51 protein-coding genes and 6 tRNA genes (2 of these 57 running past the window's edge) are annotated in these 57,671 nt (G+C 41.1%); 23 read left to right on the top strand and 34 right to left on the bottom strand.

Features of this window, described 5'->3' with window-relative positions; all coding sequences use genetic code 11:
• The 4 genes from hemW to L0B70_RS07665 all read right to left on the bottom strand — a co-directional run.
• Positions 1–885: the 5' portion of a radical SAM family heme chaperone HemW gene (hemW, locus tag L0B70_RS07680; protein ID WP_235141237.1), read on the bottom strand. The gene continues 240 nt to the left of window position 1, outside the view; the window shows 885 of its 1,125 coding nt (coding positions 1–885); the start codon lies at positions 883–885; the stop codon falls past the left edge of the window.
• Between the two features lie 106 nt (positions 886–991).
• Complete coding sequence (locus L0B70_RS07675) at positions 992–1,942, bottom strand: PorP/SprF family type IX secretion system membrane protein (RefSeq protein WP_235141236.1); 951 nt, start codon at positions 1,940–1,942, stop codon at positions 992–994.
• A gap of 50 nt (positions 1,943–1,992) precedes the next feature.
• A complete protein-coding gene (locus L0B70_RS07670) occupies positions 1,993–3,051 on the bottom strand; it encodes an RluA family pseudouridine synthase (RefSeq protein ID WP_235141235.1) in 1,059 nt (352 codons plus the stop codon).
• Between the two features lie 67 nt (positions 3,052–3,118).
• Positions 3,119–4,198 carry a PASTA domain-containing protein gene (locus L0B70_RS07665; protein ID WP_235141234.1) on the bottom strand — a complete coding sequence of 360 codons (1,080 nt, stop codon included), beginning with the start codon at positions 4,196–4,198 and terminating at the stop codon, positions 3,119–3,121.
• Positions 4,199–4,328: 130 nt separating this feature from the next.
• Here L0B70_RS07665 and L0B70_RS07660 point away from each other — a divergent pair, with 130 nt between their 5' ends.
• The 7 genes from L0B70_RS07660 to lnt all read left to right on the top strand — a co-directional run bounded on the left by L0B70_RS07660 (position 4,329) and on the right by lnt (position 10,087).
• Complete coding sequence (locus L0B70_RS07660; protein ID WP_235141233.1) at positions 4,329–5,186, top strand: YicC/YloC family endoribonuclease; 858 nt, start codon at positions 4,329–4,331, stop codon at positions 5,184–5,186.
• Between the two features lie 89 nt (positions 5,187–5,275).
• Positions 5,276–5,839, top strand: a complete 564-nt coding sequence (gene gmk / locus L0B70_RS07655; protein WP_235141232.1) for a guanylate kinase — start codon at positions 5,276–5,278, stop codon at positions 5,837–5,839.
• Positions 5,836–6,567, top strand: coding sequence for a hypothetical protein (locus tag L0B70_RS07650; RefSeq protein ID WP_235141231.1), 732 nt, complete (start codon positions 5,836–5,838; stop codon positions 6,565–6,567). The genes gmk and L0B70_RS07650 overlap by 4 nt, the downstream gene beginning before the upstream one ends.
• A 1-nt stretch (position 6,568) precedes the next feature.
• A complete protein-coding gene (nadA, locus tag L0B70_RS07645) occupies positions 6,569–7,588 on the top strand; it encodes a quinolinate synthase NadA (RefSeq protein WP_235141230.1) in 1,020 nt (339 codons plus the stop codon).
• A gap of 11 nt (positions 7,589–7,599) precedes the next feature.
• Entirely contained in the window at positions 7,600–7,971 is a 372-nt protein-coding gene (locus tag L0B70_RS07640; protein WP_235141229.1) for a hypothetical protein, read from the top strand.
• Between the two features lie 8 nt (positions 7,972–7,979).
• Positions 7,980–8,348, top strand: a complete 369-nt coding sequence (folB, locus tag L0B70_RS07635; protein WP_235141228.1) for a dihydroneopterin aldolase — start codon at positions 7,980–7,982, stop codon at positions 8,346–8,348.
• Between the two features lie 104 nt (positions 8,349–8,452).
• Positions 8,453–10,087, top strand: coding sequence for an apolipoprotein N-acyltransferase (lnt, locus tag L0B70_RS07630; RefSeq protein WP_235141227.1), 1,635 nt, complete (start codon positions 8,453–8,455; stop codon positions 10,085–10,087).
• Positions 10,088–10,155: 68 nt separating this feature from the next.
• Here lnt and ribB read toward each other — a convergent pair whose 3' ends face one another.
• Positions 10,156–11,277: a 3,4-dihydroxy-2-butanone-4-phosphate synthase gene (gene ribB, locus L0B70_RS07625; RefSeq protein WP_235141226.1), complete on the bottom strand. Its 1,122-nt coding sequence runs from the start codon at positions 11,275–11,277 to the stop codon at positions 10,156–10,158.
• 190 nt (positions 11,278–11,467) lie between these two features.
• Positions 11,468–12,463 (bottom strand): LLM class flavin-dependent oxidoreductase, encoded by a 996-nt coding sequence (locus L0B70_RS07620; protein WP_235141225.1) that lies wholly within the window; start codon positions 12,461–12,463, stop codon positions 11,468–11,470.
• A 154-nt stretch (positions 12,464–12,617) separates the two neighbouring features.
• On the opposite strand from L0B70_RS07620, the gene L0B70_RS07615 reads away from it, so the two are divergent.
• The 10 genes from L0B70_RS07615 to L0B70_RS07570 all read left to right on the top strand — a co-directional run bounded on the left by L0B70_RS07615 (position 12,618) and on the right by L0B70_RS07570 (position 21,203).
• Complete coding sequence (locus L0B70_RS07615; RefSeq protein WP_235141224.1) at positions 12,618–13,994, top strand: DUF4403 family protein; 1,377 nt, start codon at positions 12,618–12,620, stop codon at positions 13,992–13,994.
• Positions 13,995–14,091: 97 nt separating this feature from the next.
• Positions 14,092–14,165: transfer RNA gene (locus tag L0B70_RS07610), tRNA-Cys, on the top strand.
• Positions 14,166–14,324: 159 nt separating this feature from the next.
• Positions 14,325–14,912 (top strand): YMGG-like glycine zipper-containing protein, encoded by a 588-nt coding sequence (locus L0B70_RS07605; RefSeq protein WP_235141223.1) that lies wholly within the window; start codon positions 14,325–14,327, stop codon positions 14,910–14,912.
• A 52-nt stretch (positions 14,913–14,964) separates the two neighbouring features.
• Complete coding sequence (locus L0B70_RS07600) at positions 14,965–16,587, top strand: LIC_10190 family membrane protein (RefSeq protein WP_235141222.1); 1,623 nt, start codon at positions 14,965–14,967, stop codon at positions 16,585–16,587.
• A gap of 63 nt (positions 16,588–16,650) precedes the next feature.
• The gene (gene aroC / locus L0B70_RS07595; protein ID WP_235141221.1) at positions 16,651–17,718 is read left to right on the top strand and encodes a chorismate synthase; all 1,068 of its coding nucleotides are present in this window, start codon (positions 16,651–16,653) and stop codon (positions 17,716–17,718) included.
• Between the two features lie 55 nt (positions 17,719–17,773).
• Entirely contained in the window at positions 17,774–18,337 is a 564-nt protein-coding gene (locus L0B70_RS07590) for a thioredoxin family protein (RefSeq protein WP_235141220.1), read from the top strand.
• 1 nt (position 18,338) lies between these two features.
• Positions 18,339–18,890: a TlpA disulfide reductase family protein gene (locus tag L0B70_RS07585; RefSeq protein WP_235141219.1), complete on the top strand. Its 552-nt coding sequence runs from the start codon at positions 18,339–18,341 to the stop codon at positions 18,888–18,890.
• Positions 18,891–18,961: 71 nt separating this feature from the next.
• Positions 18,962–19,300, top strand: coding sequence for a YkvA family protein (locus L0B70_RS07580; protein WP_235141218.1), 339 nt, complete (start codon positions 18,962–18,964; stop codon positions 19,298–19,300).
• A 432-nt stretch (positions 19,301–19,732) separates the two neighbouring features.
• Complete coding sequence (miaA, locus tag L0B70_RS07575; protein WP_235141217.1) at positions 19,733–20,632, top strand: tRNA (adenosine(37)-N6)-dimethylallyltransferase MiaA; 900 nt, start codon at positions 19,733–19,735, stop codon at positions 20,630–20,632.
• Positions 20,633–20,642: 10 nt separating this feature from the next.
• Positions 20,643–21,203 (top strand): thioredoxin family protein, encoded by a 561-nt coding sequence (locus L0B70_RS07570; protein WP_235141216.1) that lies wholly within the window; start codon positions 20,643–20,645, stop codon positions 21,201–21,203.
• An 81-nt stretch (positions 21,204–21,284) separates the two neighbouring features.
• On the opposite strand, the gene L0B70_RS07565 is transcribed toward L0B70_RS07570, so the two are convergent.
• Positions 21,285–21,920 carry an MBL fold metallo-hydrolase gene (locus L0B70_RS07565; protein WP_235141215.1) on the bottom strand — a complete coding sequence of 212 codons (636 nt, stop codon included), beginning with the start codon at positions 21,918–21,920 and terminating at the stop codon, positions 21,285–21,287.
• A 95-nt stretch (positions 21,921–22,015) separates the two neighbouring features.
• On the opposite strand from L0B70_RS07565, the gene L0B70_RS07560 reads away from it, so the two are divergent.
• Positions 22,016–23,227: a DUF5103 domain-containing protein gene (locus L0B70_RS07560; protein WP_235141214.1), complete on the top strand. Its 1,212-nt coding sequence runs from the start codon at positions 22,016–22,018 to the stop codon at positions 23,225–23,227.
• A 28-nt stretch (positions 23,228–23,255) separates the two neighbouring features.
• Here the strand turns inward: L0B70_RS07560 and hemH are convergent, their stop codons facing one another.
• Positions 23,256–24,284 (bottom strand): ferrochelatase, encoded by a 1,029-nt coding sequence (gene hemH, locus L0B70_RS07555; protein WP_235141213.1) that lies wholly within the window; start codon positions 24,282–24,284, stop codon positions 23,256–23,258.
• A gap of 150 nt (positions 24,285–24,434) precedes the next feature.
• Complete coding sequence (locus tag L0B70_RS07550; protein WP_235141212.1) at positions 24,435–25,313, bottom strand: NifU family protein; 879 nt, start codon at positions 25,311–25,313, stop codon at positions 24,435–24,437.
• Positions 25,314–25,497: 184 nt separating this feature from the next.
• On the opposite strand from L0B70_RS07550, the gene L0B70_RS07545 reads away from it, so the two are divergent.
• Genes L0B70_RS07545 through L0B70_RS07535 form a run of 3 tightly spaced genes read left to right on the top strand, consistent with a single transcriptional unit; the run spans position 25,498 to position 27,536 of the window.
• Complete coding sequence (locus L0B70_RS07545) at positions 25,498–26,046, top strand: gamma carbonic anhydrase family protein (RefSeq protein WP_235141211.1); 549 nt, start codon at positions 25,498–25,500, stop codon at positions 26,044–26,046.
• A 6-nt stretch (positions 26,047–26,052) separates the two neighbouring features.
• A complete protein-coding gene (locus L0B70_RS07540; RefSeq protein ID WP_235141210.1) occupies positions 26,053–26,601 on the top strand; it encodes a GNAT family N-acetyltransferase in 549 nt (182 codons plus the stop codon).
• 14 nt (positions 26,602–26,615) lie between these two features.
• The gene (locus L0B70_RS07535; RefSeq protein ID WP_235141209.1) at positions 26,616–27,536 is read left to right on the top strand and encodes a YihY/virulence factor BrkB family protein; all 921 of its coding nucleotides are present in this window, start codon (positions 26,616–26,618) and stop codon (positions 27,534–27,536) included.
• Between the two features lie 8 nt (positions 27,537–27,544).
• On the opposite strand, the gene L0B70_RS07530 is transcribed toward L0B70_RS07535, so the two are convergent.
• Positions 27,545–28,003 carry a hypothetical protein gene (locus L0B70_RS07530; RefSeq protein ID WP_235141208.1) on the bottom strand — a complete coding sequence of 153 codons (459 nt, stop codon included), beginning with the start codon at positions 28,001–28,003 and terminating at the stop codon, positions 27,545–27,547.
• Positions 28,004–28,123: 120 nt separating this feature from the next.
• On the opposite strand from L0B70_RS07530, the gene L0B70_RS07525 reads away from it, so the two are divergent.
• Positions 28,124–30,241, top strand: coding sequence for a helix-turn-helix domain-containing protein (locus L0B70_RS07525; protein ID WP_235141207.1), 2,118 nt, complete (start codon positions 28,124–28,126; stop codon positions 30,239–30,241).
• Positions 30,242–30,243: 2 nt separating this feature from the next.
• Here the strand turns inward: L0B70_RS07525 and L0B70_RS07520 are convergent, their stop codons facing one another.
• From L0B70_RS07520 to rpsU, 20 genes are all read right to left on the bottom strand, one after another.
• Complete coding sequence (locus tag L0B70_RS07520) at positions 30,244–31,455, bottom strand: hypothetical protein (protein ID WP_235141206.1); 1,212 nt, start codon at positions 31,453–31,455, stop codon at positions 30,244–30,246.
• 228 nt (positions 31,456–31,683) lie between these two features.
• A complete protein-coding gene (locus L0B70_RS07515) occupies positions 31,684–31,965 on the bottom strand; it encodes a DUF427 domain-containing protein (RefSeq protein ID WP_235141205.1) in 282 nt (93 codons plus the stop codon).
• Positions 31,966–32,306: 341 nt separating this feature from the next.
• On the bottom strand, positions 32,307–32,624 hold the full coding sequence (locus L0B70_RS07510; RefSeq protein ID WP_235141204.1) for a DUF3467 domain-containing protein: 318 nt from the start codon (positions 32,622–32,624) through the stop codon (positions 32,307–32,309).
• A 126-nt stretch (positions 32,625–32,750) separates the two neighbouring features.
• Complete coding sequence (rpoC, locus tag L0B70_RS07505; RefSeq protein WP_235141203.1) at positions 32,751–37,016, bottom strand: DNA-directed RNA polymerase subunit beta'; 4,266 nt, start codon at positions 37,014–37,016, stop codon at positions 32,751–32,753.
• Between the two features lie 81 nt (positions 37,017–37,097).
• Positions 37,098–40,925 (bottom strand): DNA-directed RNA polymerase subunit beta, encoded by a 3,828-nt coding sequence (gene rpoB / locus L0B70_RS07500; protein WP_235141202.1) that lies wholly within the window; start codon positions 40,923–40,925, stop codon positions 37,098–37,100.
• Positions 40,926–41,478: 553 nt separating this feature from the next.
• A complete protein-coding gene (gene rplL, locus L0B70_RS07495) occupies positions 41,479–41,847 on the bottom strand; it encodes a 50S ribosomal protein L7/L12 (RefSeq protein WP_235141201.1) in 369 nt (122 codons plus the stop codon).
• Positions 41,848–41,900: 53 nt separating this feature from the next.
• The gene (rplJ, locus tag L0B70_RS07490; RefSeq protein WP_235141200.1) at positions 41,901–42,479 is read right to left on the bottom strand and encodes a 50S ribosomal protein L10; all 579 of its coding nucleotides are present in this window, start codon (positions 42,477–42,479) and stop codon (positions 41,901–41,903) included.
• A gap of 13 nt (positions 42,480–42,492) precedes the next feature.
• On the bottom strand, positions 42,493–43,185 hold the full coding sequence (gene rplA, locus L0B70_RS07485; protein ID WP_235141199.1) for a 50S ribosomal protein L1: 693 nt from the start codon (positions 43,183–43,185) through the stop codon (positions 42,493–42,495).
• Positions 43,186–43,196: 11 nt separating this feature from the next.
• The gene (gene rplK, locus L0B70_RS07480; RefSeq protein ID WP_235141198.1) at positions 43,197–43,640 is read right to left on the bottom strand and encodes a 50S ribosomal protein L11; all 444 of its coding nucleotides are present in this window, start codon (positions 43,638–43,640) and stop codon (positions 43,197–43,199) included.
• Between the two features lie 304 nt (positions 43,641–43,944).
• On the bottom strand, positions 43,945–44,487 hold the full coding sequence (nusG, locus tag L0B70_RS07475; RefSeq protein WP_235141197.1) for a transcription termination/antitermination protein NusG: 543 nt from the start codon (positions 44,485–44,487) through the stop codon (positions 43,945–43,947).
• 13 nt (positions 44,488–44,500) lie between these two features.
• Complete coding sequence (secE, locus tag L0B70_RS07470) at positions 44,501–44,704, bottom strand: preprotein translocase subunit SecE (RefSeq protein ID WP_235141196.1); 204 nt, start codon at positions 44,702–44,704, stop codon at positions 44,501–44,503.
• Between the two features lie 13 nt (positions 44,705–44,717).
• Positions 44,718–44,788, bottom strand: a tRNA-Trp gene (locus tag L0B70_RS07465).
• A 55-nt stretch (positions 44,789–44,843) separates the two neighbouring features.
• Entirely contained in the window at positions 44,844–46,031 is a 1,188-nt protein-coding gene (gene tuf / locus L0B70_RS07460; RefSeq protein WP_235141195.1) for an elongation factor Tu, read from the bottom strand.
• Between the two features lie 378 nt (positions 46,032–46,409).
• Positions 46,410–46,481: transfer RNA gene (locus L0B70_RS07455), tRNA-Thr, on the bottom strand.
• 50 nt (positions 46,482–46,531) lie between these two features.
• A tRNA-Gly gene (locus L0B70_RS07450) sits at positions 46,532–46,604 on the bottom strand.
• 89 nt (positions 46,605–46,693) lie between these two features.
• Positions 46,694–46,776: transfer RNA gene (locus tag L0B70_RS07445), tRNA-Tyr, on the bottom strand.
• A 19-nt stretch (positions 46,777–46,795) separates the two neighbouring features.
• Positions 46,796–46,869, bottom strand: a tRNA-Thr gene (locus L0B70_RS07440).
• 101 nt (positions 46,870–46,970) lie between these two features.
• A complete protein-coding gene (locus tag L0B70_RS07435) occupies positions 46,971–47,261 on the bottom strand; it encodes an HPF/RaiA family ribosome-associated protein (RefSeq protein WP_235141194.1) in 291 nt (96 codons plus the stop codon).
• On the bottom strand, positions 47,258–48,148 hold the full coding sequence (locus L0B70_RS07430; RefSeq protein ID WP_235143570.1) for a tyrosine-type recombinase/integrase: 891 nt from the start codon (positions 48,146–48,148) through the stop codon (positions 47,258–47,260). Before L0B70_RS07430 ends, L0B70_RS07435 begins: the two co-directional genes overlap by 4 nt.
• 79 nt (positions 48,149–48,227) lie before the next feature.
• Positions 48,228–48,425, bottom strand: a complete 198-nt coding sequence (gene rpsU, locus L0B70_RS07425) for a 30S ribosomal protein S21 (protein ID WP_235141193.1) — start codon at positions 48,423–48,425, stop codon at positions 48,228–48,230.
• An 86-nt stretch (positions 48,426–48,511) separates the two neighbouring features.
• Here rpsU and L0B70_RS07420 point away from each other — a divergent pair, with 86 nt between their 5' ends.
• On the top strand, positions 48,512–51,673 hold the full coding sequence (locus tag L0B70_RS07420) for an exodeoxyribonuclease V subunit beta (RefSeq protein WP_235141192.1): 3,162 nt from the start codon (positions 48,512–48,514) through the stop codon (positions 51,671–51,673).
• Between the two features lie 53 nt (positions 51,674–51,726).
• Here L0B70_RS07420 and L0B70_RS07415 read toward each other — a convergent pair whose 3' ends face one another.
• The 4 genes from L0B70_RS07415 to cysS form a co-directional block, all read right to left on the bottom strand.
• A complete protein-coding gene (locus L0B70_RS07415; RefSeq protein ID WP_235141191.1) occupies positions 51,727–52,143 on the bottom strand; it encodes a hypothetical protein in 417 nt (138 codons plus the stop codon).
• Positions 52,144–52,368: 225 nt separating this feature from the next.
• Complete coding sequence (locus tag L0B70_RS07410) at positions 52,369–53,328, bottom strand: hypothetical protein (RefSeq protein WP_235141190.1); 960 nt, start codon at positions 53,326–53,328, stop codon at positions 52,369–52,371.
• 260 nt (positions 53,329–53,588) lie between these two features.
• Positions 53,589–56,246 (bottom strand): 4-alpha-glucanotransferase, encoded by a 2,658-nt coding sequence (locus tag L0B70_RS07405; RefSeq protein WP_235141189.1) that lies wholly within the window; start codon positions 56,244–56,246, stop codon positions 53,589–53,591.
• 262 nt (positions 56,247–56,508) lie between these two features.
• On the bottom strand, positions 56,509–57,671 hold the 3' portion of the coding sequence (cysS, locus tag L0B70_RS07400; RefSeq protein WP_235141188.1) for a cysteine--tRNA ligase. Its footprint extends 307 nt past the window's final position; 1,163 of the gene's 1,470 nt are visible here — the last part of the coding sequence; the start codon falls outside the window, past its right edge; the stop codon is at positions 56,509–56,511.

Raw genomic sequence — 57,671 nt, 5'->3', positions numbered from 1 at the left:
TTCCGTTTCCTTTGCGGGTTTATTTTGATTTAAAGAATTGATGTACAATTGATTGTTCGCGATATTCCAGCTCCGCTCGTTGCGCCCGTTGTAAGAATGCGCAGACGGACCGATGCCCAGATACGCTTCATAATTCCAGTACGCGGAGTTATGTTTGGAGTGAAAACTCGGCTTTCCAAAATTAGAAATTTCGTAATGATCGAAACCCTGACCTTTCAGAAATTCCGTCATGTAAAAAAATTCTTCGTGCTGTTCGGTCTCTTTTGGCGCTGCAATCTTGCCCTGCGAAATCCACGTATTCAAAGCGGTTTTCGGTTCAACCGTTAGCGCGTAAGAAGAAATGTGCGGCACCTGCAGTTCGATGGTTTTATTTAAATTTTCTTTCCAGATGTCGAAACTGGAAGTTGGTGATCCGTAAATTAAATCGATGCTGATATTTTCAAAGCCAAAATCCTGTGCGCGCTTGATGGAATCTTCCGCTTCATTCGAAGTGTGGGCGCGGTTCATCAATTTTAAATCTGCTTCAAAAAAACTTTGCGTTCCGATGGACAGCCGGTTAAATGGCGTTTTTGACAGCTCCATAAGAAAGTTTTTATCCAAATCATCGGGATTTGCTTCGAGCGTGATTTCGATGTCCGCCTCAAAAGCAAAATATTTTAAAACCTCATCAATAATGGATTGCAGTTCCTTAACCTTAAGTATAGAAGGCGTTCCTCCGCCGAAATAAAGGGATTTTAAATTTTGACTTTCCAGTTCGTCTTTGCGCAGAAAAATTTCCTTTTTAATCGCCGCAACCATATCTTCCTTATAGTTTAAAGACGTAGAAAAATGGAAGTTGCAGTAGCTGCATTTTTGTTTGCAGAAAGGAATGTGGAGATAGATCATGGGAAAAGAGCCAGGAAAAAGGCAAAAAATGCCGGTTGGAACATTAGGTTAGGATTGTGTGCGACAAAGATAATCATTCATCATCTTCAATTACCGCCAAGCAACCTTAATATCTGAATCCTCTCGAATTGATAAAGTTTTCAATATTATACCCCACGCTCAGCATAAAACTGCTGCCGGCGTACTCCTGAATATCCGACAGACCGAAATTATAAGTGGCACCAAAAAAGAAGTTGTTCACCGTAGCTTTGACGATGGGAGAAATACCCAGATTCTGGCTGCCAAACTGATTCTTGGAACTTCGCATGCTGGCACCCGCGGAAAAGGAATTTTGATCGCCCACCGCGGTTCCCATTAAATTTAAATCGGTGATGCGCGTGGAATTCGTATTAAAATTCATCGAAACCGACGGCGTTACATAAAGCTGTTCATTTAAATAATAATCATAACCCGCGTTGATGATAAATTTGGTTGGTTCCGGCTCAATGCCGTTCACGATGGGAATATCGTTGGTTAAAGCAATATCGTTAACGGAAACGCCCGCGAAAAAATTACGGTACGTTACCGCCATCCCCAAATTGGCATAGACCAAAAATAAGGAATTGGCATCAGAAGACAGCGTTGGATCGCCCGGATCCTGCGGGTTGAGCGCTCCCAGATCAATACTCAAATTGTAGAAATTCACATTCGTCCCAAAGGAAAACTGGCTTTTTCGTTCACCGTCATCATCGAGAGGAATAAAATAGGAGGCGCCCGCGCCAATGCCGTTCGCGGAAATCGGTCCGTTCTGATCGCGGAAAAAAGTTAAACCTGCGCCTACCCTGTCGAAAACATTGGCATGCATGCCGATGGACTGCACATTCGGCGACTGATCGAACTGCGAAAACTGCTTTTGGTAGTTTAAATTCAGCACCACATCGTCGGTTTTGCCATAAAGGGCAGGATTAAATAGGAAATCGCCTTCCAGCAGATACTGTTGGTAATAAGGCAGTGTTTCCTGGCTTTTGTAGGTTCCGAAGAAAACCACCACGAAAAATAACGTATATATTTTTCTCATAATTAATGATGCGTGCAATTTCAGCAAATATAAAAAAAGTTTTTATGTAATTAAGATTCCAGATAATTCCGCCATTTCTTCACCGCTTCATCCATATCCTGCGGCATGGGACTTTCAAAATACATTTCCTCTTTCGTTGTCGGATGAATAAACCCTAAAGTATGCGCGTGCAGGGCATGACGCGGCAAAATTTCAAAGACATTTTTTACAAACTGCTTGTATTTCGGCATATTCACGCCTTTTAAAATATGATTTCCTTCGTACCGCTCATCATTAAACAAAGTGTGCCCGATATGTTTAAAATGCGCGCGGATCTGATGCGTTCTCCCCGTCTCCAGTTTGCATTCCACCCACGTAATGTAGCGGAAACGCTCCAATACTTTATAATGGGTTACAGCATGCTTTCCTAAACTTCCGTCTTCAAAAACCGCCATCTGCATGCGGTTTTTAAGGTGCCGCCCGATATTTCCGGTGATGGTTCCTTCATCTTCTGCCACATTGCCCCACACAAAAGCCCAGTACAGTCTTTTGGTTTTGCGCTCAAAAAACTGTTTCGCGAGGAAACTTAAGGCATATTCGTTTTTTGCAATCACCAGTAATCCCGATGTATCTTTATCGATCCGATGAACCAAGCCTACACGATCCAGATCCGATTTCTGACCGTTTTTTTCGAAATGAAAAGCCAGCGCGTTGATCAAAGTGCCGTCATAATTCCCATGACCTGGATGAACCACCATTCCCGCGGCTTTATCCACAATCACCACGTCGTCATCCTCATAAACGATGTTTATAGAAATATCTTGTGGAATGATGATGTTTTCGCGCGGCGGTTTCGTTAAAAGCACCGAAATTTCGTCGCCGGGTTTTACGCGGTAGTTCTGTTTTACGGGCACGCCATTCACCACCACGTTTCCGGCGCGGCAGGTTTGAGAGATTTTGTTTCGGGAAGAATTCTGACGGAAAATAAAAAGAAATTTATCGATGCGAAGCGGTTCCTGTCCGCGATCGACCTTAATGGAAAGATGCTCGTAAAGTCCTTCTGATTCCGCTTCGTTCGATTCCTGATCCGGTATTTCTTCTTCGGAAAACTGTTCGTGTTCGTCTGTCATTTTATCTGTGAAAGATAAAGCTCCAACATTACCGTTGAAGCTTTAAGATTTTATAATTCGTAAAAAACTACTCAACGATTACCTTTTTGGCTTTCGGCTTTTCGTCCGGTTTTGGGGCCGTTGTCGCTTTTGGTGTGGTTGTTTTCGGTGTCGTTGTTTTCGGCGTCGTTACAGTGGTTTTTTGATCGGTTGCGGTTTTTGGAGCTTCTGTACTTTTTACTTCCGGTTTTGGAGCTTCCCTCTGTGGCGTCACGGGCACCGCTCGTTCCACTTGTGGTTGCGTACGACGTTCCGGAGCTCTGTACATCGGATCTTCGTAGTAGTTCTGGGAAGGCGCTACCGTATCGATTTTAATTCTGTAAATGGAGTTCAGCTGCGCGATTTTACCACCCATTTCGGCGGGTGTTTTCTTACTCGCCCAGATATCGATCTGCATTCCCTGGTCGCGGACGTCATAAGACGCGGGATCCTGATAGTAAACGATATCGGATTCATCATTGTTGTTATCTTCGTATTCCACGAGGCCAACTTCAAATAAATTTTGTGCAATAATGGCTTTCGCTTCCTGAACCGTAAGTCCTACTAAATTGGGAACGGAAATATTTCTCTTCGGTCCTGCGCCAATCACGAGATCGATTGTGGTAAACCGCGGCAAAAGCGAACCCGGTTTCAGGGTGGCACCGTTGTACATCATACGAATTACCGCGTCTCTTTGAATACTCGGTTCAAAAATCGTATCGCCCACTTTTAAACCCACCTGTTCCAGTTGCCGAAATGCTAAACCTTTGTATCGGTCTAAAATATCCGGAACGGAAACCTGCGCATAGGTTCTTGGATTAACCTTCATAATGATGGTTCTGCCGTCTTTTACGCGGGAACCCGGGCTGGGATAAATCTGTAAAACCTGAAACGGACGGTATTTGGGATCATATTTAAAACTGTCCACCTCATATTCCAAACCGGAATCGTCGAGGATTTTAATGGCATCCTGAACAGATCTGTTCATCACATTCGGAACAGCGATCTCTTTGCCGTGATTCGTGTGCATCTCCAACCAACGAAAGGTAAGCCAAACCAGACCTGTGAAAATGGCAGCTGCCAAAAGTAAATTGACCAAGACTTTCCAGTGGAAAAGCGATTTAAGCATATTTCTAAATCTTTATTGTAAGTGCAAATATATAAAATTATCTTTTCGGAAAATCACCGAAAAGTTTTGGCCCGAAATTTTTCAGCCGAAAAGTTTTGAAATATTTACCTTTGTCTCTTAAAGAAAATACATGATTCTATCCATGACCGGCTTCGGGAGAAGCGAAGGCACCTTCGACGGTAAAAAAATTACCATCGATCTGAAATCGCTCAACAGCAAATCTTTCGACCTCAACATCAAGATGCCCTTGCGGTATAAAGAAAAAGAATTCGAAATCCGAAAAATTCTGAACGACCGGATTCTGCGCGGAAAAGTGGACTGTTACATCAATGTTGAAACTTTAGACGACACAAACGATGTGACCATTAATCATGATCTCGTGAAAGCCTACATCGCAGAACTCCGGAAAATCTCCGGCGACGGCCCCGATTTCGAATATCTGAAAATGGCCATCCGAATGCCGGAAGCCATCTCTTCCCGCCCGGACGAGCTTAATGACAACGAATGGGTTTTTCTTATCGAAGTTCTAAATGAAGCCCTCATGAAATTCAATAATTTCCGCGAAACGGAAGGCGAAATCCTGCAGGAAGAACTCGGGAGAAACATCCGCAAGATCGAATCTTATCTCGCGCAGGTGGAACCTTACGAAGACGTGCGGATGGACGGTGTGAAGGAACGTTACCGCAAATCCATGAACGAGTTTGACCAGATCGATGAAACACGTTTTTACCAGGAGATGGCTTATTATACGGAAAAATTAGATATTGCCGAAGAAAAAGTACGGTTAACGCAGCATCTTAAATATTATCAGGAAGTCGCGAAAAACGAAGATTTCAACGGAAAAAAACTCGGTTTTATCTCGCAGGAAATCGGCCGGGAAATCAATACGCTCGGTTCCAAAGCCAACCACGCAGAAATCCAAAAACTCGTCGTAATGATGAAAGATGATCTGGAAAAAATTAAGGAACAGACGCTGAACGTTTTATAATTGAGGCGTGATTAGTAACATTGATGAAGCACTAAACGCTTTTATTAATGATCTATAATACATCATTCACCAACAATCAATACTTATTCATGAATAAAGTTATCATTTTCTCGGCACCTTCCGGAAGCGGAAAAACAACCTTGGTTAAGCACTGTCTGGACGTATTTCCGGATCTGCAGTTTTCCATTTCGTGTACCACGAGAGATTTGCGCGGCAGCGAAGTGCATGGCATCGACTATCATTTTGTTTCGCCCGACGAATTCCGCCAGAAAATTACGGAAGAGGCTTTTGTGGAATTTGAAGAAGTGTACGAAGATAAATATTACGGCACCTTAAAATCCGAAGTAGAGCGCATTTGGGCGAGCGGAAAAGTGGTTATTTTTGATGTTGATGTGAAAGGTGGAATTTCCCTCAAAAAATATTTTGGCGATCAGGCACTTTCCATTTTCATTATGCCGCCCTCGGTGGCAGAACTGGAGCTGCGCCTGATTTCGCGCGGGACCGATGATCTGAAAACTATAAAAACCCGCGTTCATAAAGCCGCCGACGAAATGGCTTTTAAAAATGAATTCGACGTCATTTTGATTAACAGTGATCTGGAAGTCGCAAAAAAAAATGTGGAAGATCTGCTGAAAAAGTTTTTAAAATCATGAAAATTGCCATCATTGGGTGCGGCTGGGTCGGAATAAGACTGGCCGCTTATCTGAAAAACAAGAAACATTTTGTCCTGGCGACCACCACTACACCGGAAAAAATTCCCGTTTTACAAAAAGTGGCAGACGAAGTTCACCTCCTCGATTTCAGCAAGACACAAAATTTCGATTTTTTGAATGAGGTTGACGTGGCTGTTTTCAGCATGCCGATTTCACGCGAAAGCTGGCGCAGCGGCTTCGAAAAATTTCAAAAATCTTTTCCGAAAACCATCCTTTTCAGTTCTACCGGAATCTATCCTACGGCAGACCAAACTTTCACGGAAAAAGATACGGAAAATCTCCGTCCGGATATTTTGGCAGCCGAAAATTTAGTTCAAACAAAATATCCGCAAACAAATATTTTACGCTTTGGCGGTTTGATGGGCGACGAGCGCGCACTCCGGAATTTCTTTAAAAACAGAACGCCCGAAAATCCACATAAACGAACGAACTACATCCATTACGAAGACATTTTACCCATTGTCGAACTGGTGATGGAGTCTGAACGAAGAGACGAAATTTACAATGTGGTAGCACCGGAACATCCTTCTATTGGGGAAATTCTTAATATCGAAACTGACGGAGCGGGCATTTCTTCCCAGAAAAATTCAAACCGAATTATTTCCTCCGATCATCTGATTCAGGATTTTAATTATACATTTATACATCCGAATCCTAAATATTTTTAACATGAGTACCGAAAATTTAGATAAAGCAAAAACCAACCTGCCGGTAAGAGGATTCCTGAAAATCGACGACCTCATTATTCCCACGGGAGACGATTTGGTAAAGGCAATTTTAGACCTTAAAAAAGAGAAAAATGCCGTTATTTTGGCGCACTATTACCAGCCGCCGGCCATCCAGGATATTGCCGATTATTTAGGAGACTCGCTCCAGTTGGCGCGCGCCGCGAAAGATACCAATGCCGATATGATCGCTTTTTGCGGTGTTCACTTTATGGCCGAAGCCGCGAAAATTTTAAATCCCGGAAAAAAAGTTGTTCTCCCGGACACGCAGGCGGGTTGCTCCCTCGCAGACGGCTGCAGCGGCGAAGGTCTACGTGCCATGCGCGCGCAATACCCGAACGCTTTAATCGCGACCTACATCAACTGCAACGCCGAAACGAAGGCCGAATCCGATATTATTGTGACGAGCTCCAACGCGGAAACCATCATCAAATCGCTGCCCGAAGACCGTCCGATAATTTTTGCGCCCGATAAAAATCTGGGCCGATATCTAGCCAAAAAAACGGGCCGCGACATGATCCTTTGGGACGGCAGCTGTATCGTTCACGAAGCTTTTTCCATGGAAAGAATCGCGCAGCAGCTGGCCGATCATCCACACGCAAAACTTATCGCCCATCCCGAAAGTGAAACGCCGGTTCTGGATCTGGCGGCGTTTGTCGGCTCCACCTCTGCCCTTTTAAATTATGTGGAAAAAGACGATGCCCAGGAATTTATCGTTGCCACCGAAGAAGGAATTCTGCACGAAATGCGAAAACGCGCACCGCACAAAAAGCTCATCCCCGCCTTGGTTTTCGACGAATCCTGCAACTGCTCCGAATGTTTTTACATGAAACGGAATACGCTCGAAAAACTTTATCTCTGCATGAAATACGAACTGCCGGAAATCCTCATGGACGAAGATTTGCGTTTAAGAGCATTAAAACCCATTGAAGCCATGCTGGAACTGAGTACGACGATTAAATAATTTTATAAAATATGCCACATATTTCATCGGAAAATTTTTTAATGGAACTTTCACAGATTCGGATTGATCATTTGAATATTGTACTCAAGGACGAAAGTGGAAGTATTATTGTCAATGATATTATCGGTAAACTGCATAATCAGATTCTAAGTTTAAAATCACTTAAGGAGACAATGAATTTAGTTACACTTAATAGAAAAAATGAGATTTTTATATTGTCTCTTGGAGAAATGTCATATATATTTTACGGTGAAAAATTTTTAAGAAATATTGGACATGTAACAATTGGTCAATTACAAGAGTTTACAAAACAAAATAATTTAAATATTGCACAAATCTTTTACTTGATAGTGAATATTGAACCTGTGATTTTTAATAATTAAATTAATAAATGACCTCCAAAATAATCCTCGAAAACCTCAAAATCTACGCTTTCCACGGCGTTCTTCCCGAAGAAAAAATCATCGGAACCACCTTTATTCTGAATGTAGAAGTCCACGCCGACCTCTGGAAAGCCACCGAAACCGACGATCTCCAGGATACCATAAATTACGCTGCGGTCAACGATATTCTCCACGCGGAAATGTCCATTCCTTCCCAATTGCTGGAGCACATTATCGGCAGAATTTTCAAAAAGCTCCAAGTCTCTTTTCCACAGATTACCTTTATCAAAATAAAACTCACCAAAACCAATCCACCCATGCGCGGCGAAATGGACGGCGTAAGCATAGAAATGGCGAAAGAAATCCACACAAAATAAATTCGACTTTTTATAAAATTCAACAAAGATATTTTGGTTAAATTTGCGTGCCCTGTCATTTTAAGTTCTTCCCGACAAAAATCCGTTAAGTCTCCTTTAAACTTATGAAATATCTGCTTCTCTCTTTAATATCCGCACTGCTTCTAAGCATTTCCTGGCCGACCTACGGCGTTCCCTTCTTTATCTTTTTTGCACTTGTTCCGCTTCTGATGATGGAGCACGAAATTACCAAATTTTCCAAAATAAAAAATAAAAGCCGCGCCATTTTCGGTCTCACTTATCTGTGTTTCATCATCTGGAATATCGTAACGACCGGCTGGCTCTACGGTGCCAAAAATCCCGACGGCACGCACTCGCTCATGGCCGTGGTAATACCCGTTTTGCTGAATTCGTTGTTCTACTCAATTATTTTTCAATGCTATCATCTTTATAAAAAAGCGCAGGGAACGTATTTCGGTCTCGTCTTTTTCGTCGCGATCTGGATGGTTTTTGAAAAAATACACCTCAGCTGGGAACTTACCTGGCCCTGGCTGAACCTGGGAAATGTCTTCGCCGATTATCCCAAAATCATCCAATGGTACGATACTTTAGGCGCCACGGGCGGAAGTTTTTGGATTCTGGTCATCAACGTCTATGCTTTTTATACATGGCGGATTTGGGAGGCCGGCAGAAAACGCAGATCGCTCATTATCAATTCCTCCGTTTTAACCATTTTCATCGTCATACCCATCTTGATTTCGATGGTGAAATACCAAAATTTTGACGAAAAACCACTTGGCTCCGTCAACGTTTTAATGCTTCAACCCGAACTGAATCCGTACACCGAGAAATATTCGAAAGACAGCTTAACGATCTTAAGTGATCTTCTTCAGTTGGCAGAACAAAATTCACAGGGCCAGATCGATTATTACATCGGTCCGGAAACTTCGCTTCCAGGATACGGCTCTATCTCCGAAACGGCTTTTGACCAAAGCACGCTTCTCAATGGCGTTAAAACGTTTTTAACGAAACATCCGAAATCGGTCTTTGCCACGGGAATTTCCTCCCACCGTTTTTACCCGAACGCGGATCAGAAATCGGAAACTGCTTACCAAACCTCGCAGGGAATGTATGTAGACAGTTACAATTCGGCGGTTCAGATCATTCCAAACCAAAAGGTAGAAGTTTATCACAAAGGAAAACTGGTGCCGGGCGTCGAGATCTTTCCCTACATCAACGTTCTGAAACCTTTGCTGGGAAATGCCATGATCGATTTGGGTGGCACCACCGCTTCCCTTGCAACAGATCCGGAAAGAAAAGCCTTCAGCAATCCTTTCAACAAAGGCAAAATGGCACCCATCATTTGCTACGAAAGCATCTACGGAGAATTCGTGACCGACTACGTGAAAAAGGGCGCGAACTTTTTAGGAATTATGACGAACGATTCCTGGTGGGGCGTTACGCAGGGACATCAGCAACTCATGGCGTACGCAAGACTGCGCGCGATCGAAACGCGTCGCGAAATTGCCAGAGCCGCGAACAGCGGGATTTCCGGCCACATCAATGCGCGGGGCGATGTGGTTGCCGATACTTTTTACGGCGATAAAACAACGCTTTTCGCAAAAGTAAATCTTTATGATAAAATGACGTTTTACACGAAAGCCGGCGATTTGTTGTCGCGTTTTTCGATCTTCGTTTTTGGATTTTTAGTCTTTTATACGCTGATTAAAAAGTTTCAAAACAGAAAAAAAACGGAATAGTTTCCATCCATAAAAAATCCCGGTTCAGTAATTGAACCGGGATTTTTTGCTTTTGCGCGGGCCTTTTTCTAGAGGGCAACCATTTCCGTTACCTCAACATCGTAACCGCCAACCAAAGGTTTTTGATTCACGTTCTGCGTAATAACACGGAATTTATTAATGCCTAAATTCTTTAAAATCTGCGTTCCAATGCCATAATCGTGGAAGTTGGAAGCCAAAGTCGGGCGTTGTTCCTGCCCGTCCTGAAAATCCAAAAACTGCTGCAGTTTGCGCATCGTATTTTCGGAGTTCGATACATTGTTTATAAAAATCAACGCACCTTTTCCTTCTTCGTTGATCATGGAGGTTACTTTTTCGAGGAGCGGTTTTTCGCCCGTCGTCAAACGGCTCAAAACATCAAAATAGGAATTGGATGCCTGAACGCGCACCAAAATGGGTTCGTTTTCCGACCATTTTCCTTTCGTTAAAGCAAAATGAATTTGATCTGTGCTCGTTTCTTTAAATGCAAAAAAATCGAAGTCTCCGTAAAAGGTTTTTACTTTTCTTTCTTCCAAACGTTCGATAAGATCGCCTTTTCTTAACTGGTATTGTATTAAATCTTCAATGGAGACAATTTTCAGATCGTGTTTTTTTGCCAACTCCATCAGTTCCGGAAGACGCGCCATAGACCCGTCGTCGTTCATAATTTCGCAGATCACGCCGCCTTCTTTCAAGCCTGCCAATTTGGTAAGATCAATGGCTGCTTCGGTATGGCCGGCTCGTTTGAGAACGCCGCCTTTCTTCGCACGCAAGGGGAAAATATGTCCCGGACGCATAAAATCTGCTGGTTTCGTTTTCTCATCCATCAAAGCTAAAATAGTCTGACTGCGGTCGCTGGCGGAAATCCCCGTGGAAACTCCGGCGCCCAACAAATCCACAGAAACCGTAAATGCCGTTTCCTTCGGATCACTGCTTCGTGTTACCATAATGTCAAGACCCAGCTCGTCGCACCGTTTTTCCGGCAGTGGCGTACAGATTAAACCCCGACCAAAAATCGTCATGAAATTGATGATTTCGGGAGTTGTTAATTCTGCGGCAGACAGAAAATCTCCTTCATTTTCCCGGTTTTCATCATCGACGACAATAATTATTTTACCGTTTTTTAGCTCCTCAATTGCTTCAGGAATCGTATTTAATTGAATATCCGACATTTTACTTTTAGATTTCTGCAAAGATACTGAGATTTAGCGCAACCGACAATCCCAATGTGGGCGTCTTTTTCCTTCTGAATTTAAGTTGAATATGTGAAAGAATACCATTTTTTTATTGCTGGCTACTCCATTCCTGCGCCTCCAATTTAGAGATGAAATTTTTCCAGGTTTATCGCCACATTCATTTTTTTTAAAGAGAATCCACAGCCTTCCGGATGATGGCATACGATTTTAAACGCGCTTCCTGTTCGTAAATATGCGAAGTGATCATCAGCTCATCGACGTTGAACATCTCTTGAAATTCCTGAATCTTTGTTTTTATGGTGTTTTCACTGCCGATAAAACTGTACCGCAGCATTTTCATAACGTGCGCTTTTTCCATGGGATTCCACACATTGTCGATATCATCCACGGGCGGCGAATACGGTTTTCTGTCGTCGCGGATAATATTAATGAACGCCTGATAAAGCGTAGTAGACAGTTTTTTCGCTTCCTGATCCGTATCTGCAGCAATTCCGTTGACGCAGGCAATAATATAAGGCTGCGGGAATTCTTCACTCGGCTCGTAATTGGTGCGGTAAATCTCGAACGCAACCGCCATCATATCCGGTGCAAAATGTCCTGCAAATGCATAAGGCAAGCCCATTTTTGCCGCAAGCCAGGCGCTGTCGGTACTGGAACCCAGAATATAGATGGGAATATCGCAGCCTTCGCCGGGAATAGCGCGTACGGCACTTTTCGAATTTTCAACGGAGAAATACCGCTGCAGTTCCTGAATCTGGTGCGGAAAATGCTGGTTAATGTTCATGGGATTTCGTCCCAGAGCTTTGGCGGTGATGCCGTCGGTTCCGGGCGCACGGCCGACGCCTAAATCGATTCTCTTCGGAAATAAACTTTCCAGCGTTCCAAACTGTTCGGCAATAACCAAAGAACTGTGATTCGGCAACATAACGCCACCGGAACCTACGCGAATGGTTTGCGTGCCGTTCGCGATATAGCCAATAAGAACAGAGGTTGCGGAACTTGCGATACTCGCCATATTGTGATGTTCGGCCAGCCAGAATCTTTTGTAGTGTAACTGCTCTGCAAACTGAGCCAAAGCCAAACTGTCCTTAAAAGTATCGTTAATGGTTTTATTTTGTTTCACCGGAGCTAAATCCAGTACAGATATTTCTAGTTTCTTCATTGGTATAAGATATGAATCGTTTTGTAATCCTACAAAATTAAGACTTTCGGCAGAAGAGTGCGCATTTTGAGCGGATTCAAAAGTGATGATGAAAATAATTTTTATCTATTATTCAAAATTTATGCACATTTGTATTCCAAAAAATAAATAAGCGATGAGGAATTTTTTAACAATACTTCTTCTTATTTTTATTTTTAACGGAGCTGCGCAGCAACCGACCATGATGACACCGGAAGTCAATTATAATTTCCCGAAAATTAAGTCTTCCATTTCGATGCCCGTGAAAATTCCACTTGCGGAAATCGGGAACCTCATCAATGCTTCCGTTGGAAATTTAATTTTCGAGGACGATTCTTTTAGCGATAACAATAATGATCAGTTCAAGGTAAAAGTCTGGAAAACGCGGCCCATTCGCTTAGTGGGCGGCACAAAACAAAACCTTCTTATTGAAGTTCCATTAAGAATCCGCGCAGAAAAGGGCATCGGATCATTCGGAATTTACACGTATCAAAATACGACTTTCGAAACGGTAATGTACTTTAATTCGCAACTCACGTTCAACAATAACTGGACAATGGCGACCCGCACCACGCCCATGGGCTTTAAATGGGTGACCAAACCCGTTTTGGATTACGGTAAGATTCAGATCCCGATCACCTCGCTTGTTGAAAACAGTTTAAAGCAGCAACAAAAGGATTTCTCGAAAAAAATTGATGAAATGATGCTCACGCAACTAAACTTTCAGCAGTATGCCATCATGGCCTGGAACCAGTTTGCGCAGCCTTTTAATATCTCCGAAGAATATGATACATGGTTGAAGATTACGCCGGTGAGCGTTAATATTTCCCCGCTCATTTTCTATGGAAATCAAATTGATGCAAACATCGGTATCGACACGTACTCGGAAACATTTTCCGGACAGAAGCCCGCGGCCTCGCCCACCATCAGAACGATTGCAAATTTTAATTCCGTGCAGACTTTGCCGGAAAAATTTCTGCTGCAAACCACTGCCAATATTCCGTTCACAGAAGCCACGGTTATCGCGGAGAAAACGTTTCTTGGCAAGGAATTCGACTTTCGGGACGGCAAATCAAAAATTAAAATCACCGCCATTAACGTTTCGGGCGAAGAGGATCGGGTTGCAATTGAAGCAACAACAGAAGGCGCCGTTGAGGGAATTTCGTCTATTACGGGAATACCGGTTTACGATGCGGTGAAGCGCAAAATTGTGCTGAGCGACACGCGTTTTAAACTTAAAACAAAAAACATCCTCTACAAAGCCGCCACCCTTTTATTTCAGCGTAAAATCGTAAACATGATCGAAGACGAATACGGAATCCCGACGGCTGATCTGGAAGATTCTTCCAAAAACAGCATCGAGGAAACCTTTAATAAAGAATATTATAAAGGCTTGAAAATGCAGGGACGCGTTTTTAAACTTACGCCGTCTCAAATTATATTAAATCCCGTCGGAATTACGGTTGTTATTAATACGGAAGCACAGTTGAAACTATTGGTAAAGGGATTGTAATTTTACGACGTTCGCCTTCGCAGAATCAATTCTCAGGGAAAATTTTAAAATAAATTTTTACCCGAAAATAAAAAAACCTATATTTGCAAACCCAAATGGTTCTTTGGCCGAGTGGTTAGGCAGTGGTCTGCAACACCATCTACAGCGGTTCGAATCCGCTAGGAACCTCCATTAAGCAAGTAGCTGATTTACAGTTACTTGCTTATTTTTTATATCTTCTTATATTTTTTAACATATCCTTAACACTGCATTGGTTACGTTTTTGGCTATACCCCCAAGAAGAATACTAAATGTTACTATTCAATTTATCATTTCTCAAAAATTAAGATTATGAATGCAACCAACGTAATAACACAGATAGAAGATAAGAAGCAGGCTGTAAAAGGCTTTTTTATAACAGGCGCAATGTCGATGTTACTTTTAGCGGCATGTACGAAAGACAATTCTGTCGCTGAAAAATCTTTGGATCAGCAGAAAATGGAATTTCAATCCAGACAGCTGGAAATTGAAAAACAAAAATTAGCCATCGAAAAAGAAAAAATGGCGTACGAAACACAAAAAAAAGCCGACAGTATTGCAGAAGTCAGCAAGGCGCAGGCCGCTGCAAAACCTCAGGTTATTCGTGAGACAAAAACGGTTTACGTAAACAATACGCCGCGCGCCGCAAGTTCTTCCGGATCCACTAACAATGGAAGCTATGCCGGAACTTCGCAGGGAACAACTCAGAAAAAAGGAATGAGTAAAGCCGCCAAAGGAACCATTATCGGAACGGTAGGTGGTGCCGCTGCCGGTGCGATTATCAGCAAGAAAAACCGTGGTCTTGGTGCAGTAGTTGGAGGCGTGGTTGGTGGTGCAACTGGTTATACGATTGGCCGTGCAGGCGACCGAAAAGACGGCAGAGTACAACCCAGAAATTAAGAAAACAACTTAACATACAGAAAGATTGCTTATTTTTAAGCAATCTTTTTTTATGGTATACATCGTCTTCATGCTCCTTGTTTTGCTTCCGGTTTTGGCTGGGTGGGGCAGAATTTTTTCCCACTTGTTTGGAGCGATTTTCTCGGGAATTTCTTTCTACTTATTGGCTGGTATATTTACCGTGGCTACTCTGTTTACGCTTCTTTCTTTCTTCCTTCCCTTAAATATTTATGTTGAAGGCGGCACCTTGGCCGTTGGACTTTTATCCTTTTTTTACTTTAAAATGTACCGTGACTTCCGGCTTTTTCTCGCACGAAACGCGCTGTATTTTATTCCCCTTTCTCTGGTTACAATTTTATTTGGCTCCTATTTTCCTTTTATTCTGGATCATTTCGGGTATTACGTTCCCACCATTAAATGGCTTTCGGAGGTTGGTATGGTCAGAGGAATTTCGAACCTCGATTTACTGCTCGGCCAAATGTCCGTATGGCATATTTTTCAGGCGGGATTTTCAAATTTCAGCGATCCTTTTTTGAGGATTAATGTTTTAATGCTTCTCGTTTATGTCGTTTACATCTTCGAAAAACACTCGTGGCTTCATTTCATTTTCCTGCCCTTTTTATTTTTTTTCTGCCAGTCTCCCAGCCCCGATTTACCGGTGATCGTTATTTCTCTGATGCTCACCAACGAATTTCTACACTTCAATAAAAAAATCACGCTGCTCTTTATTTTTTCGGTGTTTGTGTTTGTAATAAAACCGACAATGGTGTGGCTGCCCCTTTTCGCCTTGCTTTATGGAGTTGTAATTTTAAAAGTCCGTTTAAAAGTAATCATTCCCGGCATCCTTTTACTGCTGCTGTTTTTTATGAAAAATGTCTGGACTTTTGGCTTTCCGATTTTTCCTCTGGAGCTTTTCGATTTGGGTTTTTCCGGGCAACCGAATGCTGAATTGCTTCGAAATTCCGCCGAAATGGCAATCATGAAAACCTACGATATGCAGTATGCGTTTTCGGAAATTGAGCGATTTTCGAAACTCGATTACCTTAAAAACTGGCTTTTTTTGAGTGGAATTAAAGGAAAAATCCATTTTGCTTTTCTTTTGGGTTTGATCACCTTTTTACTTTTTTGCGTGAAAAGAAAGTCCAGGATTTTGTGGCTGCTTTTTATTTCGATTCTTTTCAAAAGTATTCTGGTTCTCTTATTTTCTGCGCAGTACCGCTTTTTTCTCGACGTTTTCTTGGTTATCGTTTTGGTAATTTTTTACGAAACTGTTTCGAAAAAAATACCCCTCATCACTTTTTCCTGCCTGTCGGTTTTAGGATTGCTCTTTCTAAGTTTTCCGGGCCAATTGAAAGATTTAATACCAAGTTTTAAACTCGGTAGTTTCATGACGGGTTTCAACACAAATCAGTTTTACAAACCGTCTCATTTTGAATTAAAAAAATACGAAACCCATCAAATCGGGAATTTAAAATTTAATGTCGTGCAGGATTATCCTTTCAGTTTTGATACACCTTTGCCGGCGATTTCTCCAGCTTTTATTCAGGAAGATGTAGATGCGGGAATTTTTCCGCAGTTAAAAGGAAATTCACTGAAAGACGGATTTATTTGGCGAAAAATTTCCGCGGAAGAAAAGGAAAAACTCAAAATAATTTTAAAAGATCTGCCGCGCTGAAAACCTAGTTTATTCACGCGCACTCCTCTTACAAAAATCAAAATATCTGCGTAACTTTGTAACATGTTCAATTTAGGAAATTTTCTTTCTCTTTCTACGTTTGGCGAAAGTCATGGCCCCGCATATGGCGGAATTATCACCAATTTTCCGGCTGGTTTCAAGGTTGATCTCGACGAAGTTCAACATCAACTCGACCGAAGAAAGCCCGGCCAGTCTGCCATCGTTACGCAACGCAAAGAAAGCGACACCGTGAAGTTTCTTTCCGGTATTTTCGAAGGGCAATCCACCGGCACTCCCATCGGTTTCCTCATCGAAAATGAAAACCAAAAATCGCGGGACTACGATCACATTGCCAAAGCCTATCGGCCAAGTCACGCAGATTTTACGTACGACCAAAAATTTGGAATCCGCGATTATCGCGGTGGCGGCAAGTCTTCTGCGCGCGAAACCGTGAACTGGGTGGTGGCCGGAAGTTTAGCAAAGCAACTGCTGCCGGAAGATGTGGAAATTAAAGCTTACGTTTCTTCTGTGGGCGAAATTTTCTGCGAAAAACCCTATCAGGATCTAGATTTTTCGAGGATTGATTCCAATGATGTCCGGTGTCCCGACGCGGAAACGGCAGAGAAAATGATTTCGAAAATTAAAGAAATAAAAAAGGAAGGTAACACGATTGGCGGCACCATCACCTGCGTGATCAAAAATCTTCCCATCGGCGTGGGCGAACCGGTTTTTGGAAAACTTCAGGCCGAACTGGCAAAAGCAATGCTCAACATCAACGCCTGCAAAGGTTTCGAATATGGAAGCGGTTTTTGCGGCGCCAAAATGACGGGCAAAGATCATAACGATCTGTTCAACGAGGATTTCACCACGAAAACTAATCTTTCCGGCGGAATCCAGGGCGGAATTTCCAATGGAATGGATATTTATTTTCGCGTCGCCTTTAAACCCGTCGCCACAATTTTGCGTCCGCAGGAAAGTTTCGACACGCAAGGAAATGCGGTAACCGTTGAAGGAAAAGGCCGTCACGACCCTTGTGTCCTGCCGCGCGCCGTTCCGATCGTCGAAAACTTAGCGGCTTTTGTTTTAGCCGATCTTTTTCTGATCAACAAACTTCGCAAATATGATATGTGACCAAAATCGCTTACTGATAAAAGGTTTTGACCGAAATTTTTATAAATCAAAAATAATGAAAGACTACTGGCAAAAAGCCTTAACCTTCGAGGAATATCTAAAAATCGCGGAAGAACGCGCCCAAAATAATCCCAATAAAACTGATCCGTATCAGGCCTATTACGAGTTGGGACTTAACCGCATGCGCCGCACTTTAAAAAAATACCAAGTGGATGAAGCGCAACTTTCAAACCTGAAAGAAAAGAACTTCGCGGGAAAAGTCCTCATCATCACCGAATCGTGGTGCGGTGATGCAAGTGCCACGGTGCCGGCCGTTTCGAAATTTTTTGAAGCTGCAGGCAACGAGGTGAAAATATTTTTAAGGGATTCGGATCAGACTTTGATCAACCGGTTTCTCACGAACGGCACGCAGTCGATCCCAATTGTTATCCTTTTAAATGAAGATTTTACGGTGCAGAGTAATTGGGGGCCGCGGCCACAATACGGTTTGGATCTGCTGAAGAAATTTAAAGAAAATCCCGAAACCTATCCGCTCGAAGAATTCTATAACGATCTGCAGGTCTATTATGCCAAAAACCGCGGCAAAGATGCCATTGAAGAAATTTTAAATTTACTCTAAAATGAATTTTCTAAGAAAAAATATTTTAAATATCATCGTCATCGCTTTTATCGCGGTGCTCTTTCTTTTTCCGGAGGTAAAACTCAAACTGAAGGATCTCTTTTTTCCCGTTGCCGCCATAGAAAACGCGGTTACGCTGCAGGATTCTGACATGGATATTGAGCTGAAAGGCATTAACGCACCCAACACCAATCTGAAAAATTTAAAAGGAGATAAACTTATTTTCCTGAATTTTTGGGGAACCTGGTGTCCGCCCTGCCGCGAAGAATGGCCCACAATCCAGAAACTGTACGATTCGAAAAAAGGAAAAATAGACTTCGTGCTCATTGCGATGCAGGATGAAGAGGAAAAAGTGGTGAAATTTATGAAGGACAACAATTATTCGGTGCCCGTTTATATTGCGCAAAGCCCAATTTCCAACACGGTTTTGCCGAAGGTTTTCCCGACCACTTTTCTGCTCGATAAAAACGGCCGCATCCTGTTAAAGGAAGATGCTTCCAAAGACTGGAACAGCAAATCCGTACACCAATTTATCGACACCTTCACGAAATAATTAACAAAAAGTTACGAAATCGTGGTACAGAATTTGCGAATTCCAGCGTGTTTTAAACATATACACGAAAAATGAAAGTATCAAAAATTGCATTAGCAAAAGAAGCATTCAAACACAAAGGATTCATCCGAAAGATACCCGTGATGGTCCGCATGGTGCGCTCCATCATGTCGAAAGGCGGCTATAAACCCGAGTTCAAAAACGTGGTTTTGCCTGCTCTTGTTCTCATTTATTTAGTCTCACCTTTAGACATTATCCCGGATTGGATTCCCGTTATCGGCGTTTTGGACGATCTGGCTTTACTCGCCTTCGCCATGCCGATGCTGATTTCCGAGGCAGAAAAATTTGTCGCCTGGGAAGCCTCTTTAAGGCCGGACAGAGATGCCATCGAGGCCGAGATTGTCGGTTAAACTTTAAAATCCAGCCATTCAAGAAATTGAATGGTTTTTTTTGGAGCATCGGGTGCCGTCTTTTTCCGGCTGGTAGTGCGCGCTCTACATTACAATATTTTGCGGGTTTTTTTGGCGCGGCTTTGCCGCGCCAAAAAAACCCGCAGAAGGATTTCCATTGCGATCACGGCTAGAATTCCGCGGCGTCTTCTTGCAAATCGATGCTTATTGCCTTCAACTCAATTTATACCAATCACTCAATTCCCCCAACCACAATAGCAAAAGAAGGTATCTTCCGTGAAACATTCGTGCACTCCGTGCTATAACCCGCCGTCGGAGATAAATTTAATGCCTCTTAATTTCTTAATGTGCAAATTTCCCATTCCTTGAATTTTTCTTCAAGGTTCCCTTTCTCACGCCGTCCAATTCAAAAAAAATCAGGAAATTAGCCGCGTGAAAAAACTCATCTCCATCGTCGGCACCACCGGAATCGGCAAAACAAAACTCGCCATCGAAATCGCAAAACATTATGCGACCGAAATTATCTCCTGCGACTCCCGTCAGTTTTTCCGCGAAATGACCATCGGCACGGCAACGCCCTCCAGAGAAGAACTTGCTGAAGTTCCGCATCATTTCATCGGCAATCTGTCCGTAGAAAATTATTATTCCATCGGCCAGTTCGAAAAAGAAGCCATTCAAAAAATCGAAGAATTATTCACCCAGCATGACGTCGGCGTTTTAGTCGGCGGCAGCATGATGTACGAAAAAGCCGTTCTCGAAGGCCTCAACGATTTACCCGAAGCCGACGCCCGCAATCAGAATAAATTAGAACAGATGTTACGGGACGAAGGGATTGAAAAGCTCCAACAGATGTTGCAGGAATTAGATCCGGATTATTTTGGAACCGTGGATCAGGATAATCCGCGCCGGCTTTTCCGTGCGCTCGATATTATCTGGCAAACCGGAAAAACCTACACCGAAAACATCGCCGGGCACGTCCAAAAGCGCGATTTCGACGTCATCAGAATCGGCATTGAAGCGCCCCGCGAAATCATCTACGAAAGAATCAACCAGCGCGTCAATAAAATGTTGGCGGAGGGATTGGTGGAGGAAGTAAAATCGCTCCTTCCTTTTAAAAATAAGCTGGCATTAAGAACCGTCGGCTATTCCGAACTCTTTAAATATTTTGAGGGCGAATGGACTTTGGATTTCGCGGTAGAAGAGATCAAAAAAAATTCGCGGCGTTTCGCAAAGCGCCAGTTAACGTGGTACCGAAAGGAAGAAAATATCCACTGGGTAAATTTTGAAAATTCGGTCGCAGAATCCTTATCTTTGCTGAAGACTTTAATTTAAAAAAAATACAATGGCAAACACACCTTCCAATATGCTCGCCCTCGGTACCAAAGCTCCTTTTTTTGAGCTGCCGAATCCCTCGCACAACAACGAACTCGAATCGCTTCACGATTTAAAAGGCGAAAAAGCCACGCTTATCATTTTCATGTGCAATCATTGTCCGTTCGTGCTTCACATCATCGATAAACTGGCGGAACTTTATGAAGATTATCAGGAAAAAGGCATCGAGTTTATTGCCATTAACGCGAACGACGCCGATAAATATCCCGCAGATGCGCCCGATAAAATGGCGGAATTTCAGGTGGAAAGAAAATTCGATTTTCCGTATCTCTTCGATGAAAGTCAGGCGATCGCAAAAGCCTACGACGCGGCCTGTACACCGGATTTCTTTCTTTTTGATGAGAAACTGGATCTTATTTACCGCGGCCAGATGGATGATTCCAGACCCGGAAATACGAAAGAAATTACAGGTGAGGATTTAATCATCGCTTTCGAAAATGTACTTGCCGGCGAACCGCAGGACGAATCCCAACGACCAAGCATGGGCTGCGGCATCAAGTGGAAATCGTAGAAAAGACAGACTAAATAAAAAAAAGCCAGCTTTAAGATTGAATCACATTCTTAAGCTGGCTCTTTTCTTTTTCTTTGGCTCTTAAAAGAAAGGATTATGTTTTTTCTCAAAACCTATAGTCGTAGGATTTCCGTGGCCGTTGTAGACTTTTGTGTCTTCGTCTAAAATAAATAACTTTGTTTTGATGCTGCTGAGCAATTCTTCGGAATTTCCTTTATACAGATCGGTTCTTCCGATGCTTCCTTCAAACAGAACATCGCCGGAGATCACCAATTTTTCTGCCGCGTTGTGAAAAGCAATGTGCCCGGGCGAATGTCCCGGAACGTGCAGAATTTCGAACTCGTCTTTGTCTAATTTTAAAATTTCAGTTTCTTTTACGTAGTGAATTTCGCCGTCGAAAGGTTTAAAGAAAAATCCAAAGCGGTTTGCGTCCATGGGATTTCTGTCCAGAATTTCCTTTTCGGTTTGGTGCATGAGAACCGGAACTTCATATTCGTCAAACGCCTTTTGCAAACCCAAAACATGATCGATGTGCGCATGCGTTAACAGAATATTCTGAACTTTTAACTTATTTTCTGCAACAAATTCATTTAAAGTTCGGGTTTCTTCCGCGCTAAAATTTCCCGGATCGATGAGGAATGCCTTTTTATTTGCATTGAAGACAACATAGGTATTCTCTGAAAAAGGATTAAAAGCGAATGATTTTATGGTGATCATAAGTGGTGTTTTTAAATCGGGACAAAAATACGATTTTAAGTTTGGCCCTTTAAATTGTACAAAAATTTGGCGCAATTTTCATTATCTTCGTCTCAATGAAATATTTACAAATCTTCCTCCTCTTTGCATGTATCGCTCTTTCGGGGCAGCAGATCCGAAGCGTGCAGCTATTTAATCCAAAAACCAACGACGAAACTCCCGTTATCGGCTTCAACGAACAGCTGATCCTGAAGTTCGACGACCTGTCCAATTCCAGCACCATTTACCGGTACACGCTGAAACATTTCGACAGAAACTGGCAGGACGACGGTCTTTTTTTTACGGAATATGCGAACGGAAGTCTGAATGCCCTGATCGATCAGTTTCAATATTCCTTCAACACGCTGCAACCGTACACGAATTATACTTTAACTTTTCCAAACAGAAAAATTCAACCTAAAATTTCGGGAAATTTCGAGATCGTGGTTTATCTGGATTCGGCGGATAAACCTTTGTTCACGAAAAGATTCTGCGTTGTGGAAGGCGGCGCCAATCTCGCGCTGAATATTACACGAACCGCCGATGCGAGGAATCCGGAAATTAACCAGCGCGTGGAAGTTCAGGCTGTTGGAAACAACGCGTCTTTGATCCAGAATGTTAATTCGGTAAGTTTAAATGTGGTGCAGAACAACAACTGGAATATCGCGCTTTTCAATCAACGGCCCAGCGCCACTTTAGGGAATAAGTTGCTGTTTCAGCAGATTAATCTTGCGTTTCCGGGAAACAACGAGTTTTATTATTTCGACAATAAAGATATGAATCAGGCTTTTGACATGGTTTCGGGTGTAGAACGCATTGAAAATCAAAACTTCACCTATCTTTATCCGGTTTGGGCTTTTCCGTTGAGCTACCAATACCAGCCCGACGTGAACGGCGCCTTTTATTTCCGCAGAAACGATCTGGGAATCGAGCGCGATGCCGATAAAGAAGGCGATTACTCCTGGGTTTACTTCGCCCTGGAGTCGGAGAAAACGGATAAGGAAATTTATGTTTTAGGAAGTTTTAACGATTTTATCCCGTCCAACGTAAACAAAATGACCTACGACGAAAAGTCCAAAAGTTTAGTCGCCAGAATTTATTTGAAACAGGGATTTTACAACTACATCCTGGCCACGAAAAATACGGACGGTTCTTTAAATTTCGGAGAAATCAACGGGAATTTCTGGCAGACGGAAAATCTGTACCAGGCATTTTTATATTACCGTCCTTTCGGCCGAAATTATGATGGATTGATTGGTTACGGGGAATTCCGCGCACCGGTGAGGTAAATTATTTAGTAAATCTCTTTTGAAGACTTTATACCAAATAAAAATCGTGCAGCTTTTCTTCGCACAGCGTTTTCACTACCTCGATCCACCGGTCTTCGTCATTTAAGCACGGAATGTAATGGAAGTTTTCTCCACCGCCGTGCTCAAACTGCTCTTTTCCTTCCACCGAAATTTCCTCCAGCGTCTCCAGACAATCCGATACAAAAGCCGGACAAACGATCGCCAGATTTTTAATGCCTTTTTTGCCCAAACCTTCCAAAGTTTCATCCGTGTACGGCTCCATCCATTTGTCATTTCCTAATCTGGACTGAAACGTTACCATCACTTTCTCTTTCGGTAAATTCAGTTTTTTAATCACTTCTTCCGTTACTTTAAAGCACTGATGGCGGTAACAGAACTGATGACTCGGATTGTCCTCGCGCGAACAGCAGTCGTTTAAGTTACACGTATTCGTTGGATCCGTTTTGTAGATATGTCTCTCGGGAACGCCGTGATAAGAAAACTGCAACGCGTCGAAATGCTCCGGTAATTTCTCCCGGATGCTTTCTGCCAGGCAGTCGATATAAATTTCGCGGTTATAAAATGGCTGAATATAATTAATTTTAATATCGGGGAAATATTTTTTCCGAACTTCCTCAGCTTTCTCGATCACCGTTTCCGTTGTGCTCATCGCGTACTGCGGATAAAGCGGGAACAAAACAATCTCCGTAACGCCTTGCTCTGTAAGTTTGCGGATTCCGGTTTCAATGCTGGGCTCCGCGTAGCGCATTCCGATTTCCACGGGAACGTCGACCACTTTTTCCAACTTTTTCTTAATGCGTTCAGTGATGAAAATTAACGGCGAACCTTCGTCGGTCCACACGGTTTTGTACGCTTCGGCAGATTTTTTCGGACGTGTATTCAAAATGATGCCGCGAACGAGCAAAGCCCGGAAAAACCAGCGGTAATCGATCACTTTTTCATCCATCAAAAATTCGTCAAGATATTCCTTTACGTCTTCTACTTTTGTTGATCGGGGCGAACCGAGATTTACGAGCAAAATTCCTTTCTGCGACATATAATTATTATTTGGGCGCCTTTTTCCGCCTTCCACTCCCGCTTTTTTTGCGCCACTGCGTTTTGCAAAAAAGAGCTCCGTTCAAGTCGGGGCGCGGCCTTGGGTTATTTTTAAAATTGGTAATTTTTAACTAGAACTCTCAAAGTGTATCTATCCGTTTACGGCTTCTACATTTTCTACCAACTCCGGCAAAAACTGTTTCAAAACACTTTCAATACCGCCTTTCAGCGTTGCGGTAGAACTTGGACAGCCCGAACAGGCGCCCTGAAGCAGCATTTTTGCCGTTTTGGTTTCCGCCACATATTCCATTAACGATATTTTGCCGCCATCACCTTCAACAGCGGGTGCCACGTATTCATTCAAAATATCCGAAATTTTCTGTTCGGTTTCAGTATAATCTCTGTTGATTAAATTTTCAACAGGACTTTCATGCTTTTGTGGCTGCAGGTCGGAAATTGTGCCGCCATTTTGAAGATATTCTGCGATGAAGGCTCTTACCGGCACCATAACTTCATGCCATTCCACGGAAACATTTTTCGTCACCGCAACAAAGTTATCCGAAATAAACACTTCTTTAGCAAAGTCGAATTCGTTAAAAATCGCCTGCGCCAACGGAATAGCCGCGGCTTCCTCCTTCAATTTTACCTCCACAAAACCATCCATCAGCATTTTGGTCGAAACAAATTTCATAACCGCCGGATTAGGCGTCATCTCCGAATAGATTTGATACATTTCTCTTTTCTTCTGAAGGTAAAGCCGCGGATTTGCCAGCAGTTCATCTTCGATCACGTTTTTTAAACTTTCTACAACATGCTCCCACTCTATGGTATCCTGTTTCGCTACGGCGATAAAATTAGCAGTAACAAAAATTCTTTCTACAAACGGATAATTGAAAAGTTCCTGAGCCAACGGAATTTCCGAAATATCCGAAGTTCTGTCCAGTTCCAGCGATCCCGGGATCAGGTTGTAATCTGCTACAAACTTCATCACTTTTGGGTTTTCAGTAGGCTCTATAATAATTTGTCTCATTTTATTTCCTTAAATTTGAGTACAAAAATACGGATAAGATATCAGATTCCCGCAGTCCAATTGTAGAAGCTGTCAATGACATTAATACAAAAAAAGGCGGCCATGTGCGTCGCAGTTTTTGAAGGGATAGAAATGATCTGCTTTTTAAAACATCCGTTTCATTTCAGAAAAATTAAAAAAAATTATGGCATTAATTAAAGAACTTTTAGGAAAAACACCGCAAATCGGTGCAGACACTTTTTTAGCGGAAACCGCAACCATAATTGGCGATGTAAAAATGGGAAGCGAATGCAGTGTTTGGTACAATGCTGTAATTCGCGGCGACGTTAATTTTATTACGATAGGCGATAAAGTTAACGTGCAGGATAACGCCATGCTGCACTGTACGTTCGAAAAATTTCCCCTAATTATTGGAAACAATGTATCGATTGGTCATAACGCTATTGTTCACGGTTGCACGGTTCACGATAATGTGCTGATCGGTATGGGCGCCATTGTAATGGACGACTGTATGGTGGAAAGCAATTCCATTATTGGTGCGGGATCGGTCGTGGTCCAGGGAACGCACGTTAAATCCGGCGAAGTTTGGGGTGGAATTCCGGCCCGTAAAATTAAAGATATTTCTACCGAACTTCTGGAAGGTGAGGTTAACCGAATTGCGAATAATTATGTAAAATATTCCTCCTGGTACAAAGTTGCCGGAGAAAAACCGGAAGAAATTTTAGATCTTTAACTTCCGATGAATGATCTGCCTGAACTGTACACCGAACGACTGATTTTAAATCGGCCCACTCTGCATGATCTGGAGGATTTTCTTTTTCACATCAATTCCACCGAAGATTATTCTAAAAACCTTTTTAACATCAGTTTTCCCTTTTCGCCCGAGCAAGCCGAAAAATGGCTGGAACGCTGCGATCTGGGAATCGACTCCGGAGCCTCGCTGCGGTTTGCTGTTCGCGAAAAAGAAGCAGGCAAATTAATCGGTACCATCGGGCTTCACCTTAACCAGGAACATCAAAAAGCAGAACTCGGGTATTGGTTAGGGAAAGATTTCTGGGGAAAAGGATATTTAACGGAAGCTTTGGCAGCGGTCCTAAAACTCGGCTTTGAAGAACTAAATCTTAATAAAATTTACGCCACCCATTTTCTGTATAATCCCGGCTCCGGCAGAGTGATGCAGAAAGCAGGACTGAAATTTGAAGGTTTGCAAAAACAGGAATATTTTCAGCACGGCGAGTTTCTGGACGTTCACCGCTATGCTTTGCTGAAAGAAGATTTTACCTCTTAAAAAAACCTCGTACCATGAAACATATAAAACGCGGCTGGAAAATTTTGAAAAAAACTTTCGAAGACTGGAATAATTCCTCCGCGTCGAAAGATTCCGCGGGCATGGCTTATTACGCCATTTTTTCTTTGCCGGGTTTACTCATCATCGTTATCTGGATCTCCGGATTATTTTTCGGGGACGAAGCCGTTCGGGGCGAAATTACAGATCAGGCAAGCGGAATTGCAGGAAAAGATATTGCCGACAGCCTGCAATCTATGGTTTTAAGCGCCGTGTGGGACCATCAAAATATATGGATGAAAATTTTAGGCATTTGCACTTTAATCTTTGGGGCAACCACGTTGTTTTTTCACATGCAGCGCAGTTTAAATCTTCTGTGGGAAGTGGAAGCGGAACCGAAGAAAGCCTTTCAAAAATATATTATCGATCGCGCTAACTCTCTGGGAATGATCCTGATTATCGCCTTTTTACTCCTCATCAGTTTAATTTTATCTTCCGTTTTGGGCTTAGCCAATAACTGGATCACCCGCAATTTCGGTCTGGAAACTTTTATTTTCGCGCAGGTGCTCAATGTGGTCATCAGTTTCTTCGTGGTTATCGTTCTTTTCGCCTCGATGTTCAAAATATTGCCCGACGTCGAAATCGAATGGCGTTCCGTGTGGATCGGCGCGCTCGTAACGGCTGTTCTTTTCAGTATCGGTAAATTCCTGCTCGGTTATTATTTTGAACTGTCGAAACCTACCTCCATTTTTGGCGCGGCGGGCACCATTATTCTGTTAATGATGTGGATTAATTACACGTGTCAGATCGTATTTTTCGGTGCCGAATTCACAAAAGTCTACGCCCGCGAGATGGGGCATTCCATCAAACTTTCTTCTCACGCGAAGTGGATTGCGGCAAAAAAAGTGCGGGAAACGGAAGAGGAAAAAGAAAATTAAACTTCCGATTATTGCACCTCTGCGTTGGAGGAGCCGGAACCGATTAAAACGGCTTTTCCTTCCTGACAAACTATTTCTGAAGGCGGCATGACCATCATACAATCCGAAATCATTTGATATTTTTTATTAAACGTTACCTGCATAGCGGTAAATTTTTCAATTTTCGGCAAAATTTCGCTTTCTAACTTCTTGGGATAAGCGATATACGAACTTGGTCCACCGCAAGGTTTTGCGCCAATGGCGGCAAAACTGTAGTCCGAGGCATCGTTGCAGATTTCAGAGTTGGCTAAAGAATCAATTTCTTTAATATAAAAATTTAAATTTTCCCGATCCTGCTGCTGCGAAAGATTGTTCTCGGGTTTCAGTGCAATGTCTTTCGGGAGCTTATCTGCATTTGCGGTCGATTTTTTAGACAGGCACGATGATAAAGATAAAACTGCGACACCGACGATGATTACATTTTTCATTTTTTTTATTTAAAATCCACTACAAAAATAGAATCTTTTCAACAAACCGGGAAATATAATTTGAAACCTCCACACTGATTTCGATGCCTGTTTTCACGGCAATTTTCTTAAATTTGACCGATGAACGAATCTCTCTTCAACTTAGCTGAACATACGAACCGCAGTATCTTTCTCACCGGAAAAGCCGGTACGGGAAAGACGACTTTTCTGAACGATTTTGTAAGCAAAACCCGCAAAAAACACATCGTGGTGGCGCCCACAGGAATTGCGGCCATCAACGCAGGCGGCGTTACAATTCACTCCATGTTCGGGCTTCCGTTGAGAACGTTTCTACCTACTACCGAGCGCATCGACAGTAACATGGCGAATAATATCGCCGACCTGATGCACCATTTTAAATACAGAAAAGACAAGCTTAAACTCCTGCGCGAAATCGAAATTATTATTATTGATGAAGTCTCCATGCTGCGCGCGGATGTTTTGGATATGATGGATTTTTCTCTGCGTTCCGTTCGCCGGAATCAACAGAAATTTGGTGGTGTTCAAATGCTTTTCATCGGCGATCTTTACCAGTTGCCGCCCGTTGTGCGCGACGAATATGTTTTGAAACAATATTACGACTCGCCGTTCTTTTTCGACAGTTATGCTTTAAAAGAATTGCCTTTGATCACGTTGGAATTAACGACGGTTTACCGCCAAACCGACGAAAAGTTCGTGGAAATTTTAAATGAAATCCGTGACGGTGCGGTGTCCGATATCGATTTTGAAACCCTAAACGAAAGATATATTCCGGATTTTGAGCCGACGAACGAACCTTATGTTTACCTGACCTCGCACAACCGCATGGCAGACGAAATTAACCAGAAGAAACTCGCGGAACTGAAAGGCAAATCTCATTTCTACAATGCGGAAATCACGGGCAATTTTAATGAAAACCAGTATCCGAATGACGAAGTTTTGGAGCTGAAAAAAGGCTGCCAGATCATGTTTCTGCGGAATGATGCAAGCGGCGAAAAAAGATATTTCAACGGAAAACTAGCGGAAGTTGTAGAAGTTGACGAGAAAGAAATTTCCGTCATCATCGACGGCGAAGACGATATTTATACATTAAAGAAGGAAACGTGGGACCAGAAACGCTATTCTTTGGGCGATGACAAAAGTATTCAGGAAGAAGTTTTGGGAAGCTTCAAACAATATCCCATCCGTTTGGCGTGGGCGGTTACCATTCATAAATCGCAGGGATTAACGTTCGACCGCCTCATTATCGATGCGGGAAAATCTTTCGCCTCGGGGCAGGTTTACGTGGCGCTGTCGCGGTGCCGGACTTTGGAAGGGATCGTTTTGAAATCGAAAATTACACCCAACGTCATTTTCGCGGATAAAAGAGTTTCGAAATTTCAGGACGAAACACATGCGAACGATCGAGTGGAGGAAATTCTGAACACGGAAAAGTACGATTACAGCATCAAAAAGATCAGTAGCCGGCTGGACTGCAAATGGATCGCCGGGTCTTTGGAAATGTGGTACAACAGCGCAAAATTCAGCAAATTTCTGGATCAGGATAAAGCCAAGTTCATTTATGGAAGTTTAAAACCCGACGTCAGTAATTTTGGCGTGATCTTCGAAAAATTTGAGAAAATTATTCAACAGAAAACGCATAAATTCATACAGGGAACGGAAGAATGGGAAGAGATTGAAACGAAGGCAAAAGGCGCGGTGAATTTCTTTTTCAGCAACATTAATGAAAAGGTTTTCTCGCCTTTGAAAGAATTTTACGCGGAAAGCAAAGGTGTAAAAGGTTTGAAACAGTACAACGAGGATTTCCGCGTTTTTCTGGATGATCTGGAAGATTACCTGAATGATCTAAAAACCGTTCACCTTCTCGAAACACCACTTTTCGACAAAAGCCTCGACGTTCCGGTGACCGCGAAGATCGCCAAAATCCCGTCGCATATTTTGACTTTTCAATTGTTTGAAGACGGAAAAACCATCCCGGAAATTGCGAAAGAACGCGGTTTGGTAACCGAAACGATTTATGGTCATCTTGCGAAATTCGCCGAACAGGGCCTGCTTGAAATCGCGCGGATCTTCGATAAAGAAAAAATTAAAACGTTTGAAAAGGAATTTAAGAAATCTTCCTACGAAACCTTAAACGACTGGAAAAGAGTTTTGCCGAATGATTTTGAATTTAATGAAATCCGGCTGCTGCTGAATCATTTTAATTTTCGGAAAAAATAAGATCACCTTGCTTCGTATGGGCCTTGAAAGTCATTTTCCAAAACAAGAGGGGACGCTTCGCGCAACTTTTTTAAGCGGTCGTCGAAATAGCAGAAGTAGGTTTCATCGATGAGATTTTGCAATTTTAAAAGCGTTTCTTCATGTTCTTTTTCTTCCGTAAAATCCAGCAGCACGAAATAGCAGATGATAGAATAGTATTTTTTCCAGCCAAAACCGAGATTTTCTAAGTTAATTTCATTTAAATAGATTTGGGTTTTTGCCCTGTCGCCAATTTTATGATAACCCGCGGCACAAAGAATGTTCCAGACTTCATCGTGCGTTTGCTTTCTTTGGGAAGGTACGTAACTTTTGTCGTCATCCTTCTGAAACGTTTGGTTTTCTATTAAAAACTTAATTTCTTTTAATCGGTTGGTGAAGATAAGCGATTCCAGCACCGTGTACTCAAAACTGCAAACCGATTTCTCGGAGTCCTTAATATAGGCTAATCTCGCATTTTTTAAATTGTTGAAGGTTTTCCTGAAAAAATGTTCGTTACCGGAGATATCCGCAAAAAGTAATTCCACCCCAAACTTTAAGGCGGCCGGTATAACGTGAATTTTCTCCGAAATTTCGGTGTCTTTGATTTTTTTGTAACAGAGTTCTACGAGTTCGGAATTTTGCTGTAGAAATGCACTTTGAAAGAGAAATCCATACGCAAAAATCTTGGATTCTGCGGTTTGACTGTATTTTAGATAGGCTAAAAAATAGTGCGAATACAAGGTTCCCAACATATCGCGCATGGGATGATTTTCGATGAAATATTTGCGCGCGATGGGATAAGACATCAACTGATGGTGCGTACTGCTCAAGAGTTCCGGAGATTCTGAAATCTGTCGGCAAAGCTGTTCGCTTTTCTGCCAGTAGTCTTTTTTTGGATTTTCTGTTTCGCCGAAAAACAGTTCCAGTTCGCTGTTGGCATAAATTTTCCGGAAATCTTCGTAATCGCGAAATCCGCAGAACATGGAGAGAAGATTTAAAGTGAACGTGCCGGGCTTGGAGGAAGATTTGATGATCCCAAAAAAACGGCGAATGGTTTGCGCACTGATGTTGGACCCAAAATTTTTATGAAGCAGGCTGGCGAGATTCTCGCAGTCGGTGGCAGTAACAATATTTTTGCCGAAGTTTTTTACAACATTTTGCCGAAGATGGCTTATCATAGTGAAATCTCTGCTCATAAACGTTAATTGTTAACCAAATATAGGAAATAAGTCTTTAAAAATTTTGTACTGCATTGTACAGTAAAAAAAACAATTGTTTTCTCTACTTTTGCACCACACAAATGATGGAGAAAACATATCTTAAAAGCGGGGGTCACTCCCTTTTCGACGCCTTGTTTTCCGCTAAAAAGAAATCCCGAATCTTTGAGAAGAATCGGGATTTTTATTTGTAAAATGGCAAATCTCTTATTCTTTTACTTCCACCCCTTGCCAAAAAGCGACATAATTTTTGATGTTCATCGCGGCGTCGTTGGGACTGGGATAGAACCAGGCGCCATTTTCGTTCGTTTTGCCGTCGACTTCGATGTTGTAATAGGAGGCCTGACCTTTCCATGGGCAGGAGGTATGATGATTGGTTAAGAAGAAAAAATCTTTGTTCAGGCTATCGTCGGGGAAATAATGATTGTTTTCGACGACAATGGTGCTGTTGCTTTCGGCGAGTATTTTACCGTTCCAGATTGCTTTCATATCGGGTGAATTTTATTGCGTACTTTTTTCTATTGATAAAGTTACTATTATTTGGAGGCTCTAAATTAAAACTGTGGTGAAATTATTAAATATAATCTTAAAATATGTAGGAATTTACTTCTGCGGAAGATAAAACCCCCTTTCTTCTAGCCGCGATGGCAGCGGCATCCTTTTTTGCGCCGGACGTGCCCTCTGGTTGATTGGCCCCTAGTGCGCAAAAAAGATAGAGCGGACAGCGCGTACGTGGTTCTGAGAGTGCTGAAATGTTGGTGCTTCTAATTTAACTATAAAAAATCCCGGTTCAAACGAATGAACCGGGACCTGTATAATGTAAGGTACAATTATGCCTGTACGTTGTTTTGTCCTAAAACGAAAGGCTCAACTTCTTTGATCTCTCCGAACTGTTGTTCGTAGTTGGTGATGTTCTGCTGAAGAGCTGTTAAGACTCTCTTGGCGTGTAGTGGAGCAAGAATTACTCTTGATCTTACGTTAGCCTGCTGAACTCCCGGCATCATTTGGATGAAATCTACTACGAATTCTGAGGGAGAATGATTTACTAGAGCAAGGTTGCAATAAACGCCTGCAGCAATCATCTCGTTTAAATTGATGTTGATGTTGTTTGGATCCTGATTTTGGTTTTGGTTTTGGTTGTTGTCCATTTTTGAAAAATTTTAAATTTTAAATTTTAGATTTTGATAATAGATGATAGACTAATAGATAATAGAAGGTGCTGTTTTAAAACAATCTAAATCTATTATCTATCCGTCTATGATCTAATGTCTGTATTAATTAATGTCTTCGAATTCTTTTTTGGAACCTACGATCACGTTTTGGTAATCTTTCAGACCTGTACCTGCCGGAATTCTGTGTCCAACAATTACGTTTTCTTTCAGACCGCTCAGGTAATCTACTTTCCCGGAAACCGCTGCTTCGTTTAAAACTTTGGTTGTCTCCTGGAAAGAGGCTGCAGACATGAACGATTTGGTTTGAAGGGCTGCTCTCGTAATCCCCTGCAATACCGGTGTGGCGGTTGCAGATAAAGCTTCGCGAACTTCTACCAAGGCCAGATCCTCACGTTTCAGTTTGGAATTCTCGTCTCTCAGTTCTTTGGTGGTAATCATTTGCCCAGGTTTAAATTCTTTCGAATCGCCGGCTTCTACAACTACCTTCAAGCCGAATACTCTGTTGTTTTCTAATAAGAAATCGTATTTGTGCTCTAAAGCTCCTTCTAAGAAATGCGTGTCTCCACCATCAACAATTGAAACTTTGGTCATCATTTGACGAACAATAATCTCGAAGTGTTTATCATCGATTTTCACGCCTTGAAGACGGTAAACCTCTTGGATTTCGTTAACCAAATATTCCTGTACGGCGGTTGGTCCTTTAATTTTCAGGATATCATCCGGTGTGATGGATCCGTCAGAAAGTGCCGTTCCTGCTCTTACGAAGTCATTTTCCTGCACTAAAATCTGGTTCGATAGCTTCACCAAATACTTGGAGATTTCTCCAGTTTTTGCTTCCACGATCAACTCACGGTTACCTCTTTTGATTTTTCCGTAAGAAACTACACCGTCGATTTCTGTTACTACCGCTGGGTTTGAAGGATTTCTCGCTTCGAACAATTCGGTAACTCTCGGTAGACCCCCTGTAATATCTCCGGATTTCGCGGATTTACGAGGGATCTTGATCATTACTTTACCGGCCTTAATTTTCTCCCCGTCGTTCACCATTAAGTGGGCGCCGACTGGAAGGTTATAGGCTTTTTGCTCTACTCCTTTGGAATCTACAACTTTTAAAGTTGGTACGGCTTTCTTGTTACGGGATTCAGAAATTACTTTCTCCTCGAAACCGGTCTGCTCATCAATTTCCAACTGGAATGAAATACCCTGGATAATATCTTCATACTCTACTTTACCAGCAGATTCTGCAATAATTACCGCATTATACGGATCCCATTTCGCAATGGTATCTCCTTTTTTAACTTTGTCGCCTGGTTTTACCAATAGTTCCGAACCATAAGGTACAACAGCCACCATCAAAGGTGTTCTTGCTGCATTGTCTGCGACCAAACGGAATTCTGTGGAACGTGAAACCAAGATCTCGGCTTTTTTACCTTCTTCGTTTTCTGAAGTTACGGTTCTTACCTCATCCATTTCAACAATACCGTCTCGTCTTGCAACGATGGAAGGATTCTCTGTAATATTACTCGCAGTTCCCCCTTGGTGGAAGGTTCTCAATGTTAACTGAGTTCCCGGCTCACCGATGGATTGTGCGGCAATAACTCCTACCGCTTCACCCATGTGAATTGGTTTACCTGTTGCTAAGTTACGGCCGTAACATTTCGCACAGATTCCTTTTTTCGCTTCACAAACAAGTGGTGAACGGGCTTCAACCATATCGATGCCGGCTGCTTCAACTACTTTTGCCAAAGCTTCGTTAATCAACTGATCTGCCTCGACAAGAATTTCATCGGTTTCCGGATCATAAATATTGTGAAGAGAAACACGACCTAAAATACGCTCGGAGATTCTTTCAACAACCTCGTCGTTTTTCTTCAATGCTGTAATTTCAGTACCTCGTAAAGTTCCACAGTCGTTTTCAGTAATGATCACATCCTGTGCAACGTCTACCAATCTACGGGTAAGGTAACCAGCATCAGCCGTTTTCAAAGCGGTATCTGCAAGACCTTTACGCGCACCGTGAGTGGAGATAAAGTATTCCAAAATTGAAAGACCTTCTTTAAAGTTCGCCACAATCGGGTTTTCGATGATTTCAGCTCCGGTAGAACCTGCTTTTTGAGGTTTTGCCATCAAGCCACGCATTCCGGAAAGCTGACGAATCTGCTCTTTGGAACCCCTAGCTCCGGAATCAAGCATCATATAAACGGAATTGAACCCACCTTGATCGGTTTTCATTCTGCTCATAATCATCTCGGTTAATCCGGCGTTGGTGTTTGTCCAAACATCGATTACCTGGTTATATCTTTCAGTATCTGTAATTAGACCCATGTTATAGTTGGCCTTAATTTCGTCTACATTTTCTACTGCAGTTGCAATCATTCCTTTCTTTTCGGCCGGAATGGCAATATCTCCCAAACTAAAGGACAGTCCACCTTTGAATGCGTTTGAATAACCTAAGTCTTTCATATCATCCAGGAAGCGTACGGTTGTTGGGAAATCGGTATCTGCCAACACTCTACCAATGACGTTTCTTAATGATTTCTTAGTTAAAAGTTCATTAACGTAACCGGATTCTTTTGGAACAATTTGGTTGAATAAAATTCTACCAGTCGTTGTTTCAATTAATTTGGTTTTGATTTCGCCTTCTTCTTTTACAGGAAGTCTACATCTTACTTTTGCGTTTAGGGAAACTTTTCCTTCGGCGTAAGCAATCTCCACTTCTTCCGGAGAATAGAAAGTTAAGCCTTCGCCCAATACTTTTCTCTCGTCCGTTGAAGCTAATTCTTTGGTCATGAAATAAAGACCCAAAACCATATCCTGAGAAGGTACCGTAATTGGCGAACCATTTGCGGGATTCAAGATATTCTGAGAACCTAACATTAAAAGTTGGGCTTCCAAAATAGCTTCCGGTCCTAAAGGTAAGTGGACCGCCATTTGGTCACCATCGAAATCCGCGTTAAATGCCGTAGTTACCAAAGGGTGAAGCTGAATTGCTTTACCTTCGATCATTTTTGGCTGGAAAGCCTGGATTCCCAGTCTGTGCAAAGTAGGTGCTCTGTTCAAAAGAACAGGGTGACCTTTCATAATCCCTTCCAGGATATCATAAACAACAGGTTCTTTTCTGTCGATGATTCTTTTTGCGGATTTTACGGTTTTTACAATTCCTCTTTCAATCAGTTTTCTGATGATGAACGGTTTGTATAATTCCGCGGCCATATCTTTTGGAATTCCACATTCGTGCAATTTCAGGTTTGGACCCACAACAATTACGGAACGCGCTGAATAATCCACACGCTTTCCAAGTAAATTCTGACGGAAACGGCCCTGTTTTCCTTTCAATGAATCTGAAAGTGATTTCAATGGTCTGTTGGATTCAGATTTTACGGCTGAAGATTTTCTTGTATTATCGAACAATGAATCTACAGACTCCTGCAACATTCTTTTTTCGTTACGAAGGATTACTTCCGGAGCTTTAATTTCCAAAAGTCTCTTCAAACGGTTGTTTCTGATGATTACACGACGGTAAAGATCATTTAAATCTGAAGTCGCAAAACGACCACCATCCAATGGAACCAAAGGTCTCAATTCTGGTGGAATTACAGGAAGAACACGCATAATCATCCATTCCGGACGGTTAACCATTCTGGTATTTGCACCTCTGATTGCTTCTACCACGTTCAACCTTTTTAAGGCTTCAGTTCTTCTTTGTTTCGAAGATTCGTTGTGTGCTTTGTGACGTAAATCGAAAGATAAAGCATCAAGATCGATTCTGCTTAACAACTGCTCCACCGCTTCAGCACCCATTTTGGCGATGAATTTATTCGGATCGGAATCATCAAGATATTGGTTTTCAGCCGGAAGCGTATCTAGAATATCCAGATATTCTTCTTCTGTTAAAAACTCTTTGTCGTCAAAATCTGCACCATCGGCTCTTTTTGCCATCCCTTGCTGAATCACGACATATCTTTCATAATAGATAATCATGTCGAGCTTTTTGGAAGGCAAACCTAAAAGGTAACCGATTTTGTTTGGTAAAGAACGGAAGTACCAGATGTGAGCCACAGGCACAACCAGACCAATGTGTCCGATTCTTTCTCTACGCACTTTTTTCTCGGTAACTTCTACACCACAACGGTCACAAACGATTCCTTTGTAGCGGATTCTTTTGTATTTTCCACACGCACATTCGTAATCCTTAACAGGACCGAAAATTTTCTCGCAGAAAAGACCATCTCTTTCCGGCTTGTGCGTACGGTAGTTAATTGTTTCGGGCTTTAGAACTTCGCCGCGGGAATCCTGTAGGATGTTCTCCGGAGAAGCAAGACCGATCGTAATTTTAGTAAAATTACTTGTTTTATTTTTATTTGACATTTCTTAGATTTTAGATTATAGATTTCAGATTTTAGATTTTCTGAACGCAAGCATTCAAAATTTATAATTTAAAATCTAAAATTATTCTTCAAGTCTTACATCAAGACCAAGACCCTGCAACTCATGTAACAATACGTTGAAGGATTCCGGAATACCTGGTTCAGGCATTGCTTCTCCTTTTGCAATTGCTTCATAAGTTTTCGCTCTACCAATAACGTCGTCGGATTTCACGGTTAAGATTTCTCTTAGGATATTCGAGGCACCAAATGCTTCGAGTGCCCAAACCTCCATCTCACCAAATCTTTGGCCCCCAAACTGCGCTTTACCACCCAAAGGCTGCTGCGTAATAAGGGAATATGGCCCGATAGAACGCGCGTGCATTTTATCATCAACCATGTGACCCAGTTTCAACATATAAATGATACCCACAGTTGCCGGTTGAGTAAACCTTTCTCCGGTACCACCATCATAAAGATGCGTACTTCCGAATTCCGGTAATCCCGCCTGGTTTGTGTATTCTGTAATCTGGTCGATGTTTGCACCATCGAAGATCGGCGTGGCAAATTTCAATCCTAATTTTTGACCAGCCCATCCTAAAACGGTTTCGTAAATCTGACCAATGTTCATACGGGAAGGTACACCCAGTGGATTCAAAACGATATCAACCGGAGTTCCGTCTTCCAGGAACGGCATATCTTCTTCACGAACAATACGGGATACAATCCCCTTGTTACCGTGACGACCCGCCATTTTATCTCCTACATTAAGTTTACGTTTTTTCGCCACATACACTTTCGCAAGTTTAATGATTCCTGCAGGAAGCTCATCTCCAATAGAGATCGCAAATTTCTCACGGTTTTTAACACCGTTTAAGTCATTCGACTTAATTTTGAAGTTGTGGATCAATTGTTTGATCAACTCGTTACGGTCTGCATCTACGGTCCAGTCTGCGCCACTTACGTTCACATAATCTTCAACAGATTGAAGTAATTTTGTGGTAAATTTCACGCCTTTTCCGATGATTTCTTCATCAAGATCATTATTAACACCCTGAGACGTTTTACCGTTCACAAGCGTTCCTAATTTTTCAAGTAACAGATTTCTTAATTCGTCGAATTTCGCTTTGTACGTGTTTTCGATTTCTTCAAGTTTCAGTTTCTCTTCAGATCTTTTCTTTTTGTCTTTGATATTTCTGGAGAACAATTTTTTGTTGATAACAACTCCCCGTAACGATGAATCTGCTTTCAGGGAAGCATCTTTCACGTCTCCGGCTTTGTCGCCAAAAATCGCTCTCAATAATTTTTCTTCCGGAGTTGGATCGGATTCTCCTTTTGGAGTAATCTTACCAATCATAATGTCGCCAGGTTTTACATCGGCGCCAATTCTGATCATTCCATTTTCATCTAAATCTTTTGTCGCTTCTTCCGAAACGTTTGGAATATCTGCGGTTAATTCTTCCATACCTAATTTGGTATCCCGAACTTCCAAAGAATATTCATCAACGTGGATGGAGGTAAACCAGTCTTCGCGGACTACTTTTTCGTTAATAACGATCGCATCCTCAAAGTTGTACCCTTTCCAAGGCATGAAGGCAACAACTAAGTTACGTCCAAGTGCCAATTCGCCGTTTTCAGTCGCATAACCGTCACAAAGAACCTGTCCTAAATGAACTTTATCACCTACTCTTACGTTTGGTCTCAAAGTAATGGTTGTGCCCTGATTCGTTTTACGGAATTTGGTCAGTTTGTAGGATTTCGTAGCAGAATCGAATGAAATTAAATCACTGTCTTCGCTTCTGTCATATTTAATGGTAATCTTATCTGCATCCACATATTCTACGGTACCGTTTCCTTCTGCATTGATCAGGATTCTGGAATCTTTCGCAACCTGCTGCTCAAGACCTGTACCCACGATTGGTGCTTCCGGTTTCAACAATGGAACTGCCTGACGCATCATATTGGATCCCATCAACGCTCTGTTCGCATCATCATGCTCCAGGAACGGAATTAAGGACGCAGAAATACCGGAGATCTGGTTCGGTGCAACATCGATCAAATCAACCTGTTGCGGCTCTACCACAGGATAATCGCCATCTAAACGCGCAATTACTCTGTCGGTAGAAATTGTACCGTCTTCTTTCATTTCAACGTTGGCCTGTGCGATCACTTTATCTTCTTCATCTTCAGCATTAAGGAAAACCGCTGCGGTTTTAAGATCAACTTTACCGTTGTTTACTTTTCTGTAAGGTGTTTCGATAAATCCTAAACTGTTGATTTTTGCATAAATACCAAGGGAAGAGATCAAACCAATGTTTGGTCCCTCGGGAGTTTCTATCGGACAAATTCTGCCGTAGTGCGTATGGTGAACGTCGCGCACCTCAAAACCTGCTCTTTCTCTGGATAATCCACCAGGTCCTAGGGCAGAAAGTCTACGCTTGTGCGTGATCTCTGATAATGGATTGGTTTGATCCATGAACTGCGATAACTGATTCGTTCCGAAGAAAGAATTAATTACAGAGGTTAAGGTTTTTGCGTTTACCAAATCGATTGGAGTAAAAATCTCGTTATCTCTAACGTTCATTCTCTCTCTAATCGTTCTCGCGATTCTGGAAAGTCCAACACTGAATTGTCCTGACAGCTGCTCGCCAACGGTTTTAATACGTCTGTTTGAAAGGTGATCAATATCATCGACTTCCGCTTTCGCGTTTACCAATTCAATAAGATGTCTAACGATGGAAATAATATCTTCTTTCGTTAAAACTTCTGTTTTTTCCGGAATATTTAATCCTAACTTTTTGTTCAGTCTGTAACGTCCTACTTCACCTAAGGAATAACGCTGCTCGGAGAAGAATAATTTTTCGATAATTCCTCTGGCAGTTTCTTCATCTGGCGGATCTGCATTACGCAACTGACGGTAAATATATTCAACCGCTTCTTTTTCGGAGTTGGTTGGATCTTTTTGTAAAGTATTCTGAATGATAGAGAATTCGTTGGAATTTTCTTTGTGAATTAAAATTGATTTCACGCCCGCTTCAAGAATAAGATCTAAATGTTCTTTTTCAAGAATGGTTTCTCTATCCAGGATGATCTCGTTTCTTTCGATAGAAACTACTTCACCCGTGTCTTCGTCCACGAAATCTTCAAACCAGGTGTTCAAAACTCTCGCAGCCAAAGTACGGCCTTCTACTTTTTTCAATGCTGCTTTAGAAACTTTTACTTCTTCGGCAAGGTCGAAAATCTGAAGGATGTCTTTATCGGACTCGAAGCCGATTGCTCTTAATAAAGTTGTTAACGGTAATTTTTTCTTACGGTCGATGTAAGCGTACATTACGTTGTTGATGTCGGTTGTAAATTCCATCCAGGATCCTTTGAAAGGGATGATTCTGGAGTAATACAACTTCGTTCCGTTGGCATGATAAGTTTGACCAAAGAACACACCCGGAGATCTGTGCAACTGCGTTACAATAACACGTTCGGCACCATTAATAATAAATGAACCGGAAGGCGTCATATAAGGAACCGGACCTAAATAAACATCCTGTACAACGGTCTGAAAATCTTCATGTTCAGGATCGGTACAATAGAGTTTTAGTCTGGCTTTAAGAGGAACTGAATACGTCAATCCTCTTTCCACACACTCGTCGATGGAGTATCGTGGAGAATCTACCAAATAATCCAAAAATTCGAGAACAAAATTGTTCCGGGAATCGGTAATTGGGAAATTTTCTTGAAAGGTTTTGTACAGAGATTCGTTGAGTCTCTGCTCCGGAAGGATATCCAACTGGAAAAAATCTTTGAAAGATTGGATCTGAATGTCCAAAAAGTCAGGAGTTTCAATTTTTCCTTTAGCTATGGAAAAGTTGATTCTTTCGTTCCCCTGAGCTTTAGCGACTGCTTTAGATTTACTCATAAAAATTTTAAAGAATGAAGGGTTAAAAAATATTTTGTTTAAAAAATATCAGGGTTTAGACTAGAAAATGACAGATCGAAAGATTTCAACTTTTAAAAACTGCATCCGATTTGAGAATTTGAAGGTGTTTGAAGCCGATCTCGGAGTACGTTTTGCAGATTAACTATCTTTTTGCGGACACTTTTGCATCTAAAAACCTAACTGCAACACCGGTATATCTTTTCACGGGGTAGTGCAAAATATTTTTTCTGTAAGAAGCTGATTGGTTTATTAGGTAAGAAAACGACAAAACCCTTTTAACTAAATAAAAGAGTAAGTTATTGATTTTCAATAGATAATATGATAATTGGCTTCAAACAGGACTGCAAATGTACAACCTTTTTCTGTAAATAGCAAGTGTGGTGTGGTAACATTCGCATTTAGACAGGCTTACAATTTTTTTGCGACCATATTTCGCGCCAACGAAACCCATTGATGATACGAAGGGCACCTCTAAATACAAAAAAGATCTTTCCAAGCGGAAAGATCTTTAATGATGATGTTGGTAAGTAAATTATTTAACTTCTACTTCAGCACCTGCTTCTTCTAATTGTTTTTTCAAAGCTTCTGCTTCGTCTTTAGAAATTCCTTCTTTAATTGCAGTAGGAGCGGTATCTACCATATCTTTAGCTTCTTTAAGTCCTGCACCAGTTAAATCTTTAACTAATTTTACAACTGCTAATTTAGAAGCACCTGCAGCTTTCAGGATCACATCGAATTCTGTTTTTTCTTCTACAGCTTCTGCGCCACCGCCACCTCCGGCAGCTACAGCTACAGCAGCTGGTTCGATTCCGTACTCATCTTTAAGGATGGTAGCTAATTCATTTACGTCTTTAACGGTTAAGTTAACAAGCGTTTCCGCTAAGTTTTTTAAATCTGACATTTTAATAATGTTTTAATTGTTGAACGATTTATTTTGATTTGTTTTGAGTCTTATTACTCTGCACTTGGTGCATCTGTAGCGGCAGCGTCTGCAGCCGGAGTTTCTTCTGTTTTCTCTTCTTCCGCAGCGGGTGCAGCTTCTTCTGCTGTATCCGGTTTGTTTTGAAGGGCAGAAAGTACATTTCTAAGTGGAGACTGAAGCAATGTGATGATTTCACCAATCATTTCTTCTCTAGACTTGATGTTTACAAGTGTATCTAAATTTTCGTCGCCTACATAGAATGTATCTTGCAAATAAGCAGATTTCAACGCTGGAACTTCTGCTTTTTTTCTGAATCCCTGAATCAACTTTGCCGGAGCATTCGCTGTTTCAGCAACCATCAAAGCAGTATTTCCTTTAAAGCTTGGGAACATTTCGGAGTAATCTACATCACCTTCCATTTGTTCCATCGCTTTTTGCAATAGGGTATTTTTTACAACTTTAAGTGTAATATTTTGCTTAAATGCCTGTCTTCTGAAATCTGAAGTTGCAGCAGCATTCATTCCTTCAAGGTTTGCTACATAGACTACTTTCGCGTCCTGCAACATTCCTTTTATATCTTGTATTACTAATACTTTATCTTCTTTTGTCATTGTTCTTCAGATTTTAGTTTACAGATTTAGTATCAATTGCAATACCCGGACTCATGGTAGAAGACAAATAAATGCTCTTTACATAAGTACCTTTGGAAGCGGTTGGTTTCAATTTAACTAAAGTCTGAATTAATTCCGCAGCATTTTCTCTGATTTTAGCAGCATCGAAAGATACTTTACCAATTCCAGCGTGGATGATACCGTACTTGTCAACTTTAAAATCAATTTTACCTGCTTTTACTTCAGCTACAGCTTTACCAATATCCATGGTAACAGTACCGGATTTTGGGTTTGGCATTAAACCTCTTGGCCCAAGAACTCTACCCAACGGACCTAACTTACCCATTACTGCAGGCATAGTTACAATCACATCAACATCGGTCCAGCCATCTTTAATTTTCTGTAAATATTCGTCAAGACCTACGTAATCTGCACCTGCTGCCGTAGCTTCCGCTTCTTTATCAGGGGTTACCAATGCCAAAACTTTTACATCTTTACCAGTACCATGTGGAAGAGACACTACCCCTCTCACCATTTGGTTGGCTTTTCTAGGATCTACACCTAATCTTACTGCCAGGTCAACAGAAGCGTCGAATTTTGCAGTATTTACTTCTTTTACCAAAGCCGAAGCTTCGTCCAGGGTGTAAATTTTATTTTTTTCTAATTTGCTTAAAGCTTCTTTTTGCTTTTTTGTTAATTTTGCCATATCTATAAGTTTTAAGCGTTAGTTGGTTTAGTTCCTGTTACTCTTAAGCCCATAGATCTTGCAGTACCTGCCACCATTGTAAGGGCAGCATCCATTGTAAAGCAATTAAGATCTACCATTTTGTCTTCAGCAATTTTTTTAACCTGATCCCAAGATACAGCACCTACTTTGATTCGGTTCGGCTCTCCAGAACCTTTTTTCTGCTTAGAAGCATCTAAAAGTTGGATTGCTGCGGGTGGTGTTTTAATAACGAAGTCAAATGATTTGTCTTCATACACCGTAATTACTACAGGTAAAACCTGTCCCGGTTTATCTTGAGTTCTTCCGTTAAATTGCTTACAAAACTCCATAATATTCACCCCGGCAGAACCCAAAGCTGGACCTACTGGTGGAGATGGGTTTGCTGCTCCTCCTTTTACTTGGAGCTTAACCATTTTAAAGACTTTTTTAGCCATTTTGATTTTTTAAAAAATTAAGAAATTTATGAATGTGGAAGCATTTATAAATCTGCAAAGCGTTATCTCATCTAACTGCTCTACATTTCGGATTGCAAAATTAAGAATATTTTTTGATTACGCAAAGGTAAGATGCTGATTTTTAGAAAGTATTTTTGCGTAAACTAAAAAAGTTGCTTCTAAATGAAGCAACTTTGTAGATATATTGGAAGAAATTAACCTTCCTCTGTATGTTTTGTATTGTTGAACTCGAAAAAAATCATCAAAAAAACATTATTAAACCTTCTTTAAGATGAAGAGAACTTTAAACTTTCTCTACCTGCATATAGCTTAACTCCATTGGGGTCTTTCTTCCGAAAATCATTACTGAAACTTCGACTTTCTTTTTGTCTTCCAGAATTTTTTCAATTGTACCGTTAAAACCATTAAAAGGTCCATCGATCACTTTTACATTTTCGCCAACCACGAAAGGAATATTGGCTTCAACCGCAAATTCGGACAGTTCATCCATTCTTCCCAGCATTCTGTTCACTTCAGATTTACGCATCGGAACGGGATCGCCGCCTTTTGTTAAACTAAGAAATGAAATAACCCCCGGAATGTTTTTAATGATGTGAGGAATCTCTCCTACCAACTGCGCTTCTACCATAAGATAACCTGGATAATAGGGTTTTTCCTTCGGTACTTTTTTTCCATTTCTCAACTGGATCACTTTTTCCATAGGAATGACCACTTGCGTAACGAAAGCTTCCAGATTATGGTGCTTCATTTCGTTTTCAATATAGGCTTTCACCTTATTTTCCTGTCCGCTGATGGATTTTAGTACATACCAGTTAGTGTCACTCATTTTGGAAAATAATTTAATTGAAGAGATTGATAAAAATAGATAAGAAATTTGAAATTGACTTACTGAAAAGTGAATCTACCCCAAAAACAAATAATGCCAAAATAACGGTTCCAATCGTTACTACAATGGTAGACGACTGTAAATCTGGCCACTTCGGCCACTCTACTTTATCTTTGAATTCGGTATAAGAACCTTTTAAAAAATCAACTAAGCTCATTATCTTCTTTTTGCACGGGCACAAGGACTCGAACCCTGATCAACGGTTTTGGAGACCGGTATCCTACCATTGGACGATGCCCGTAGATTAAAAAATGTTCCGTAAGTTTCCCTACGGAACATTATTATTTAGTTTAGAATTAATCTAAGATTTCAGTTACCTGACCTGCTCCAACTGTTCTACCTCCTTCTCTGATCGCAAATCTAAGACCTACGTTAAGAGCGATTGGCTGTAACAATTCTACAGTAATAGAGATGTTATCTCCTGGCATTACCATTTCTACACCTTCTGGCAAGAAGATCTCACCTGTAACGTCTGTAGTTCTTACATAGAACTGTGGACGATACTTGTTGTGGAATGGAGTGTGACGACCACCTTCTTCCTTAGAAAGGATATAAACCTCAGCTTTGAATTTTTTGTGTGGTTTTACAGATCCGGATTTTACGATAACCATCCCTCTTTTGATATCGGTTTTCTCAATACCTCTTAATAGGATACCTACGTTATCTCCTGCTTCACCTCTGTCAAGGATTTTACGGAACATTTCTACTCCGGTTACAGTTGAAGTTAATTTTTCATCACCCATACCTACGATATCTACACCGTCTCCAGTGTTGATAACACCAGCTTCGATTCTTCCTGTAGCTACAGTTCCACGACCTGTAATAGAGAATACATCTTCGATAGGCATCAAGAATGGTTTGTCAACGTCTCTTGTTGGAAGTTCGATCCAAGAATCTACAGCCTCCATTAATTCGTCGATTTTAGCTACCCATTTGTCATCTCCGTTAAGTCCACCTAAAGCAGAACCCTGGATTACCGGGGAGTTATCACCGTCATATTCGTAAGCAGAAAGAAGTTCTCTTACTTCAAGCTCAACAAGCTCTAGTAATTCTTCGTCATCTACCATATCAACTTTGTTCATAAAAACAACAATTCTAGGTACGTTTACCTGACGACACAAAAGGATGTGCTCTCTAGTTTGAGGCATAGGTCCGTCTGTTGCAGCTACTACCAAGATAGCACCGTCCATTTGAGCAGCACCTGTAACCATGTTTTTTACATAATCGGCGTGACCTGGACAATCTACGTGAGCGTAATGTCTGTTTGCAGTTTCATATTCGATGTGTGAAGTATTAATTGTAATACCTCTTTCTTTTTCTTCTGGTGCAGAATCAATAGAAGAGAAATCTCTTGCTGTTCCGAATCCTTTGTCAGATAATACTTTACTGATTGCTGCAGTAAGTGTAGTTTTACCATGGTCTACGTGACCGATGGTACCAATGTTCAAATGCGGTTTGCTACGATTAAACGTTTCCTTTGCCATGATATAAATTATTTATTAATTAATTATTTTATTTTTCAGTGTGCAAATATAGTAATTTTTTGAATATTGAAAATTTATTTTAGGAAAAAATTCAAAATTCAAAATACTGCGTATTGCAAAACTGCGCCGAAGCTAAAAATATTGGACTGCAAATTTACGGAAAATAATTTTCTTACAAAAATTCACACCCTTTGAGAAAAAATATAATCTTTGATAATCCTTATATAAATTATAAACCTGTTGTTGAAAATTTAAAGACAGTAAAAGTTGATAAATAAGCACACGGGGATTGTCTCTTTAATTGTATTCTAAAAGTTAGCGCAAAGACTACTTTTACTTAAACAAAAAAAATCTCCCAATATCTGAGAGATTTCTAAGAGCCAACTATGAGATTTGAACTCACGACCTCTTCCTTACCAAGGAAACGCTCTACCCCTGAGCTAAGTCGGCAATAAATTAAAAAAAAATCACAAGCCGGTATGTTGGTTGTGATTTTAGAGAGCGGAAGACGAGGGTCGAACTCGCGACATTCAGCTTGGAAGGCTGACGCTCTACCAACTGAGCTACTTCCGCATTTTTGTTTTCCAAAAACTGTTGGTAAACGGTTTGCAAATCTACAATAAATTTACAAGTTCGCAAAAACTAAGTAATCATAAAAAATGTGGGGAGGGTAGGATTCGAACCTACGAAGTCGTAAGACAGCAGAGTTACAGTCTGATCCATTTGGCCACTCTGGAACCTCCCCAATTTTTATTTTTTACGTGAGCCTCCAGAGGGACTCGAACCCACGACCTGCTGATTACAAATCAGCTGCTCTAGCCAGCTGAGCTACGGAGGCAAAGATTTTTAAAGAACTACTTATCTCTTTTTGCGAGTGCAAATATAAGTGAGTTTTTTTGAAATCTGCAAATTATTTATAAGATATTTTAATATTTTTTTTTAGGCTAATTCTTTTTTCTTGATTAGCAGCTTTTTAGCAACCTCAGCACAAAGGTCTAAACTCTCTTCAAAACTCGCAGTGGTCTTTTTTACCATCAAATCGTCACCGGGAACGCCTAATAAAATCTCTACCGTCTTATTTTCCTTATCCGATTTGTTTTCAACTTTTAAAAAAACTTTGCACTCTACAATCTTGTCGTAATAATTTTCAAGTTTGCTCAATTTTTTCTCAATATGTTCTTCAAGAGGCGAATGTGGCGTCAATCCCATTGACTGTACTGAAATTTTCATAAATTTACATTTTTTTTCGCCCGGGGATGGGCATTGTTAAACACTTTTTTCAATTGTTCAATATTGGCACTCGTATAAACCTGCGTGGAGGCAAGCGACGAATGACCCATTAACTTCTTCACTTTAGAAATTTCAGCCCCATGCTCTAAGACGTGCGTTGCAAAACTGTGTCTTAAAATATGGGGACTTTTTTTCTTCTTGGAAGTTACAAGACTAAGGTAGGAATTTACGGCAGAATAGACAAATTTGTCCGTGAGTTTTTTGCCTTTAGCATTAATGAAAAAGTACATCTCCCACTCTTTCAACGGCTTTCTCTCCATCAAATATTTTTCAAAACCAAGCCCCAGTTTTTCGGCGATTGGAATGATGCGTGCCTTATTGCCTTTACCGATGACTTTAATTTCTTTTTTACCGAAATCCACATTCTCCACCAGTAAATTTACGAGTTCTGCCCGGCGCATTCCGGTCTGATACAGCGTTTCGATGATCAGCTCTTTCAGAAAACTGCTTTTCGCCGGGTGAAATTTTTCGAGCTGATGATTATTCATTTCCTCTTCGGAAAAAGGAATTTGTTTTTCGGCGTAAAATTTTAAGGACTGAATGTTTTCTAAAGGAGAAACCTGCACGTGGCCAACTTTCAACAGAAATAAGTAAAAACTCCGCAGAGAAGAGAGTTTCCGGTTGATGGAACGTTTGGAAATTTCTTTTTCCGTGAGCTCTACCATAAAATTACGGATGATCTTTTTATCGACGAGATGATAATCTTGGTGCGCTTCTGTTTTCAACAAAAAAACAGAAAAATCCTTCAGATCTTTGCTGTAGCTCGTTAAAGTGTGTGGTGAATACCGTTTTTCCACCGAAATATAATCTAAAAACCTTTCTATCATCATATACCAACAAAAAAATCACTCTTCAAATATAAGTATTTGAAAAGTGATTTCAGTATTTTGCGGAGAAAATTTTGACTTAAGCCTGTTCTTCCTTGCTCAAATTTCTTTGCTTGTGAGCAGCTTTCACATTCGCCTGTCTTTTAACAACAGACGGCTTGTTGAATTGTTGACGACTTCTAAGAGCTCTGATAGTTCCTGTTTTGTCAAATTTCCTTTTATATTTTTTTAAGGCTCTGTCGATGGATTCACCATCTTTTACTGGGATTATTAACATAATTTACATCTCATTTTGGATTGCAAAAGTAAGTTTTTTTTTCTGAATGACAAATTATTTGGTACATTTAAACTCAATTATTTCTTATGCTGCAAAAAAATTATACCGTTATTAACGCTTCCGCAGGTTCGGGAAAAACGTACGCGCTGGTACAGAATCTTTTAGCAATTTGCCTAAAGCATCCTTCGCAACCCGATAAAATTCGGAATATTCTTGCTTTAACGTTTACCAATAAGGCCGCAAACGAAATGAAGCAACGGATCATCGAGTGGCTGAAAGACTTCTCTGCGGACTCCTACCAAACGAACCAGGATTTGATCAACATACAGATAAAACTGAAAAATCAGGGCTATTCGGTTTCGCTACCCGAACTTCATCAGCGTTCGAAAAAGATTCTGGATTATGTGCTGCACCACTACTCCATTTTGAATATAGGTACAATTGATAAATTTAACGCGCGTTTGGTGCGCAGTTTTTCCTATGAATTGGGCTTGGCGCAAAACTTCAATCTGGAAATTAATCCGGAACCGTTCCTTCTGGAAGCCGTGGATAAAATGCTGGAAGATATCGGAGAAAACACCCAGGTTTCCGGCGCATTTATGGATTTTGTGAATTACAGTTTAGATAACAACGACCGCGTTAACCTCAACAAAACCCTTTATGATTCGGCAAAAGAATACGTGCAGGACAAACATTATTTCCGCCTCCACGAGAACAAAGATTTCGATTGGGAAGTGTATGAAAAATCCAAAAATAACCTTCGAGAAGATCTAAGAAACCTCAAAAAGGAAAATATTGAACTGCTGGAAAGCGGCATCCAAATTATGCAGGAAAAAAGTCTTCAGATTGGAGATTTCGCGGGCGGAAACAGCAACAGCATTGCTAAATTTTTCTTTGAAGCTCTTAAATATTATAAGGCGGAGCGTAAAGATTTTCCCTTTCCATCCAATGAAGATACTGCACTCAGTAAATTCCGCGCGGGGGCCTCTGCTACCAGCAAGAACAGGGAAGGTGAAATACTGGAAATTATCGATTACCTGCTGGAAAGCAGACTGAAGATCATCATCAATTACATCCTTTCCCAAAAAAAGGAAAAAATTCTGCAGGCGATTTTGCCCCTAAAAGTAAATAAAGACATTCAGGATAAACTGGCAGAAATCGAGGCGGAAAACGATTTGGTTTTACTTTCTAAATTCAACATTTTAATTCACGAAAACCTGCGCGAAGAACCTTCCTCCTTTATCTATGAAAAGGTGGGAACCAAATTTTCCCACTATTTCTTTGATGAATTTCAGGATACTTCTTTCCTGCAATGGCAAAATTTTATTCCGCTGCGCGACCACGCGATCTCGTCGAACGAGATGAGCTTTACGCTTGTGGGCGACCCAAAACAAAGCATTTATCGGTTTCGGGGCGGCGATTCGAAACTTATGCTCGACATCATTAATAAAAAGGAAAAATCTTTGGTTCTTGCAGAACTGGAAAATTTAGGAAGCAACTGGCGCAGCGCGAAAAATATCGTCGATTTTAACAATCAGATGTATCTGTATTTTTCCGATCACACGTTAGAAGAACATAAAGAAATTTTCGGAAAAGGTTCGCAACAACTTGCAGAATCGAAACTGGAGGGCCGCGTACGCATTAATTTAATTGAAAATGCCACGAAACCAATCTTTTACGAAGAAGTTGCGGGAAAGATGCAAACCGATCTTCAGGCCTGTATTAACAATGGTTTTAAGCTGTCGGACATCACAATTTTGTGTCGTGGAAATTTCGATATTTTTAGTTTTTCCCAATTGCTGGGTAATGTAAAAATTAATTATCAGGGTAAAGAAGAATTTATAAAGACCATTTCTGAGTCGGGACTTACATTAAATTTGTCGTCGACCTTAAGAGCGTTAACCGAATATCTGCGCTGGGAACAAAACCCAAAGAATTTTCAGTTTGCGGTTAAAATGCTTTACTATCTAAAGGTTTTAGGACGAATCGAAATCGTAGATTTTACGGCTGATATGATGGAGATGCTTCAACTCGGCAATAAAGATGCGATGGAGGATTTCATCGAAAAGAAATACGGTCTTCAGCTTAAAAACACGCATGTGCTGCAGCTGAATCTCTATAATTTCATTGAAAATTATTTACAGGAATTTTCTGTTCAAAACAAGGAGACCGATTTCCTTTTCAACTATCTCGAAATGCTTTATGCATATTCCCAAAATACAGGTTCTACGCTGAAAGATTTTTTACGCTTTTGGGAGGAAGAGGGCCAATCGACGACTATTCAGGCATCAGACAATCTGGATGCGGTGAAGTTGATGACGATTCATAAAGCCAAAGGTCTGGAGTTTCCGGTGGTTTTTTTACCCATGCAAAATGCGCATAAAGATGCCAAATTCACCAACTGGCTGGATATTGAGGAAAACGGCTTGTCCGCCGTAAATGTAAATGCTTTCGCCAAAGAACTGGAGGTCTACGATGCGGGGATGGAAAAATTTAATCAGGAAAATATTTATCAAAACAAAATCGACCGTTTCTGTCTGCAATATGTGGCGACAACCCGCGCGGTGGAACAGCTTTTTTTCTACATCGAAAAACCGAACAAGACTAAAAACAACCTGGAGATCTACGACTTTCTACAGAGCAAAGTTCCAAAAAATGTGCAGGGTGAAGAAGTTCTATCTTTTGATTTGTATGATATTTCTGAAGAGCATCTGAAAAAGCGGGGCAGCGAAAAAACCGCGGATCTTTTAACGAAACCCATCAATTTTAAAAGTGAAAAAAAATCAGATTCCGAGGCTATTAAAATTGCAACGCCTTCAAAAAGTTATCAAAACAGGGTCGAAAAGGTACGGATCGGGATTTTTACGCACGAAATTTTAGCCCAAATCAATTCTGAAAAGGACATTGAAAAAACGCTGCAAAATTATGTTTTAGAAGGAACGATTACCGAAGAAGAAAAATTGAACATCAGCGAAAGAATTTATGCCATCATTAAAAATGAGGATTACGCAAAATATTTTGTTGAAAATCAAGTGGTTATTAACGAGAAGGACATTATGATTTCGGAAAAAGGCGAATCTGCGATTTATCGTCCGGACCGAATGATTGACACAGGAAACGGAATTATTGTAATTGACTTTAAAACGGGCGACGTAAAAGAAAAACATCAACTGCAGCTCGACGAATACCGGCGGGTGCTCGAAAAATTAGGAAAAACGGTGCGGGAAACCAGGATTGTATATGTATAAAAAAAGCGGAAAATTTTATTTTCCGCTCCACTTAAAAAAACTAAAATTATGAACTAGTTTTTCGCAGGCATTTTCATCATTTGATGGTGCTGCATGTTTTTACGTTTATTTTGCATTTTATCTTTTTTGCTGGTTTCCCACTTTTGATACTGCTCCGGCGTTAAGATTTGCTTCATTTCATTATTCCACTGATCATGGTTGGCTTTCATGGCCTCCATTTTCGATTTTCTTTCGGCCTGCACCTGCGGAGCCATTGCTCTTTTTTCCGCCATTTTTTTCTCCTGTAATGCCTGGATCTTTGTCATCTGTGCATCAGACAGGTTTAGTTCCGATTGCATCATTTTCATTTTGTCCTGTCTTTTCTGCTCCATCTGCGCGGGATCCTTCTGCTGCATTTTGGACGTGTTCTGCTGAGCCATCGCAAATGTTCCTAACGCTAAGAAAGCTGCACTTAAAATTATTTTTTTCATTGTTTTACAATTTTGTTGTTATTTGATGTTTTGATAAATTATTTACGTCGTAGTTAAAGAAGGTCCTCATAAATTTTTGTTAAAATAAATATCAGGTAAAATACAAACCTAATCATTATGAATTTACTTTTTTAAAATAAAGGCTATTTTTAAGATATTTCCGTTCAAAATAAAAGAGCAGGTGTCACTCGCTGCTCTTTCGTATTGTTAACAATAAATCTAAAACTATTGCGAAGTAAACCGCTGTCCCGATCTATTGGAAGTTCTTTGTACAGGCGCCTGTTTCCGCTGCGACCCGGAATTGCTTTCGATTTTTCGCTGCGGCGCGACATTTCGCAAACCGGAGTCATTACTTCTGAAACCACCGTTATTATTAGACGTTGCCGTTTCAGTTCGTGTACCTGAATTATTTCTTATCCCCGAATTTTCGTTTTGGGGAAGATTTTGGGTTCGTGTTCCGGTGTCATTTCTAAAGCCGCTGTTCCCGGAAGTATTTTGCAGACCTGAATCACTTCGAAAGCCGCTGTTATTTGAATTGTTTTGCATGGGACTGGTTCGGAAACGACCGTCCGTGGATTTTCGCGGAGTATTCGTAAAACCGATCTGAGTGCGCGGATTTGTTTGATGATATTGTGTGCGGTCCACCCGATAGCGGTTAATGTTGATATTACGGTATCTTGGCACTACATAAATATTGGTCACATAATGTTGTCTTCTGTAATTCTGATAGTAAATGATCGGGTTATACCCATTGTAATAACTGTTTTGAAAAACGACGAAAACCCGTGGTCCCAATATTCTTTCCAACGCATAAAACCGGTCGTAATACCATCTGTCCGGATTATATCTGTAATAAGAATTCCAGACGGAATATGACGGATAGCTGTTGTTGAGCATAATGATCTGCTCCACCTGCCACGGCGCCAGTCTGTTGCTTCGGAAAAAGCGGTTCCAGTTGATATCATAAATGCTTTGGCGGTAATCATTATAAGAACTTTGATAAAAATCCTGTGTATAGTAATCAGAAGGATATTCGTAGTAATAATCTTCGGGAAAAAAGAACTCATCGTCCTCATCGCCATAGTAGCTATTAGTGTTTGTGCTGCTCGGATAATAATCCGGATAATTCTGCGCGGAAATCAACGTTACAAAGAACACCGAAAATCCAAAAAGTATTTTTTTCATGATATCAAATTTGTTGTTGTTAATTATACTTTTCTCATAGAAAAGTATGCCAATTATTTGCGGAAAATTTCACTAAACCTCTTTAAATAAAGGAATTAGAGACTTCCTACAGTGTTTGATTCAAATAAAAAAGAGAAGTTAAAACCAGGGTTCCAACTTCTCTTTTGAATTTCGTAATGTTCTCGTTATCAAACCTTAAAAAACAATCATTATTTAAGATTTTTTGAAAAAAAAATTTCAGTTATTTCACAATTATTTCTTCAAACTCGGTTTGAATCCAGAATCCAACCGCCAATTTTTTGGTTAAAATCCTCTTTTTTCAGCAGTTCTTCCACATTCAAATGCATCCGATACCGCCAGTAATGAGGGAAGACCGCGGGATTGTTAATGCGTTCATCGTCGGTATTGGGATTTGTAAGTTCGCGATCGGTCGCAAAAAATTCCTGAATCGGGAAAATCGCCAACATTGCATCATTATAAAGATGCTGCTTCATGATAATTTCCGCGAGTTGCGGTTCCAAATTCCAGGGTGCCGTTCCGGACTGGCCCAACTGACGGTTGAAATATTGCTGCGTTAAATTTCGGTCTTCATGCCACCATTGGCGCAACGTAGAACTGTCGTGCGAGCTGGCTGTAACAACATTAAGATAAGCGGCGTTCTTGGGATTATACCACGGAATATTGTCGGAAGGCATCCGTTGAACTTTCAAAGCAGTAATTCCCAAACGGTCCATCACCTGCGGTACAGAATCGGGAACGAGACCGAGATCTTCGCCACAAATCAACATGTCTGTCGCGTTCAATATAACGGGAAGTTTTTCCATGGCTTTCTGGTACCAAAGTCCATCCTGACGCTTGTAAAAATAATCAACGTATAAATCTGAAACCGCTTTCTTTTCCCACTCCGGAAGATACTGATAGGATTTTGTTTGATTGATGTTGAACCTTGGATGATACACGGTTTCGCCACTTTCAGTTTCTTCGGGTAGAAAAAGTACGTTGGCGCAGAGGGAAATCAACTGATCTTCTGCCCAGCCAATTGGATGTTCTTTAAAGTAATCCGCTAGTTTTCTCTGCGTGTTGAATTCTTCTTTAAAGGAGTACGTGCCGTTAAAATGATTGTTCATAAACTGGTTATGAATGGCATCTCTCTCATCGCCGAAAAAATCCCAAAGAATCTGGTCATTGATGAAAGGTTTGCAATACCGGTCTTCATTAAACGGAATATTCCGCGCCCAAAACTCTTCCATCTTTACCGGAATGGCCGGATAAAAATAGCCAAGAATTCCTTGCGTAGCGCTCATCGGCATGCGCCAAATCCGGAAAAAGCCTAAAATATGGTCAATCCTCATGGCATCGAAATACTGCTCCAAAGCTTTGAAACGGTTTTTCCACCACCGGTAACCGTCTGCTTTCATGGCATCCCAGTTGTATGTTGGAAACTCCCAGTTTTGGCCCAAATCTGTAAACTGATCCGGCGGTGCTCCGGCCTGAAAATCCATACCGAACAATTCCGGTTCCGCCCAGGCTTCTACAGAATAGCGATAAATTCCGATAGGAAGATCTCCTTTTACGGAAACCCCGAGGTTATGCGTGTAGTCGATGGCTTCTTTCAACTGCAAATGCAGCTGGTATTGAACCCAGGCATGAAGCATTGAAGTTTCATAATCTTTATTTTTCGGCGTAAAAAAGGGCGCAATTTTTCCCGCGATAAATTTTTTATGTGTTTTCCAGTCGTTGAAGTTGGGTGTTTTGTATTTGTCGCGCTGCACACAGAAGGCGGCGTACGGAAGAAGCCACTCTTCATTGTCTTTTATAAATTTTTTGAAATTGCGGTCTTTCAAAATCTTCTCCTTGTTAAGATAGAAAATGGCTTTCACAAATTTCCATTTGCCGGAAATCATTTGCTCGTAATCGATCAGATTCAGGGCATTGAGTTCCGCTTTTTTTGTGTTGAATTCCGGAACGAGATCCTTCGGCAAAGCAAAATCTAAATTGTCGAGGGAAAGATATTGCGGATGAAGCGCATAAACAGAAATGGCAGCGTACGGATAAGAGTCTGTCCAGGTGTAATTGGCGGTGGTATCGTTGATGGGTAAAATCTGCAAAACAGATAAATTGGTTTTCTTCGCCCAGTCGGCGAGAATTTTGAGATCCGGAAATTCCCCCACACCGAAACCATTTTCAGAGCGCAGTGCAAAAACCGGAACGGCAACTCCGGCTGCGTGATACATCTCAAAAGATTTAAATTTAAAAAAATGATCGGCTTTAATCTGCAAAACATTTTTTTCCGCATTGGGTAAAGCCCAACGGTTATCGCCGTATTCGATATCGAAAACCTGCCCGGAATCGGTGTTGAGCAAGCCATATTTATACTGTATCAATTGGTCGGTTGGCAGGTCCAGCGCCACTTCCCAAATCCCGAAATCGGTTTGCGCCATTGGCACGGCCCGTAAATATTCCCAGTTTCCGAGCGCATCGTTGTTTCCGAGAAGAACCACTTTCCAGTTCGGGTGATAAATGGGCGCTTCGAGGCGAAATAAATGCGTATGCTTTTTTAGAACCGGCATTTTTTTCGGCTTGAAACCGCTTAATTTATTTTTGAGGATTTTATTGTTAAGATAATTTTCGGGAAAATTCTTTTTATTCCAAACGTCGAAAATATCAAACTCTTTATAATTATGGGAAAAATTAAGGTGGTGCAAAGAAAATTCTTCATCCAAAACAGTTCCGTCGTCGTTCACCAGTTGATATTTGTACGTGAGAGATTTGGAGAAATAATCCACTTCGGCTTCCCAGTTTCCGTTGTCGATATAGGTCAAAAAGTGGTATTTGTCTTCGCTGCCATCTTCAAGGACTAATAGCTGAAGTTTTTCACCCATTTTGGTGCGAAAATTAATTCTAAAATACAATTTCATAATCTTATCCTTTGAAATCGCAATTTAGGAAAAATACATGACATTTTAGTGATGAATTTGACTCATTTAAATCAAGCTTATGATTTGAAATTCAACATGTTACAACGAGCCTAATACAAGACGGCTAAAAATGATAGGTTTTAGAAAATCTTATTTATAAAACAAAAACCTTTCGCAACTTTACGAAAGGTTTTGAGGTATTTTTTAATGCACTTGGATTTCAATTTTTTTGCCGGAAATCATCTTTTGGAGAAAATTTTATCTATGAAATGGAATAACTTGTTCCGTCTCTTCCATCTTTCAGTTCAATGCCTTCAGCAAGAAGGCGGTCACGAATCTGATCGGACAGTTCGAAATTTTTGGCTTTACGCGCCTGATTTCTCAGTTCGATCAGAACCTGCAACGTTTGATCGAGTTTTGCATTGTTGTTTTCTTCGATATTCTGTAAACCGAGTACTTCGAAAATAAAGTCGTTCATCAGTTTTTTCAGCTCTTCTAAATCTTCAGCCGAAATACTTTCTTTTCCTTCTTTCAATTTAAAAATAAAATTCACGGCTTCAAATAAGTGCGAAATTAAGATTGGCGAATTGAAATCGTCCGTTAAGGCCGCATAACATTTCTCCTTCCAAATTTTTACATCAAAAGAAGTCTCTTCGTCATTTTCTGAAGCAGCTGAATTATTCAATATTTTCAAAGCTTCCATCAAACGTTGATAGCCTTTTTCACTCGCCACCATGGCTTCGTTGGAAATATCTAAAACACTTCTGTAATGCGCCTGCATAAAATTGAAACGCACGATGGAGGGATGAAATGGTTTTTCAAAAAAATCGTTGCTTCCGGACACCAACTCCATCGGCAGGATATAATTTCCTGTCGATTTACTCATGCGCTGACCATTCATCGTCAGCATATTCGCATGAAGCCAGTAATTGACGGGTTCGGTACCGTTGCAGGCTTTTCCCTGCGCAACCTCACATTCGTGATGTGGAAATTTTAGATCCATTCCACCACCGTGAATATCGAATTTTTCGCCTAAATATTTCGTGGACATGGCGGTACATTCCAAATGCCAACCCGGGAAACCTTCGCCCCAGGGTGAATTCCAACGCATGATGTGTGCAGGAGAAGCGGCTTTCCAAAGAGCGAAATCCTGTGGATTTTTCTTTTCTGACTGTCCGTCCAGGTCGCGGGTGTTGGCAAAAAGTTCTTCCACATTTCTGCGGGAAAGTTCGCCATAATTCAGCCCTAATTCATTATAATACAAAACATCAAAATAAACGGAGCCGTTGCTTTCGTAGGCAAAACCTTTGTCGATCAGTTTCTGAGTCAATTCGATCTGCTCTAAAATATGCCCGGTTGCGGTTGGTTCAATGGTGGGAGGTAGGAGATTGAAAGTTTGCAAAACCTTGTGAAAATCTACGGTAT

Source organism: Kaistella sp. 97-N-M2 (assembly GCF_021513235.1).
Taxonomy (GTDB): Bacteria; Bacteroidota; Bacteroidia; order Flavobacteriales; family Weeksellaceae; genus Kaistella.
The sequence above is the reverse complement of the archived record's forward strand: the minus strand, read 5'-3'. Positions and strand labels throughout refer to the sequence as shown.

What these genes read in the sequence shown, in the direction of transcription:
- L0B70_RS07615 (WP_235141224.1), top strand. Translation starts at nt 12,618, where the DNA reads ATGAGGAATTTTTTAACAATACTTCTTCTTATTTTTATTTTTAACGGA.
- folB (WP_235141228.1), top strand. Translation starts at nt 7,980, where the DNA reads ATGACCTCCAAAATAATCCTCGAAAACCTCAAAATCTACGCTTTCCAC.
- rpoC (WP_235141203.1), bottom strand. Translation starts at nt 37,016, where the DNA reads ATGTCAAATAAAAATAAAACAAGTAATTTTACTAAAATTACGATCGGT.
- L0B70_RS07510 (WP_235141204.1), bottom strand. Translation starts at nt 32,624, where the DNA reads ATGGACAACAACCAAAACCAAAACCAAAATCAGGATCCAAACAACATC.
- nadA (WP_235141230.1), top strand. Translation starts at nt 6,569, where the DNA reads ATGAGTACCGAAAATTTAGATAAAGCAAAAACCAACCTGCCGGTAAGA.
- L0B70_RS07565 (WP_235141215.1), bottom strand. Translation starts at nt 21,920, where the DNA reads ATGATCACCATAAAATCATTCGCTTTTAATCCTTTTTCAGAGAATACC.
- secE (WP_235141196.1), bottom strand. Translation starts at nt 44,704, where the DNA reads ATGAGCTTAGTTGATTTTTTAAAAGGTTCTTATACCGAATTCAAAGAT.
- aroC (WP_235141221.1), top strand. Translation starts at nt 16,651, where the DNA reads ATGTTCAATTTAGGAAATTTTCTTTCTCTTTCTACGTTTGGCGAAAGT.
- L0B70_RS07640 (WP_235141229.1), top strand. Translation starts at nt 7,600, where the DNA reads ATGCCACATATTTCATCGGAAAATTTTTTAATGGAACTTTCACAGATT.
- L0B70_RS07405 (WP_235141189.1), bottom strand. Translation starts at nt 56,246, where the DNA reads ATGAAATTGTATTTTAGAATTAATTTTCGCACCAAAATGGGTGAAAAA.
- rplL (WP_235141201.1), bottom strand. Translation starts at nt 41,847, where the DNA reads ATGTCAGATTTAAAAAACTTAGCGGAAACGCTTGTTAACTTAACCGTT.
- L0B70_RS07605 (WP_235141223.1), top strand. Translation starts at nt 14,325, where the DNA reads ATGAATGCAACCAACGTAATAACACAGATAGAAGATAAGAAGCAGGCT.
- L0B70_RS07525 (WP_235141207.1), top strand. Translation starts at nt 28,124, where the DNA reads ATGAACGAATCTCTCTTCAACTTAGCTGAACATACGAACCGCAGTATC.
- lnt (WP_235141227.1), top strand. Translation starts at nt 8,453, where the DNA reads ATGAAATATCTGCTTCTCTCTTTAATATCCGCACTGCTTCTAAGCATT.
- L0B70_RS07560 (WP_235141214.1), top strand. Translation starts at nt 22,016, where the DNA reads ATGAAATATTTACAAATCTTCCTCCTCTTTGCATGTATCGCTCTTTCG.
- L0B70_RS07520 (WP_235141206.1), bottom strand. Translation starts at nt 31,455, where the DNA reads ATGAGCAGAGATTTCACTATGATAAGCCATCTTCGGCAAAATGTTGTA.
- L0B70_RS07420 (WP_235141192.1), top strand. Translation starts at nt 48,512, where the DNA reads ATGCTGCAAAAAAATTATACCGTTATTAACGCTTCCGCAGGTTCGGGA.
- rpoB (WP_235141202.1), bottom strand. Translation starts at nt 40,925, where the DNA reads ATGAGTAAATCTAAAGCAGTCGCTAAAGCTCAGGGGAACGAAAGAATC.
- L0B70_RS07660 (WP_235141233.1), top strand. Translation starts at nt 4,329, where the DNA reads ATGATTCTATCCATGACCGGCTTCGGGAGAAGCGAAGGCACCTTCGAC.
- tuf (WP_235141195.1), bottom strand. Translation starts at nt 46,031, where the DNA reads ATGGCAAAGGAAACGTTTAATCGTAGCAAACCGCATTTGAACATTGGT.
- L0B70_RS07545 (WP_235141211.1), top strand. Translation starts at nt 25,498, where the DNA reads ATGGCATTAATTAAAGAACTTTTAGGAAAAACACCGCAAATCGGTGCA.
- L0B70_RS07570 (WP_235141216.1), top strand. Translation starts at nt 20,643, where the DNA reads ATGGCAAACACACCTTCCAATATGCTCGCCCTCGGTACCAAAGCTCCT.
- L0B70_RS07670 (WP_235141235.1), bottom strand. Translation starts at nt 3,051, where the DNA reads ATGACAGACGAACACGAACAGTTTTCCGAAGAAGAAATACCGGATCAG.
- L0B70_RS07550 (WP_235141212.1), bottom strand. Translation starts at nt 25,313, where the DNA reads ATGAGACAAATTATTATAGAGCCTACTGAAAACCCAAAAGTGATGAAG.
- L0B70_RS07430 (WP_235143570.1), bottom strand. Translation starts at nt 48,148, where the DNA reads ATGATAGAAAGGTTTTTAGATTATATTTCGGTGGAAAAACGGTATTCA.
- L0B70_RS07580 (WP_235141218.1), top strand. Translation starts at nt 18,962, where the DNA reads ATGAAAGTATCAAAAATTGCATTAGCAAAAGAAGCATTCAAACACAAA.
- L0B70_RS07585 (WP_235141219.1), top strand. Translation starts at nt 18,339, where the DNA reads ATGAATTTTCTAAGAAAAAATATTTTAAATATCATCGTCATCGCTTTT.
- L0B70_RS07675 (WP_235141236.1), bottom strand. Translation starts at nt 1,942, where the DNA reads ATGAGAAAAATATATACGTTATTTTTCGTGGTGGTTTTCTTCGGAACC.
- L0B70_RS07650 (WP_235141231.1), top strand. Translation starts at nt 5,836, where the DNA reads ATGAAAATTGCCATCATTGGGTGCGGCTGGGTCGGAATAAGACTGGCC.
- ribB (WP_235141226.1), bottom strand. Translation starts at nt 11,277, where the DNA reads ATGTCGGATATTCAATTAAATACGATTCCTGAAGCAATTGAGGAGCTA.
- rplK (WP_235141198.1), bottom strand. Translation starts at nt 43,640, where the DNA reads ATGGCTAAAAAAGTCTTTAAAATGGTTAAGCTCCAAGTAAAAGGAGGA.
- L0B70_RS07540 (WP_235141210.1), top strand. Translation starts at nt 26,053, where the DNA reads ATGAATGATCTGCCTGAACTGTACACCGAACGACTGATTTTAAATCGG.
- L0B70_RS07435 (WP_235141194.1), bottom strand. Translation starts at nt 47,261, where the DNA reads ATGAAAATTTCAGTACAGTCAATGGGATTGACGCCACATTCGCCTCTT.
- L0B70_RS07665 (WP_235141234.1), bottom strand. Translation starts at nt 4,198, where the DNA reads ATGCTTAAATCGCTTTTCCACTGGAAAGTCTTGGTCAATTTACTTTTG.
- rplA (WP_235141199.1), bottom strand. Translation starts at nt 43,185, where the DNA reads ATGGCAAAATTAACAAAAAAGCAAAAAGAAGCTTTAAGCAAATTAGAA.
- L0B70_RS07410 (WP_235141190.1), bottom strand. Translation starts at nt 53,328, where the DNA reads ATGAAAAAAATACTTTTTGGATTTTCGGTGTTCTTTGTAACGTTGATT.
- L0B70_RS07535 (WP_235141209.1), top strand. Translation starts at nt 26,616, where the DNA reads ATGAAACATATAAAACGCGGCTGGAAAATTTTGAAAAAAACTTTCGAA.
- L0B70_RS07620 (WP_235141225.1), bottom strand. Translation starts at nt 12,463, where the DNA reads ATGAAGAAACTAGAAATATCTGTACTGGATTTAGCTCCGGTGAAACAA.
- hemH (WP_235141213.1), bottom strand. Translation starts at nt 24,284, where the DNA reads ATGTCGCAGAAAGGAATTTTGCTCGTAAATCTCGGTTCGCCCCGATCA.
- L0B70_RS07590 (WP_235141220.1), top strand. Translation starts at nt 17,774, where the DNA reads ATGAAAGACTACTGGCAAAAAGCCTTAACCTTCGAGGAATATCTAAAA.
- rplJ (WP_235141200.1), bottom strand. Translation starts at nt 42,479, where the DNA reads ATGACAAAAGAAGATAAAGTATTAGTAATACAAGATATAAAAGGAATG.
- L0B70_RS07530 (WP_235141208.1), bottom strand. Translation starts at nt 28,003, where the DNA reads ATGAAAAATGTAATCATCGTCGGTGTCGCAGTTTTATCTTTATCATCG.
- L0B70_RS07515 (WP_235141205.1), bottom strand. Translation starts at nt 31,965, where the DNA reads ATGAAAGCAATCTGGAACGGTAAAATACTCGCCGAAAGCAACAGCACC.
- L0B70_RS07600 (WP_235141222.1), top strand. Translation starts at nt 14,965, where the DNA reads ATGGTATACATCGTCTTCATGCTCCTTGTTTTGCTTCCGGTTTTGGCT.
- L0B70_RS07415 (WP_235141191.1), bottom strand. Translation starts at nt 52,143, where the DNA reads ATGAAAAAAATAATTTTAAGTGCAGCTTTCTTAGCGTTAGGAACATTT.
- nusG (WP_235141197.1), bottom strand. Translation starts at nt 44,487, where the DNA reads ATGAGTGACACTAACTGGTATGTACTAAAATCCATCAGCGGACAGGAA.
- rpsU (WP_235141193.1), bottom strand. Translation starts at nt 48,425, where the DNA reads ATGTTAATAATCCCAGTAAAAGATGGTGAATCCATCGACAGAGCCTTA.
- gmk (WP_235141232.1), top strand. Translation starts at nt 5,276, where the DNA reads ATGAATAAAGTTATCATTTTCTCGGCACCTTCCGGAAGCGGAAAAACA.